Source organism: uncultured Mobiluncus sp., from assembly GCF_947087965.1.
GTDB lineage: Bacteria > Actinomycetota > Actinomycetes > Actinomycetales > Actinomycetaceae > Mobiluncus.
In genome coordinates, this window is sequence record NZ_CAMUES010000002.1 from 173,014 (window position 1) to 230,684 (window position 57,671).

General features: G+C 56.0%; 50 protein-coding genes, 1 pseudogene and 1 riboswitch (2 of these 52 only partly in view). Of the genes and pseudogenes, 14 read left to right on the forward strand and 37 right to left on the reverse strand.

What is annotated here, in order from left to right; all coding sequences use genetic code 11:
- Together Q0V70_RS02805 and Q0V70_RS02810 are read right to left on the reverse strand one after the other, a co-directional pair.
- A protein-coding gene (locus tag Q0V70_RS02805) for a bile acid:sodium symporter family protein (protein WP_297588145.1) crosses the window boundary here: on the reverse strand, positions 1 to 886 show its 5' portion. The gene continues 104 nt to the left of window position 1, outside the view; 886 of the gene's 990 nt are visible here — the first part of the coding sequence; the start codon lies at positions 884 to 886; the stop codon falls past the left edge of the window.
- A gap of 34 nt (positions 887 to 920) precedes the next feature.
- Complete coding sequence (locus Q0V70_RS02810; protein ID WP_297588147.1) at positions 921 to 1,205, reverse strand: YciI family protein; 285 nt, start codon at positions 1,203 to 1,205, stop codon at positions 921 to 923.
- Between the two features lie 81 nt (positions 1,206 to 1,286).
- On the opposite strand from Q0V70_RS02810, the gene uvrA reads away from it, so the two are divergent.
- On the forward strand, positions 1,287 to 4,136 hold the full coding sequence (gene uvrA, locus Q0V70_RS02815) for an excinuclease ABC subunit UvrA (protein WP_297588150.1): 2,850 nt from the start codon (positions 1,287 to 1,289) through the stop codon (positions 4,134 to 4,136).
- Complete coding sequence (gene msrB / locus Q0V70_RS02820; protein ID WP_297588152.1) at positions 4,133 to 4,525, forward strand: peptide-methionine (R)-S-oxide reductase MsrB; 393 nt, start codon at positions 4,133 to 4,135, stop codon at positions 4,523 to 4,525. The genes uvrA and msrB overlap by 4 nt, the downstream gene beginning before the upstream one ends.
- A 104-nt stretch (positions 4,526 to 4,629) precedes the next feature.
- On the opposite strand, the gene Q0V70_RS02825 is transcribed toward msrB, so the two are convergent.
- Both Q0V70_RS02825 and Q0V70_RS02830 read right to left on the reverse strand, forming a co-directional pair.
- Positions 4,630 to 5,490 carry a hypothetical protein gene (locus tag Q0V70_RS02825; protein WP_297588154.1) on the reverse strand — a complete coding sequence of 287 codons (861 nt, stop codon included), beginning with the start codon at positions 5,488 to 5,490 and terminating at the stop codon, positions 4,630 to 4,632.
- A gap of 66 nt (positions 5,491 to 5,556) precedes the next feature.
- A complete protein-coding gene (locus Q0V70_RS02830; protein WP_297588156.1) occupies positions 5,557 to 10,647 on the reverse strand; it encodes a DUF3320 domain-containing protein in 5,091 nt (1,696 codons plus the stop codon).
- A gap of 170 nt (positions 10,648 to 10,817) precedes the next feature.
- Between Q0V70_RS02830 and Q0V70_RS02835 the strand changes: the two genes are divergently transcribed.
- From Q0V70_RS02835 to Q0V70_RS02850, 4 genes are all read left to right on the forward strand, one after another.
- A complete protein-coding gene (locus Q0V70_RS02835) occupies positions 10,818 to 11,264 on the forward strand; it encodes an FHA domain-containing protein (RefSeq protein ID WP_282921577.1) in 447 nt (148 codons plus the stop codon).
- Positions 11,261 to 11,998, forward strand: a complete 738-nt coding sequence (locus Q0V70_RS02840; RefSeq protein ID WP_297588159.1) for a MerR family transcriptional regulator — start codon at positions 11,261 to 11,263, stop codon at positions 11,996 to 11,998. Before Q0V70_RS02835 ends, Q0V70_RS02840 begins: the two co-directional genes overlap by 4 nt.
- 190 nt (positions 11,999 to 12,188) lie before the next feature.
- Complete coding sequence (locus Q0V70_RS02845) at positions 12,189 to 12,710, forward strand: MerR family transcriptional regulator (protein WP_297588608.1); 522 nt, start codon at positions 12,189 to 12,191, stop codon at positions 12,708 to 12,710.
- Between the two features lie 277 nt (positions 12,711 to 12,987).
- On the forward strand, positions 12,988 to 13,338 hold the full coding sequence (locus Q0V70_RS02850; protein WP_297588162.1) for an RNA polymerase-binding protein RbpA: 351 nt from the start codon (positions 12,988 to 12,990) through the stop codon (positions 13,336 to 13,338).
- 62 nt (positions 13,339 to 13,400) lie between these two features.
- Here the strand turns inward: Q0V70_RS02850 and Q0V70_RS02855 are convergent, their stop codons facing one another.
- From Q0V70_RS02855 to Q0V70_RS02875, 5 genes are read right to left on the reverse strand one after another with little or no spacing between them, the layout of a single operon-like run.
- Entirely contained in the window at positions 13,401 to 14,147 is a 747-nt protein-coding gene (locus tag Q0V70_RS02855) for a polyprenol monophosphomannose synthase (protein WP_297588166.1), read from the reverse strand.
- Positions 14,134 to 15,729 (reverse strand): apolipoprotein N-acyltransferase, encoded by a 1,596-nt coding sequence (gene lnt, locus Q0V70_RS02860; RefSeq protein ID WP_297588169.1) that lies wholly within the window; start codon positions 15,727 to 15,729, stop codon positions 14,134 to 14,136. The genes Q0V70_RS02855 and lnt overlap by 14 nt, the downstream gene beginning before the upstream one ends.
- The gene (locus tag Q0V70_RS02865) at positions 15,717 to 18,167 is read right to left on the reverse strand and encodes an RNA helicase (protein ID WP_297588171.1); all 2,451 of its coding nucleotides are present in this window, start codon (positions 18,165 to 18,167) and stop codon (positions 15,717 to 15,719) included. The genes lnt and Q0V70_RS02865 overlap by 13 nt, the downstream gene beginning before the upstream one ends.
- A 12-nt stretch (positions 18,168 to 18,179) precedes the next feature.
- A complete protein-coding gene (locus Q0V70_RS02870) occupies positions 18,180 to 18,500 on the reverse strand; it encodes a histidine kinase (protein ID WP_297588174.1) in 321 nt (106 codons plus the stop codon).
- Positions 18,501 to 18,509: 9 nt separating this feature from the next.
- The gene (locus Q0V70_RS02875) at positions 18,510 to 20,657 is read right to left on the reverse strand and encodes a WYL domain-containing protein (protein ID WP_297588176.1); all 2,148 of its coding nucleotides are present in this window, start codon (positions 20,655 to 20,657) and stop codon (positions 18,510 to 18,512) included.
- A gap of 68 nt (positions 20,658 to 20,725) precedes the next feature.
- On the opposite strand from Q0V70_RS02875, the gene Q0V70_RS02880 reads away from it, so the two are divergent.
- Complete coding sequence (locus Q0V70_RS02880; protein WP_366126526.1) at positions 20,726 to 21,916, forward strand: DUF3866 family protein; 1,191 nt, start codon at positions 20,726 to 20,728, stop codon at positions 21,914 to 21,916.
- Between the two features lie 17 nt (positions 21,917 to 21,933).
- Here Q0V70_RS02880 and hisG read toward each other — a convergent pair whose 3' ends face one another.
- The 20 genes and pseudogenes from hisG to pyrR all read right to left on the reverse strand — a co-directional run bounded on the left by hisG (position 21,934) and on the right by pyrR (position 43,113).
- Entirely contained in the window at positions 21,934 to 22,782 is an 849-nt protein-coding gene (gene hisG, locus Q0V70_RS02885; RefSeq protein ID WP_297588180.1) for an ATP phosphoribosyltransferase, read from the reverse strand.
- A 73-nt stretch (positions 22,783 to 22,855) separates the two neighbouring features.
- Positions 22,856 to 23,119, reverse strand: a complete 264-nt coding sequence (locus Q0V70_RS02890; RefSeq protein ID WP_282921585.1) for a phosphoribosyl-ATP diphosphatase — start codon at positions 23,117 to 23,119, stop codon at positions 22,856 to 22,858.
- A gap of 100 nt (positions 23,120 to 23,219) precedes the next feature.
- Positions 23,220 to 24,335 carry an ABC transporter substrate-binding protein gene (locus tag Q0V70_RS02895; protein WP_297588186.1) on the reverse strand — a complete coding sequence of 372 codons (1,116 nt, stop codon included), beginning with the start codon at positions 24,333 to 24,335 and terminating at the stop codon, positions 23,220 to 23,222.
- Positions 24,336 to 24,361: 26 nt separating this feature from the next.
- Complete coding sequence (locus tag Q0V70_RS02900; protein WP_297588189.1) at positions 24,362 to 25,165, reverse strand: ABC transporter permease; 804 nt, start codon at positions 25,163 to 25,165, stop codon at positions 24,362 to 24,364.
- Between the two features lie 98 nt (positions 25,166 to 25,263).
- Positions 25,264 to 25,385, reverse strand: a riboswitch (FMN riboswitch).
- A gap of 57 nt (positions 25,386 to 25,442) precedes the next feature.
- Entirely contained in the window at positions 25,443 to 26,105 is a 663-nt protein-coding gene (gene rpe, locus Q0V70_RS02905; RefSeq protein WP_297588191.1) for a ribulose-phosphate 3-epimerase, read from the reverse strand.
- Positions 26,106 to 26,170: 65 nt separating this feature from the next.
- On the reverse strand, positions 26,171 to 27,697 hold the full coding sequence (locus Q0V70_RS02910; protein WP_282921589.1) for an RsmB/NOP family class I SAM-dependent RNA methyltransferase: 1,527 nt from the start codon (positions 27,695 to 27,697) through the stop codon (positions 26,171 to 26,173).
- The gene (gene fmt, locus Q0V70_RS02915; RefSeq protein WP_297588194.1) at positions 27,694 to 28,659 is read right to left on the reverse strand and encodes a methionyl-tRNA formyltransferase; all 966 of its coding nucleotides are present in this window, start codon (positions 28,657 to 28,659) and stop codon (positions 27,694 to 27,696) included. The genes Q0V70_RS02910 and fmt overlap by 4 nt, the downstream gene beginning before the upstream one ends.
- Before the next feature lie 52 nt (positions 28,660 to 28,711).
- Positions 28,712 to 30,763, reverse strand: coding sequence for a primosomal protein DnaI (locus Q0V70_RS02920; RefSeq protein WP_297588196.1), 2,052 nt, complete (start codon positions 30,761 to 30,763; stop codon positions 28,712 to 28,714).
- Between the two features lie 93 nt (positions 30,764 to 30,856).
- Positions 30,857 to 32,050 carry a methionine adenosyltransferase gene (gene metK, locus Q0V70_RS02925; protein ID WP_297588198.1) on the reverse strand — a complete coding sequence of 398 codons (1,194 nt, stop codon included), beginning with the start codon at positions 32,048 to 32,050 and terminating at the stop codon, positions 30,857 to 30,859.
- Positions 32,051 to 32,059: 9 nt separating this feature from the next.
- Entirely contained in the window at positions 32,060 to 32,719 is a 660-nt protein-coding gene (locus Q0V70_RS02930) for a phosphopantothenoylcysteine decarboxylase (RefSeq protein ID WP_297588200.1), read from the reverse strand.
- Positions 32,720 to 32,737: 18 nt separating this feature from the next.
- Positions 32,738 to 33,325: a flavoprotein gene (locus tag Q0V70_RS02935; protein ID WP_297588203.1), complete on the reverse strand. Its 588-nt coding sequence runs from the start codon at positions 33,323 to 33,325 to the stop codon at positions 32,738 to 32,740.
- 100 nt (positions 33,326 to 33,425) lie between these two features.
- A pseudogene (gene rpoZ, locus Q0V70_RS02940) lies at positions 33,426 to 33,680 on the reverse strand (DNA-directed RNA polymerase subunit omega); the annotation flags it as partial.
- Between the two features lie 48 nt (positions 33,681 to 33,728).
- Positions 33,729 to 34,301 carry a guanylate kinase gene (gmk, locus tag Q0V70_RS02945; RefSeq protein WP_297588208.1) on the reverse strand — a complete coding sequence of 191 codons (573 nt, stop codon included), beginning with the start codon at positions 34,299 to 34,301 and terminating at the stop codon, positions 33,729 to 33,731.
- Positions 34,301 to 34,612: an integration host factor, actinobacterial type gene (mihF, locus tag Q0V70_RS02950; RefSeq protein ID WP_295026758.1), complete on the reverse strand. Its 312-nt coding sequence runs from the start codon at positions 34,610 to 34,612 to the stop codon at positions 34,301 to 34,303. The genes gmk and mihF overlap by 1 nt, the downstream gene beginning before the upstream one ends.
- Before the next feature lie 85 nt (positions 34,613 to 34,697).
- Complete coding sequence (pyrF, locus tag Q0V70_RS02955) at positions 34,698 to 35,588, reverse strand: orotidine-5'-phosphate decarboxylase (RefSeq protein WP_297588210.1); 891 nt, start codon at positions 35,586 to 35,588, stop codon at positions 34,698 to 34,700.
- A gap of 69 nt (positions 35,589 to 35,657) precedes the next feature.
- On the reverse strand, positions 35,658 to 38,987 hold the full coding sequence (carB, locus tag Q0V70_RS02960) for a carbamoyl-phosphate synthase large subunit (RefSeq protein WP_297588212.1): 3,330 nt from the start codon (positions 38,985 to 38,987) through the stop codon (positions 35,658 to 35,660).
- A complete protein-coding gene (carA, locus tag Q0V70_RS02965) occupies positions 38,987 to 40,192 on the reverse strand; it encodes a glutamine-hydrolyzing carbamoyl-phosphate synthase small subunit (protein ID WP_297588610.1) in 1,206 nt (401 codons plus the stop codon). Before carA ends, carB begins: the two co-directional genes overlap by 1 nt.
- 70 nt (positions 40,193 to 40,262) lie before the next feature.
- The gene (locus tag Q0V70_RS02970; protein WP_297588214.1) at positions 40,263 to 41,573 is read right to left on the reverse strand and encodes a dihydroorotase; all 1,311 of its coding nucleotides are present in this window, start codon (positions 41,571 to 41,573) and stop codon (positions 40,263 to 40,265) included.
- Complete coding sequence (locus tag Q0V70_RS02975; protein ID WP_297588216.1) at positions 41,570 to 42,538, reverse strand: aspartate carbamoyltransferase catalytic subunit; 969 nt, start codon at positions 42,536 to 42,538, stop codon at positions 41,570 to 41,572. The genes Q0V70_RS02970 and Q0V70_RS02975 overlap by 4 nt, the downstream gene beginning before the upstream one ends.
- A 5-nt stretch (positions 42,539 to 42,543) precedes the next feature.
- Entirely contained in the window at positions 42,544 to 43,113 is a 570-nt protein-coding gene (pyrR, locus tag Q0V70_RS02980; protein WP_282922657.1) for a bifunctional pyr operon transcriptional regulator/uracil phosphoribosyltransferase PyrR, read from the reverse strand.
- Positions 43,114 to 43,286: 173 nt separating this feature from the next.
- Between pyrR and Q0V70_RS02985 the strand changes: the two genes are divergently transcribed.
- On the forward strand, positions 43,287 to 43,508 hold the full coding sequence (locus Q0V70_RS02985; RefSeq protein ID WP_297588220.1) for a hypothetical protein: 222 nt from the start codon (positions 43,287 to 43,289) through the stop codon (positions 43,506 to 43,508).
- A gap of 9 nt (positions 43,509 to 43,517) precedes the next feature.
- Here the strand turns inward: Q0V70_RS02985 and nusB are convergent, their stop codons facing one another.
- From nusB to Q0V70_RS03015, 6 genes are all read right to left on the reverse strand, one after another.
- Entirely contained in the window at positions 43,518 to 44,093 is a 576-nt protein-coding gene (gene nusB, locus Q0V70_RS02990) for a transcription antitermination factor NusB (protein WP_297588223.1), read from the reverse strand.
- 70 nt (positions 44,094 to 44,163) lie between these two features.
- Positions 44,164 to 44,727 (reverse strand): elongation factor P, encoded by a 564-nt coding sequence (gene efp, locus Q0V70_RS02995; RefSeq protein WP_295026769.1) that lies wholly within the window; start codon positions 44,725 to 44,727, stop codon positions 44,164 to 44,166.
- Positions 44,728 to 44,797: 70 nt separating this feature from the next.
- On the reverse strand, positions 44,798 to 45,244 hold the full coding sequence (locus Q0V70_RS03000; RefSeq protein ID WP_297588225.1) for a hypothetical protein: 447 nt from the start codon (positions 45,242 to 45,244) through the stop codon (positions 44,798 to 44,800).
- A complete protein-coding gene (gene aroB / locus Q0V70_RS03005) occupies positions 45,241 to 46,851 on the reverse strand; it encodes a 3-dehydroquinate synthase (protein ID WP_297588227.1) in 1,611 nt (536 codons plus the stop codon). Before aroB ends, Q0V70_RS03000 begins: the two co-directional genes overlap by 4 nt.
- Positions 46,848 to 48,125, reverse strand: a complete 1,278-nt coding sequence (gene aroC, locus Q0V70_RS03010; RefSeq protein ID WP_297588229.1) for a chorismate synthase — start codon at positions 48,123 to 48,125, stop codon at positions 46,848 to 46,850. The genes aroB and aroC overlap by 4 nt, the downstream gene beginning before the upstream one ends.
- A 39-nt stretch (positions 48,126 to 48,164) precedes the next feature.
- The gene (locus Q0V70_RS03015; RefSeq protein WP_297588231.1) at positions 48,165 to 48,848 is read right to left on the reverse strand and encodes a prepilin peptidase; all 684 of its coding nucleotides are present in this window, start codon (positions 48,846 to 48,848) and stop codon (positions 48,165 to 48,167) included.
- Positions 48,849 to 49,170: 322 nt separating this feature from the next.
- On the opposite strand from Q0V70_RS03015, the gene Q0V70_RS03020 reads away from it, so the two are divergent.
- The 6 genes from Q0V70_RS03020 to Q0V70_RS03045 all read left to right on the forward strand — a co-directional run bounded on the left by Q0V70_RS03020 (position 49,171) and on the right by Q0V70_RS03045 (position 55,658).
- The gene (locus Q0V70_RS03020; RefSeq protein ID WP_295026779.1) at positions 49,171 to 50,505 is read left to right on the forward strand and encodes an ABC transporter substrate-binding protein; all 1,335 of its coding nucleotides are present in this window, start codon (positions 49,171 to 49,173) and stop codon (positions 50,503 to 50,505) included.
- Positions 50,506 to 50,599: 94 nt separating this feature from the next.
- Complete coding sequence (locus Q0V70_RS03025) at positions 50,600 to 51,445, forward strand: carbohydrate ABC transporter permease (protein WP_282921610.1); 846 nt, start codon at positions 50,600 to 50,602, stop codon at positions 51,443 to 51,445.
- Entirely contained in the window at positions 51,442 to 52,350 is a 909-nt protein-coding gene (locus Q0V70_RS03030; RefSeq protein WP_297588233.1) for a carbohydrate ABC transporter permease, read from the forward strand. The genes Q0V70_RS03025 and Q0V70_RS03030 overlap by 4 nt, the downstream gene beginning before the upstream one ends.
- A 2-nt stretch (positions 52,351 to 52,352) precedes the next feature.
- On the forward strand, positions 52,353 to 53,864 hold the full coding sequence (malQ, locus tag Q0V70_RS03035; protein WP_297588235.1) for a 4-alpha-glucanotransferase: 1,512 nt from the start codon (positions 52,353 to 52,355) through the stop codon (positions 53,862 to 53,864).
- Between the two features lie 26 nt (positions 53,865 to 53,890).
- Entirely contained in the window at positions 53,891 to 54,976 is a 1,086-nt protein-coding gene (locus Q0V70_RS03040) for a LacI family DNA-binding transcriptional regulator (protein ID WP_295026781.1), read from the forward strand.
- Positions 54,977 to 54,992: 16 nt separating this feature from the next.
- Positions 54,993 to 55,658 carry a hypothetical protein gene (locus tag Q0V70_RS03045; protein WP_297588237.1) on the forward strand — a complete coding sequence of 222 codons (666 nt, stop codon included), beginning with the start codon at positions 54,993 to 54,995 and terminating at the stop codon, positions 55,656 to 55,658.
- Between the two features lie 29 nt (positions 55,659 to 55,687).
- Here the strand turns inward: Q0V70_RS03045 and Q0V70_RS03050 are convergent, their stop codons facing one another.
- Both Q0V70_RS03050 and mltG read right to left on the reverse strand, forming a co-directional pair.
- Positions 55,688 to 56,533: a shikimate dehydrogenase gene (locus Q0V70_RS03050; RefSeq protein WP_297588239.1), complete on the reverse strand. Its 846-nt coding sequence runs from the start codon at positions 56,531 to 56,533 to the stop codon at positions 55,688 to 55,690.
- A gap of 6 nt (positions 56,534 to 56,539) precedes the next feature.
- Positions 56,540 to 57,671, reverse strand: partial view of an endolytic transglycosylase MltG gene (mltG, locus tag Q0V70_RS03055; RefSeq protein ID WP_297588241.1) — the 3' portion only. The gene runs 317 nt beyond the window's last position; only the last 1,132 of its 1,449 coding nucleotides appear in the window; its start codon lies off the right edge, out of view — the gene reads right to left on this strand; the stop codon is at positions 56,540 to 56,542.

Here is a 57,671-nt window from a genome sequence, read left to right on the forward strand (position 1 = left end):
TGGCGCCAAACATGGAAGTCGGAAAAATAATCATGGCCATCGGTAGGCCGGTAGCCAGAGACTTTTTCGAGCCGCACATCATGGCGGCAATACGGTCGGCACGATTCAAAGCGCAGAGTTTTCCCCACCCAAACCACGTTAAAATCAGCATGATACCAACGATGACGAAGGCATCCACCCCAATCAGCACGAAGTCTACAGCCCCCACGGTGTCCCACAAACCATGCAGCTTCGCGCCGGAAACAGCCGAAACCACCACCAGGTAAATCGTGCCTTTATCGACTGTTTTCGTGATGATGGGGTGAGCGTTCAACCAGTTGCGGGTCCACCGTCCGCTGAGCTGACCCAGCACGAACGGCAGCAAAATCAATACGGCAATATCGCGTAGAGTCGTCAGCGAGACGGTCCCGGCCTTGCCTAGTAGCAACAGGACCAACAGGGGAGTTGCGAACGTCCCGACCAGGTTAGAGATAGTGGCGGCCGTGACCGCTCCGGCGACATTGCCCCCGGCGATGGACGTAAAACCGATGGAGGACTGTACCGTGGATGGCAGCAGGCAGGTGTAATACATGCCCAAGGCAAAACTGGCCCCCAAGAACCACCCGGAGACTTGATAGTTCAAAAACCCCAGCAGGGGATAGAGCACAAAAGTCGATGCCAGAATGACCAGCTGCAGGCGGTAGTTCTTAAGCCCGCCCATGACCTCGGCAGTTTTCAGGCGTGCCCCGTAGACAAAGAACAGTACAGCAATCGCATAGTGGCTAACCTCTCCCACAAATGTCACTACTGCGGCAGGCAACGGTATAAAAATCCCCGCAATCATAATCAACAGCAGGGTAAAAACAAACCAGTCTACGTAGGTAAAAAACCAACGGATAAAAGGCATGGAATCGTGCCAACCAACTATGCAGTATCAGCAGTTAGGAACCGATGGCCGGTCCCCACAGGTGGGTCTCGATTTCCTGCACGATGCCATGAACCTGGTTGGGATCGTGTTTCAGATACGTCAACGCTTCCTCCGGAGTCTCAACGTTCATCAGCAGCAGCGCGCCGGGTTTTTCGGTTTCGTTCATCCAGGCGCCGGCTGCCTGAAGTTTCCCGGATTTTTCCAAGTTCCCCAGGTAAGCCAGATGTTCGGGTCGAATTGTGGCTCGGTCGGCCTCACGGGCGGGGTCATAGTGGTAGATAACAACGACTTTACTCATAGCTCAATTCTAGGCACGTGCCACGCGCAACGAAAACCGGCCCGAATCGTCAGAAACTCCCGGGGGCATTAAACTGAACAGGTGCATGAAACTTTGAAAGTCCACGGAGCGCGTGAACATAACCTCAAGGCCGTTAACGTTGAAATTCCTAGGAATGCCTTGGTGGTGTTCACTGGTTTATCCGGCTCTGGCAAGTCGTCGTTAGCTTTTGACACGATTTTTGCCGAAGGGCAACGCCGTTACGTGGAATCCCTGTCCTCCTATGCCCGGCAGTTCTTGGGGCGGATGGACAAACCCGTGGTCGACTTCATCGAGGGGCTGTCTCCCGCGGTGTCGATTGACCAAAAGTCTACGTCTCACAACCCGCGCTCTACAGTAGGCACCATTACCGAGATTTACGACTATTTGCGCCTGCTGTTTGCGCGAGCCGGCACCCAATACTGTCCCGTGTGCGGCGAGGAAATTACAGCCCAGTCTGCGGAACAAATTGTGAACTGGCTGTTCACTTTGGGGGAGGGGACCCGATTAGAGGTCTTGGCTCCGGTGGTTCGCGGACGTAAAGGCGAGTACTCGGAACTGTTTGCGCAACTGGCTGCCAAGGGTTTTACCCGGATGCGGGTGGACGGCGAGAATCATCGCCTGGAAGAACCCCCGACTCTCGAAAAACAGCTGAAACACGATATTTCGGTGTCGGTTGACCGGGTGGTCATCAGGGAGGGTTCCCGTTCGCGGGTGGCGGATTCTATCGAGACTGCTCTGGCGCTGGCAGAAGGACTGGTGGTGGTTGATTTTGTTGACCGCGACCCGGAGGATCCCGAACGTAGCCGTCGTTTTTCGGAAAAACGAGCCTGTCCGAATAATCATCCGCTGGCTTTGGAAGAAATCGAGCCGCGCACGTTTTCCTTTAACGCACCGTACGGCGCCTGTCCCGATTGTTCCGGGATTGGCTCCCGTTTGGTCATTGACCCTGAACTTGTGGTGCCCAATCCCGAATTGACCTTGCGCGAAGGTGCCGTCAGTCCTTGGACCAGTTCCAAAGACACCATGGAGCGCATCTTAAAAGGGCTGGGTGACGAGGTAGGTTTTGACCTCGATACTCCGTGGCAGGATTTGTCCGAGCAGGTGCGTGAATATCTGATGTGGGGCAAGAACTATAAGGTACGGGTGAAGTATCGCAACCGGTGGGGGCGCGAACGGGTCTACACCACCGGTTTCGAGGGCGCCGCGAACTATATCCAGCGTCGCTACGATGAAACCGACTCTGATTTTTCCAAAGCGAAATATGAAGGCTATATGCGGGAAGTGCCCTGTCCGACGTGTCAGGGGCGGCGCTTGAAGCCTGAAGTTTTAGCGGTTCGTATCGGGGAGCTTAATATTTCTGAACTGACCGATTTGGCCATCGACGAAGTTCAATCCTATTTAAGAGATATTCCTTTATCTGGTATGAAAGCTAAAATTGCCGCACCGATTTTACAAGAGGTCCGGGCGCGACTGTCGTTCCTCATAGACGTGGGGTTGAACTACCTGACGCTATCGCGAGCGGCAAATACTCTCTCCGGGGGCGAGGCCCAGCGCATTCGCTTAGCTACCCAGATTGGATCTGGACTGGTAGGCGTGCTCTATGTGCTAGACGAGCCTTCCATCGGTTTGCACCAGCGCGATAATCAACGCCTCATCGATACCTTGAAAGGTTTGCGCGACTTAGGCAATACCCTCATCGTGGTGGAGCACGATGAGGACACTATCCGGTCGGCCGACTGGGTGGTGGACATCGGTCCCGGAGCGGGGGAGGCCGGGGGACAAATCGTCCATTCCGGGACGGTGGAGGATTTGCTGACAAACCAATCCTCACTGACCGCAGACTATTTGGCCGGACGGAAATCAATCGAAATCCCACGTCAACGCCGCAAACCTGACCCACAGCGGATTTTGACGGTAAGGGGGGCGCGAGAAAATAACCTGCAGAACATAGACGTGTCGTTCCCCCTGGGTTGCCTCATCGCGGTTACCGGGGTTTCCGGTTCCGGGAAATCCACCCTGGTTAACTCTATTTTGTACCAGACGCTAGCCCGAGATCTGAACCGAGCCCACGTGGTTCCGGGACGTCACAAGCAGATTGAGGGCACGGCTCATCTGGACAAAGTTATTCACGTGGATCAATCGCCCATCGGCCGCACCCCACGGTCGAATCCAGCGACTTATACCGGTGTTTGGGATGCGATTCGGAAATTGTTTGCCCAGACCGAAGAAGCGCGGATTCGTGGGTATGGACCCGGACGGTTTTCCTTTAACGTCAAAGGCGGACGCTGTGAAGCCTGCCGCGGCGACGGTACCTTGAAAATCGAGATGAACTTCTTGCCCGACGTCTATGTGCCCTGTGAAGTTTGCGGCGGGGCGCGTTATAACCGGGAAACCCTGGAAGTGTACTATCACGGAAAAAATGTTCGCGATGTTTTGGATATGCCGATTTCTCAAGCCGCGCAGTTCTTTTCCTCCATCCCCGGCGTGTCTCGCTACCTGGACACTTTGACCGCGGTTGGCTTGGGATATGTAAAGCTCGGCCAGAGCGCAACCACGCTGTCCGGTGGGGAAGCCCAGCGAGTCAAGCTGGCCAGCGAACTACATAAGCGCACAAATGGACGCGCTATCTATGTACTCGACGAACCGACCACCGGTCTGCACGTCGACGACATCCGCAAACTCATGGCCATCCTGCAGGGACTGGTCGAGAAAGGAAACACCGTGGTGGTCATCGAGCACAACCTCGATGTCATCAAGTGCGCCGACTGGGTTATTGACCTCGGCCCGGAAGGCGGTAAGGGTGGTGGTACCGTGGTCGCGGAGGGCACTCCCGAGGCCGTGGCGCAGGTATCCGGTTCGTTTACCGGGCAATATCTGGCAACAATCCTGAAACCGAAAGGTAAAAAATGACTGTAGATGTTAGCGATGCGGAATGGAAAGCTCGGCTGAGCCCACGTGCTTATGCAGTGTTACGGCAAGCCGCTACAGAGCGACCAGGCACCGGGGAACTACTCCATGAAACACGTGCCGGTCTCTACAGTTGCGGAGCGTGCGGGGAGCCGCTGTTCGATGCCAATACGAAGTTTGACTCCGGATGCGGTTGGCCGAGCTTTTTCGAGGCGAAGCCGGGAGCGGTACGCGAAGTCACCGATACCTCTCACGGCATGATTCGCACCGAAGTTCGCTGCGCCAACTGCGGCTCCCACTTGGGACACGTGTTCCCGGACGCGCCGCAAACTCCGACCGGCAACCGGTTTTGCATGAATTCGGTGGCCCTGAGTTTCCGACCCCAGGAGTGACCCGCTGTCCCGCTAGCTGACGGCGTATTGGCCTCCTCGAGCGATGACACAGGCCGTGGTAACTGGATGAGTTCCGAAACAGACTCAGGAATCTAAGGGAAACTTTAGAGGGTAGCCTTTTCTAGCAACTTGTCATCCGACCCCAGACCGGTCAAGTCCACGACCCGGCCGTTGGCAATGTACAGGGGGGTTCCAGCACTGTCACGTCCGAGGCTCTTAATCCGCTGTTCGGCCAGAATATTAATTGCCTGCAAGCCAGACTCCGGGGTTGCCGGAGGAACAGACTTGTAATCGATGCCGTGTGCGGCAGCTATTTTAGCCAGCTCGGCATCAGGTTCGCGGATTGTCTGCGCCCACTCGGTATTATTCTGGTTCTTTTCGTAATCAGCCGACTTGTAGCTATTCATCGCGAACCCGGTCAAATCTTTGCTGAGTTCCCACAGCTTGTCAGGGTGATGTTCCGCTGTCCAATACATGAGATTATTCGCGGAATAAGCTATGTTGGGGAATTTTAACTGCTGGGCATGGGTCAGGGTCGGCCGCAACACAACAATGGCTTTACCACCCTCTACCAAGTCATTGAGCTGTTGGCCATCATTGAGTTGGGCTTCGACGTCGTTACAGATATTGCACAAGTAGTCGTAGTACAGTTCCAGGACCTTGGTGCCTTTCTTTGCTTCGGCGGTGATTTCTTCGTTCGTCAAAACTTTTCCGCCTTTGAGCCAAATACCCCGTCCAGTTTCGTAGGTTTGGGGTTCGGCGAAGTCAATCATCGTTTTCGTACCGGCGATGGTATCCGCAGGCTGGGCCGCGAGCTCGTGTTTCGTGGTTGCAATCTTAATAAACACGATAACCAAGGCCAGCACAATGGCGACCAATACAATAGCCAGAACGGTGCCGGAGCGATTACCAGGCCTAGATACCGTCAGATTTGGCTTAGACGAACCATTTTTTCGTTTTGACATCTGTGAACTCCAATCACTTACCGCCATTAAACCCTGAGTGGCAGGCACGTTTCAACATTTGAAAAATTATTGCAGATACAAATGACCCGCCCGGCGCCGCAGACGACCCGCCTGTTCCAAAGATTTCAGCCCGGCTTGCATTCGCTGACGAATATCTGTGCGTGCCGGAGTTAGATCCAAGACGCGCGCGACTGCTTCAGAGGTTTCCTCCTCCAGAGGGTGCTGTGTGTCAATAACCCAGGTCAAAGCGTTATTAAACTCCTCATCACAGATGTCCACCAGAGCGCGTTGGCCATAAATCGATCCGGTCCGGAAAACGGTAAAGTTCTGGGCAGAGGTGCCGGCAGGCCAGATGAACGTACCGAATTTGGTGACGTCTTGGTGAACATCGGAATCGAGCAATTCTAAGATTTTTTGACGACGTTTCGGGTGTAACCGTTGCATTCCGAACGCGTCGGCGACGAGTTTAGCCAGCCGAGCCTCCCCGATGGGACCTTCCGTATAGAGTACTTGTGCCATCGCATCCGCCACGGCGGCGGCATTGGCAGGATCCTGCAGATCGTCGAGGACTTCCTTGGAACCCTGGGACTGCAGGGGTTTACCGCGAGGTACGAACGGTTGCGGAACCGCAGCAGTAACGGCGTCAGCAGGAATTTGGGCGGTGAAATTGGGGATTACGGGTTCGGTAACTATCGGTTCGGAAGGTTCTGGTATTGGATTCATCAGGGGGTTCGCCGGAACCGGGGCGGTAGACGGCTTATCGGCATCTTCGGGGGACTCCTCAGGCAAGAAGAGGGGGGCAAACGCACCCAGACCGGGCTTAGAAATCTTGCCTAGCTCCGTGTTGGCAGCAGGATTTTGAGCGAGCTCAATAAAAACGTCGGTTTCTTGGTCGCCGAGTTGGTCGCCGAGAGTGGGAGCATCAGGAGCCGGGGTGAGCTCCTCACGGTCCAGATGTGTAAAAGCGTCAGCGGGCATGTCAGCAATGACCGGTAGCGCAGAGTGGGTTTTGCGTTGCCCGGCCGGGGGAAGGTCTTCAATTCGGGCGGAGGGCGATTCAACCGGGGTCGGCGTGGGATGCTCCGGCTGGGGTTCACGCGGCACAACTGCGGTTTCCTCCGGAGATGCTGTCTGAGCGGGAGCTGCAGAGGTGTCCTCGGTCTGGAGACGAGCTGCGGCCTCGCGCAGGGGTTGAGGTAGGTTCCATTCAGTTTCATCAGGAACTTCCCAAGGCTCGTCGCCGCGGTTATTTTGAGCGGCCGCGATGCGTGAGGGAGAGGTATAGCGGTCGTCACTAGCCACCGAACCATCGGTAACGTCTCCCGGAAAGGCCAGGTCCAAGGCTATGGAAACGAGACGCCGGGTCACTTCATCCGTGTTGTCCATCAGCTGAGTTAAATACACATGTTCGATAGCGCCGAAACCGCAGTTTTCCAGTAGGTACTGGGGCACGCCGACTTCGCGATCCCACGCAGAACGCACCTCTCGTTGCTCGGGGCTGTCCAGAATCAGGCCCAGCCAAGGCGCACCCCTGTCTCCGCGAACCGCTAGGTCTAGGCGTAACGGAGCTGGCCCCAAATTGGTGCGAACTTCCAGCCCCGCATGGCTTAGCAGCCGAGCGAGGTAGTCTCGCACTGCGGAAACGGGAGCGGCATCCCGGGCTATGCCAGGGGCGTTCAAAATATCTTGCAAGAAATCTGGCAGTGAGGATTGGTCTAGATCACGGTTCACTACGAACAGCACCTGACGATTAGTCTCTAGCAAGATTCGGGTCCAGGTCAGGGACGGGTCACGTGTGAGAGCGGATTTCGATGTTTCCGGCTGGGGGGTGGAGCCGAGGAAACACACCAATAAATCACAGGGGGCACCACCTTCACCATCGCCATAACCTCCGCCGAGTTCCGATACGCTCATAGCCGCATGGGGAAATGCAGCGCCGGCTGCACCCAGGTGCGTGACGCGAAGATTCATCAAATTAATGTCGCCCTGCCGATTCGCTTCATTGAGATACCAGCGAATTCCTGCCGCTAGCTCAGAAGTCCAGGTCAGCGCCGTGACGGATTTACCGCGGTTCTTCAGGCACAGATTCATCAGCAAATTTCCGGCCTTTTCAAACCACACATAGTCGGCTCCAGACCCCCTCCAGCCGGGATTTTCGTTGGCGAGGTGTAGGGGCACGGGGTGAAGTGCCGGGGGAAACTCTATGATTGAAACCGGTTGCGACTGAGTCTGCGCTACCGGCCATGTTTCTAACTTGTCAGGTATCAGCAGTTGCGCTAGGCGACTGGGAGTGGGTGTCAAATCTCGACCGTAGCGGGTAGTGAGTTCGTACTCAGGAAAACCGGCAGCTTTCGCGAACTCGTAAGCGTTGCGCGCCCGACCTTTTGCGAAACTGGTGGTCGCTGGCAGAACGGCGACAAACATCGCTTGGGCGGCGCCAGCCAGGGCTTTCACCACAGACCCGCAAGGCAGTTCGGTGGCGTCCAAAATGATTACCGCATCAAAGCTGGTGTTTTGGTCAGCAAAATCGGGCAAATGAGTGATGACTTCTAACGGAGTTAAACCCACAATCGGGGTACGGGTGAGGACACCTTCTAAATCTTCGCGTAAAGCTTGGTGAATGGAAAAATCCTCGGAACGCAGTCGTGCCCCAAAACGGCGCAAGGTCTCTTTGTCGGCTCGCTGGGCAAACTCGCCTGCCGCGGAAATGACTTCATTGATAATTTCGCGACGAGCTTCCGTGCAATTCAATGACAGGCGTTCCACTTGGGCCGCGTGGGTCACCGGATCAAACCCCTGTTGCGCTAAAGCCCGCTGGCGTTCACGTACCGCAGCAACCGAAAGGGCGTGCTCGAGTACTCCTTGAATGGCCATTCCGCTGAGCGTCCCCTCAGACACCCAGGTGACGAGGTCATCTAAACCCAAGGCACTCAGCTTGGGGGTCAGCGTCCGGAAAGCCAAAATATCGTCAAGCGTCGAGTCCTCAGAGCTGAGCGACGAGGCCCAAACCTTACGAACCTGCAGGTAACGACCCAGGGGCGGCAGGCCTTGTGACCAGGTTTCCAAATCCGAGGTAGCCACCTGCAAGGACTGCAAAACATCAGCAAAAGACTGGGAAATGGCCCGAACTTGCTGACCTAAATGGCCGCCTTGACGAGCCAGCGGCATTAAAGATTCCAAATCTGATCGTCGGTTGGGCAAATAGTGGCTCAGCTCAATCGCGCTCAGCACCGTATCGGCGTGATTTGAGAATTTTTCGCGGGCGTCTGGAGCTAAAGTGTCAAAATCTTTCAATCCCAGCACGGGGTTGGCGCCAATCCGCAATGCCAGGGCTTCGGCGCGCATTCGCAGGGCGTTGAGGTCCTCTAGCAAGTCCGCCACCTTATTAGGGGTAACCGGTCCCGTCAAGTAGGGCTGCAGCTGCGCCAAAACGGCTTTGCGCCTACTGTTGCGGGTAAATCCTCCGGAAGCTTCCGCGTGGCGTGCATCCATCAATAAGTCCAGGTCTTTACCGGAATGATAGGCCGGACCGGCAATTTCCAGCAGTGGAGTAGCCTCTTCCCACAAATCCCGCAAGGACTGCTGCAAAGTCTCAATGGCGGAAGTAACGGTACGGCGTTCGGGCTCGGTAAGCACGACCGGAGCTCTGCCGTATCCAATCTCTAACAAATCCAGCCATCGGGCAAAAATCGGCCAGGCTGCTAGCTCGGAAGTGGCGGACATGATTTCCAGCACGGCGGGGTGAGCTTGGGTAATGGCTTCTTCCAAGGCTTTCAGAGCCAATTTCAGTTCAGTACGGTCTACATTGCGCGCGGTTTCACCTACGAGAGACCAGGGATTAGCGCCGAGACCATTAACCGAGTTGGCATCCAGATTTGCCAGTTCCTTACCAAGTTTTGCTGCAGCAGACCGGTCGTTGGACAGGTAGGGGAAATTCGGAGCCGCTGCCAACCGGCCCGCCAAGACTCGTTCCTCGGGCTCCAGCTCAGCGGCAGTCATGATTTGCGCGGTATAGGCCTGCCATGCCGAAACGTGGTTGGGGCCGACCTCGTGAATCTGGTTCAGGTACAAATCCAAATCTTGGGACAGGGTTTTCAGGGAAGCCCGGCAGGAATCAAGGTATCCCGCATCAGCGTTGACCGGCCGATCCCAAGCCGCCCGAAGCAGCGCCTGGCTGCGTTCATCGCGTTTTTCAACTTGGGGGTCAAGGGTGAGGAACACGTGTTCAAACCCGGCTTTCCGAACCCGATTGCGCAGATTTTTCAGACTGGTTCGGCTGCCCACTACCAGTACGGAGTGTTCCTGCACGAGGGACTGTGCCAGGGCGTTCACGACGGCATCGGTTTTTCCCGTCGCCGGAACGCCAGAAAGAATGAGACTGTGGCCTTGTCCAAAGAATTTCGGTACTAGCAACTGTTTGCGGTCGGCCTTCAGGGGGGCAAAAATATCTCCGGATAGGGTAGTAGCGTCGCTGTCTTCGGAAAGTTGCGTGGGGGAGCTGCTAGTGGCATAGCGCTGCACCAGGGCGGAGCTGCGGTAATCCTCCAGGTGAGCTTTCAGGTCGGCCGCCGCTGTAGACCAGTCACAATGGGCCAACCCCACGGCAGCTTGGCGTTCCAGATGCATTTTGTCCTGGAGGGGGCTGTGTTTTAAAGCTTCCTGTAACGCCTCCAGAATGGCATCAAGGTCCAGACCACGGGCGCTTCGTCCCGCGCCCACCCAGCGGGAAGGTATCTGAAACTTTTGCTGCAACAAACGTACTAACGTGCTGTTGAGATTCAGCTTTTCGTCTTTTGCCAGCTGTAAGAATCCTAGCGGACTGTCAAGGTCAGGACTCAGCCGGCCCTGAAACACGGGGAAGCGGAGATTGCCGCGGTTCGCGACCAGAAAACCGAGAGCGAGCTGCAGTTCCAGTCCGTCACTACGGTTCGCCACCAGCCAGCGCCAGTGTTCAGCGGTGGTGAGCTGGGTATCGGCGTCCCCAGAAGCGTCAGAAAGCTGGAAAGTGCCGCCAGCACGCAGCTGGCGATAGGTCGTGTTCAAAGAACCATCGGAGAAAGGGAAAGTTAGCGCGGCGACAGGAGACGCCAGGGGAGTGACTCCGACCTGCTTATCAGTCAGAGAAAGCGCCCATTCAAGGTAGGCTGCATCGGCCACTGTAATGCCCCTTTTGACCTGGTTTCTATCTGAATACTTACATGCAAATGTCATTTTAGGGTCTATGATACCCTTCGAGCTTGTGACAGTCCGGAAGGTAACAAATTGGTTAACTTTTTTTCGGCGCTTCTACTAAAGTAGAGATACCAAGATTTTTAAAGGAGGACGAAGTGTCGGAAACGAATCCAGGACCGGATCCTACTGAAACTGCAGTTTTTGGAGCTATCGGCAGTATTACTGAAACGGAACCAGAACTGGGTAAGCGAGTTTTGTCCTCCGCAGACGAGGAGGCCGTAGCGGCTCTGCCTGCAGGTTCGGCACTGCTCATCGTGCAGCGTGGCCCTTCCGCGGGGGCGCGTTTCCTGCTCGATACGGACCGCATTACCGCGGGGCGGCATCCCAAGTCAGATATTTTCCTCGATGATGTGACGGTTTCTCGCCGGCATTGCGAGTTTATCCGTCAAGAAAACGGTTACCTGGTTCGCGATGTCGGCTCACTCAACGGTACCTATATTGACCGGGAAAGAGTGGAGTCTCACCTGCTGACACCGGGGGAGGAAGTCCAGATTGGCAAGTTTCGATTGGCTTACTACCCGGCGGTGAATTTTAAGCAATGAATCAGGCAGCCCGAAAAGTCAATGACGTTGACGGGTCGTGGCCTCCAGAGGTAAGTCATGAGCCGACTATGTCCATTGGACGAGTGCACGAGATTATCGTGAAGGAATTTCCTTCAGTGTCTCAGGCTAAATTGCGCAATTTTGAGAAGCACGGGATTGTCTGCCCGGCTCGGATGTCCAATGGTTACCGCGGCTATTCCCAGGCCGATTTAGAGCGCATTCGCTACGCCCTGAAAGCTCAGCGTGACAGTTACCTGCCGCTGAATCAGATAGGCGAAAATTTGCGGCTCTTGGATTTGGGGGAGGAGCCCCTACCGGTGCAGCCGGTCATGCGGGTTGTGGCTTCGGAGGGCCAGGTGCGTCTGCCGAACCATTCCCGCATCTCGTTGCGAGATTTACTGGTTTATACCGGCGCTTCCGAGGAACTGTTGGAAAAAGCGGTCAATGCCAAGCTGATTACCCCGGATTTTTCTTCCCGGTTTTCTTCCGGTGCGGTCGCGGTGGTGCAGGCGTTGGAAGTCTTGGAGAAACAGGGTATCGAGCCGCGGAATTTACGCTCCGTTTACTCGGCTGTCAACGCAATTTTGGATTTGATTGACCGGGTGGTGGCTCCGGAACGGCAAAAGAACAACGCCGCCGCCAAGGATCGTGCCCAGGTGCGGGCGGTAGAACTTTCTGCGCAATTGCAGGCTTTAGCCGAGGCTTTGCTGACTGTCGGAGTCGACGAGCTGTAGGCCATCGCCACAGGAGAGGGAACTGTTTGTCTCTCGACCTACCTTGCACTTAAACTTTAAGTGCAAGGTTTGGGCGCGCCGCGCATCAGACCACGTTTCTATGGTGCATAATCTAAAATAGAAACACACTTGAACGGAGGTTGCCTTGGAAAAGCCAAGCAAGACTGGAGTACCGCAAATCAAGCAGGGGATGCTGTTTGGTGAGACTCTGCCAGTCATCGACGAGGAAACCGGTTTTCGCGGACCGACTGCCTGCAAGGCAGCCGGAATTACTTATCGCCAGCTCGACTACTGGGCGCGCACCGGTTTAGTTGAACCGTCCGTGCGCAACGCCCGCGGTTCGGGCTCGCAACGTCTCTATTCTTTCCGGGACTGCCTGTTGCTCAAGGTTGTAAAGCGCCTGCTGGATACCGGCGTTTCGCTGCAACAGATTCGCGTGGCTGTAGCGACCTTGTCCAAGATGGGGGTCGAGGACCTGGCGGGGATTACCCTCATGAGTGACGGTGCTTCGGTTTACGCCTGTACTTCACAAGACGAAGTCATCGACTTGGTGCAGGGCGGTCAGGGTGTGTTTGGTATTGCAGTAGGACGCGTCTGGCACGAAATTGAGGGTGAGCTGGCGCAGCTGCCTGTAGAGAACATCAATGACGACAACGTGGTAGTGCGCGATGAATTGGCAGAGCGTCGCGCACGCCGCCGCCAAGTCAGCTAACAGATTTTTTCGCGCTCACCAGCGCGGTGCCAAAACTTTGGCAAGACAGTGTCCCGGTCGGAGGTTAGGGAGATGCGTTCCGACCGGGACATTTTTTGCACACAAAGTGGGGGGATAGAGCGCTATGTCCCCGGCATACGCAAAATGACATAATATATATTATCGGATTGGAGCGGCACAGCGAGAGAACAATACCAACGCTACAACACCGCTTTTGAGCAAAAATCCCCTAAATCGGTTAGAATGAACCGCTAAGCATAACAAGGAGGCACTAATCGTGGCTGATCGCGCACTACGCGGGATGCGTATGGGTTCCAATTCTCTTGAGTCCGAAGAAGGCGTTGTTTTTGTAGAGCGCCAAAATGTGGACTACACCTGCCCGGAAGGACACGCTTTCGATATTCCCTTCGCGATTGACGCTGAGGTGCCAGATGCCTGGGATTGCCCGATTTGTTCGAAAATCGCAGTACGAAACGGCGCGGAAGACTTCCAAGAAGAAAACACCGCCAAACCGCAGCGCAACCACTGGGAGCATCTCATTGAACGGCGCACCGAGGAAGAACTCCAGATTCTGTTAGACGAGCGCTTGGAGGCTTTGCGCTCTGGCCGGCGGCACTACGGACGGTAACGTTAAAAGCGCTGTCTGTTTCATTATGACGCGGTTTCTTTTCCTAGAAAAATGACATAACACTATGCCAGGTTGCGCAGTTCCCGTATCCGCCATTTAACAACTTCCAGGAACGCTTCCTTGATGATTGACCCGCTCATTTTCGAAGTTCCCGCCCGGCGTTCCACAAAGGTGATGGGCACTTCCACAATCTTGCCCCCCGCCCGGCGCGTCCGCCAGGTCATCTCGATCTGGAAACCATACCCTTTTGATTCAATGACGTAACGCTGCAGCAAACGATTTAGGAAATCGACCCGATAGACCCGAAAACCCGCCGTCGTGTCGGCTACGTCCAGCCTCAGTACCGCATTGACATAAAAGCTGCCCGCCCGACTCAGCAGTTGGCGCGACCTTGACCATCCCGCGGTCGCTCCCCCGCGCCGCCAGCGCGAGCCGATGACTAGGTCCGGGCGACCGCTGCCGTGAGCCAGAGCCAACAAACGCGGTAAGTCCTCAGGCCGGTGCGAGCCGTCGGCATCGAATTCCCCGACCCAGGTAAATCCGTGACTATCCGCCCAGGCAAACGCCGCTAAATACGCTGGTCCCAGACCTTCCTTGCCCGCCCGGTGCAACACGTGAAGCTGCGGGCGGTCCGCGGCTAAGGCATCTGCCAGCTGACCCGTACCGTCAGGCGAGTTATCATCCACGATGAGGATGTGGATCCCCGGTGCTTGGGCCAAAACTTCCCCGATAATCCATTCCAAGTTTTCCCGTTCGTTATAAGTCGGGATAGCGATAACGGTTTTCGCATTGAGATTAGTGTTTTCCACGTTTCCAACTTTCTGTCATAGCTAATAAAACTTGCAAAGCCGCAGCCAGAACCACCAATACCAGCGATCCCAGCCCGAGCAGCCCCCCGATGACGGTGGCGGGGGTAGTTCCGCTGCGCAGGGGAATATCTGTAACGAAACTGCCGGCTGTAAAGTTCGGAATGACCCGGCCTACAATCTGGCCGTGGGCATCAATTCGAGCGGTGGAATCCATGGTGGATACTTGAATAGTGTCCAAAGCGTGTTCGGCGGCGCGAAAGCGGGCAATGGCGAGTTGCTGGTCAGCTTCATCGGAAGAACCAAAGAAAGAATTCGATGTCGGCACGTAGATGAAGTTCGCGCCAGTCACCGCTTGGCGCACCAGGTCATCATCGGCAATCTCGTAACAAATCGGGCTGGCCAAGCGCGTGTCTCGACCGGACAATGAGACCTCGAGCTGGGCCACGCTTTCGCCCGCAACCAAATCCGTGGGAACCAAGGTGGCGAAAGCAGGAATGACAGTGGCAAAGAATTTACGCCAGGGCAGATACTCGCCGAAAGGAACCAGGTGTTTCTTGGCGTAAGTGTCTCGGACCTCCCCGTCTGACCACACCAATATGGTGTTCTGCAGGGAACTGGTGTCAACTTCGTTCCCGGCAAGGCTGGCGACCCCCGGTCCGCGCGCCCCGGCTCCCAACGTTCCGGTGATGAGCGGGGCCTGGAAGGCTGCGGTGACTTCGTTCACCAGCGCGGCGGCACTAGGGCTGGTGCGCGGATCCACGTCTGCCGCGTTTTCTGCCCACAACACCACGTCAACGTGTTGAGCCGTCCGGTGACGCAAACGTAGAGACTCATCCACGTGATTTTGCAGAACTTCATAGCGTTTTCCGAATGCTGTTTGCGGGTCACGGCCCGGCGTATTGCCTTGGACTGCGGCAGCCGTGACATGCCCGGTAATCTCAGGCAATGCGGGGTGTACCAGGGTGGGAAAAACGACAGCAGCCACCAGGGCGGCCAGCGACACAATACGTAGGATCAAGCCGCGGTGTCGGCCCAGAAATTCCAGCGCGGCGGCGGCAATGAACACGCAGACCCCGCTGACCAGCGCACTACCGCCCCACGGCGCCCATGCCAACAACGGCGTGTCCACCACCGCAAAGGCAAGTTTGGCCCAGGGAAACCCCCCGAAAGGAATCAAGGCACGCAGCTGTTCCACCCCGACCCAAGCCAGAGGCGCCCAAATCAGCCGCGCCACCCCAAACAAACGGGGAAAGCGCGGGATGGCCTGTTCCCCGCGCACCCACACTTGTGCAAAGAAACAGATAAACAGCGTCTCTAGAATGGTCAAGGCAATCCACGGCAAGACCGAACCGGCGGAAACCCCGGTCCAGGTCAACTGCGGACCGAAAAAACCGAACCCCCATACTGCGGACACCAACAGAACCCGGCGCCCAGACTTGCCGTGCCGATACTGCCAGCGCAAAGTGCCCAGCAGAATCATGACGGAAGGAATCAGCAACAGCCAGAGATTCCAGTGCGGAAAAGCGAGGGCTCCGGCCACTCCCCCTAAGAAAGACAGGGGCAGAGCTATCAGAAGTCCCACGTCACCACTCCCCGTTTGACCTGGTTGATGACGCTGCGGAATTTCGTGTGCAGAGCCGGATTGAGATTCAGTTTGCGCAGCTGGTCAGCGAGGTCAATGACCTGGCGAATGACCCGCACAAAGTCCCCGGCGCTCATGCCGGTCAGTTCCAGACACTGCCCAAGGCTGATTTCCTGGGCCCACGCCACGACCCCGGGCAGCAAATCCGTTTCCAACGGCGGATAGGCCTCGAGGTAGTGTTCTTGCTGCAGGGTGGCGATTTCAAAGTTAATCCGTGCCATGGATTCCAAGGCCGCGGCCAGGCTGGGGGAAGCCTCGGCTGGAATCAAGCGAGACAAACCTCCGGTGCGATTTTGCGCCAGGCACACGGAGAGCGCCCCCGCCAAATCCGCCACATTCAAATCATCGAAAACGCCGCGGCGCAAGCATTCCACAACCAATAAATCCCGCTCGTTATACACCGATTGCAGCATGGTTCCGGCGTCACGCAGACGGAAATCATCATCAACATAGTCCAGTTCGCGCAATACTTGACAGGTTTGGTCCAGCTGGCGAGCCAGGGACTTGGTGCGGTTTTCAATCCTCTGGCGAGTCATCTGGGCAGATTCCCGATTTTTCGCGGCCTGACGGGCTTTCACCAGGTGTTTGTCTCGGTCGGGACAGCTGTAGACCGGGTGGGATTTCATCTGGGCGCGGGCCTGTTCAATAGCCCGGCGGTCGGCTTGCTGGTTCTCGGGGGTGTTTTCCCCACTGTGGCGCCGCTGTTTGGCCTGCTTTTCCGCTTTGGAAAGGGCGTTCATTAAGTCCAATAGCGCCAGCACGTCCCCGCGCTCACAGCTCGCCGCGCCTGCTTGATCCGCGGCCAATTCTTCAAACCGGCGCAGCTGTGAAAACAGTTTGCGCGAACTCCCCAACGCTACGTATTGAGCAAAAGATTTTTCGACAGTTTCCTTCGCACCCTCCAAGGTAGTGCGGGCCAGCAGGTTTACTGCCATGTTAAAGGTCGGGACGAAAGCTGAGTGCAGCGGGTATGTTTGCTGACTGGCTAGATTGGCCAGCAACTGCGGCGGATTCTTCACTTCCATCAGGGTCAGGGCGTACCCCACCGAGTCAATCCCGCGTCGCCCGGCACGGCCCGTGAGCTGGGTGTACTCCCCCGGCGTCAGGTTTGCGCGCTCCTGGCCGTTCCACTTGTTTAGTGATTCCAAGACGACGGTACGAGCGGGCATATTAATGCCCAGAGCCAGCGTTTCGGTCGCGAAAACCAGGCGAATCAGGCCTTTTGCGAACAGAGATTCTGTCAGCTGCTTTTGAATCGGTAGCAACCCGGCGTGGTGCGGAGCGATACCGGCGGCCAGGGTTTCCTCCCAATTCGAAACGTCAATCGCGCTCAAGTCGCCCTGGCTGAAACCTGCCAGGTTCGTCTCGATTTCGAGGCGAATCTGGTCGGCTTCCGGTTTGGTGGTGAAGCGCAAACCGGCGTCAAATACTTGCGCAGCCGCATCGTTGCAGCCCTGCCGGGAAAAGATAAACACAATCGCCGGAAGCAGGTCTTGCTGTTCCAGGCTGCGCGCTACCGCGGGTCTGTCCGCGCGTATCCGGCGGGGCATGCGGCCGCGGCGTGGCATGACCTGCTGGGCGGCTTGTGCTAAAAGAGCCCGGTTCAGATGTCCGCCCACCTCGCCTTTGGCGAACAGGGGCAGGATTTCTCCCGAGGCACTGACCATAAAATGTTTCAACGGCACCGGCCGGACTGAGGTCGAAACGACCGTGGTAGGACCGCGCAGGGTCTGAAGCCATTGTGCGAACACGTTAGCGTTGGAAATCGTGGCAGAAAGGGAAATGAGTCGCACGGATGCATCGAGGTGAATAATGATTTCTTCCCACACCGGCCCGCGGAAATGATCGGATAGATAGTGGACCTCATCCATAACGACATATCCCAAGTCAGCCAGCGGAGCGGCGGCATAAATCATGTTTCGCAGGACTTCCGTGGTCATCACAATGATGGCGGCGTCGCCGTTTATCGCTGTGTCGCCGGTCAACAGTCCGACGTTTTCCGCACCAAATAACTCCACCAGTTCCAGGTACTTTTGGTTAGATAACGCTTTAATCGGTGTCGTGTAAAACAGGCGTTTGCCCTGGCGCAAAGCCAAGAAAATCCCATACAGGCCAACGATGGTTTTTCCGGCCGAGGTTGGGGCGCTGACCAGGACATCTTGCCTCTTATCAAGTACCTGGCAAGCCTCGATTTGAAAGTCGTCCAAGGGGAAATCGAACAGGGCTTGGAACTCGTAGAGTTCCGGGGACTGTTGGTTTGCTTTGAAAGCCTGATACCGCTGTGCAGGAGAGGGGTTAGCAGCGTCGGCGGCTTCCGTTTGCGCCAATCGCGCGGCGGCTTTCTGGCTTTCGCGGTAACGGTGACGTTTGGGACTCATAGTTTCAGATGTTTACTGCCGCGGTGCCACCAAGTCGTAGCTCGCCCAGCGGTCATGCGCGGCGTTCAGGCGGCGTTGCTTGTTGGCTTTGCGAGCCTGTTTCACCTCGGCGCGAGACACTCGTGCCGCGCTCAAAGTTGCGGGGGCGCCCGTGGGTGCGGGCTTTCGGGCCGGTTCGCGAACCGACTCCGGGGGATCGGCGGCGGGCAGTTCTATGTCACGAACTGTCCGATAGAGATGTAATCCGCGATAAATAATCCACGCGGTTGTGGCCACAAAAATAATCACGGCGCAAATTACTGCGATGAGCCACACGATGCCCTGAACACTCATAGCTCAATCTTACCCGTCCGCAGCTGACTGTGCGGAGTCGACCTGTGCGTAGAGCGCCAGAGCCGCGGCGCCAACTTCACGGGCCGCCAACACCACCGGCTCTATCGCCGGTCCACCAATCATGGCTTCTATATCGGGGGCGAGAATCTGTATTACCCGCTGCAGCCAGGCGGCATCTTTGACTTTCAAACGCACCCGGTACGTAGTCGCGGATTGCTCTACTGTCCGGGCGTGAAGAATCGTGTCCACGTAGGATTTCGCCTGATTTTTTAGCTCCAGGTCCACTGTCTGGTACTTGTAGCTCGGTTTTTGCGGAAGTTTTTCGGGAATTGTCTGCGCGGTGACACGCAGGTCACCGAGGCGATCCAGACGGTACTTGTGCCATTTGTTCTTTTCAAGGTTCACCCCCACCAGATACACATGGTAGCGGTCTGTATAGACCGACCGGGGTGCCACGCGGTGTTCCGCAGTGTCCCAACTGGCGTTCGTGTAAGTGAAAAGGACCGTGTGACCCAGTTCGATGGCCCGGTTTAACGTCTCGATAGAGTTTTGGATGGAGGGCGACACCGTGTTCGCCACCAACTGCGGAGCGGTCAGTTCGTGCGCCTGGACCAACCAAGAGGCGACCTTCAGACGGGCGGTCGCAATCGCCTCTTGTGACGATGGGGCCAGATAACCGGCGACTTCCAACCCCAACAGGAGGGACAACGCCTCGTCACCGTTAAAGGACGGGGGCATCACCCAACTGCGAGAACCGTTGACTTCAATAGTCCCGTCCTTGCGTATCGAAGGCAGGAAACTGTCATAGTCAGATTTTTCGTTGCTGGCGACCGCGTCCAAGTCCAAGAAATCCCAAATAATATTTTTGATGTCCTGAGGTTGTAAGCCAAAGTGTTTAGCCAGTTCATCTACCGTACAGGTGTTGCCTTGCGTGCTCGCATTAAAGATAAACGTCATCACCGCCAGGGATTCGGTCGTCACGCGCGTCTGGTTATCGATAGAAACACCGGTATTGCGCGGAGTGAAATCGTCAAACTTGAGCCGCCCCGTTTCGTACTCTCCCTCCGTCAACCTTAGTTCAGTGAGACTCTGAGCCGCCCGCACGGTCGCTGTCACAAGTTTCGGGGGGTCGAGCACCACCAGGTGGGTCATTGCTTCGGCGGCCAGACGGCTCCAGGTATAGAAATCAGGTCGTTTCGCCCGATACAGATTCCATCCGGAAGGAACCCAGTCTAGCCCAGTCAAACCCAGTTCCGGTCCTGTGCGGGCAAAATCGGAATGCTCACAAATGAGTTCCGCGTTCATTACTGCTTCCGAGGCTTTTGCGGGATCTGCCACAAAGATAACCCGTTCCAGTGGACTCTCCAGAGAAACGTTGCGCGGAGATTCCACGTGTTCCGTAGCATCGAAGGTCTGCCCTGTCACAACCGGATTACTGAGACGGGATAGCTTGAACGTTCGAAAACCTTGGCGGTTTTCGTCAAAACCGCGGACATAAAAAAATCCGCGTGACAGCATCATCATCGTGGGACGCACCTGTCGATGCGTAGATTCGCCGTAGCGGGCCTGGTAATCGAATTCGATGTAATGGCGTGCGGCGATGGCGCGAAAAATGTCTTGGGTCAGACGCGAAATGAGCACCTGCGACTGGACTTCCAACGGATTGTCAGGGTCAATGTCGCTGACGGAACGGACGTGAGAATCAATTTGGGTAAAGTCCCCTTCTAATAATCCCAGCGCCAGGTGGACCCAAACTGATTCGGCTGCATCAAAAGCTAGCGTGGGGCGGCGCGAATCGGGGCGCAGCAGGTATCGGTGTTCCGTTCCCGCATTATTGCGTTTATCATCCACGATGATATCGCCCAGGATTTCGTTGAGGATTTTGATGTCGTTGCGGATTTTGACACTGTAATTTTCATGCGATTGAGCCAAGTCGTCACCGCCGGGGCGAGCTGGGAAGTACGGTCCGATGGCGGCGGTATAGGCAGCGTAGATTTCGTCATAAGTGAGCGGGCGGGCTTCTCGATAAAAAATCGTTAAAAGCCCCTGGTAGCGCCTGGATGCAGAGGCGAGAGCCATGTCAGACGGCAGGTCATCGCGCCATTCATAATCGTCATCTTCATCGAAAATGTCGGGTTCGCTCGGTGCCTGGTGCATAGAAAAATTATAGCGGCGGACTTCCGGGATTGGTCTGGACTCCAGTTTGAAGCGGTTATGCTTAACCCGTGATGATTCGCAAAGCACGTGTTCTGGAAGTGCAGCGCCAGACCCCACATCAGGTTTTGCGCTGCGAAATCGTGGCGGCTCCCCCCCGCCAGGATTCCGGACCCGCCGTGAGTTTCCAGCCCGGCGATACTTGCCGAGCCCTTTGCTACCCGGAGTTGCTCGGAGCCGCGCAGCCCGGCGACATCATCCAGATTGAAGTTTCTCCCCTGGCGAAAGCCTTGGGTACCGGCGGCGAAGCTATGGTTCTGGCTAACGAAACCCGCCTGCCAGCAGACGAATTACCTAATCCCGGACACTTGGTAAAGGCTCGCTACACCCCACATCAAAAGGTCGTGCTGGGTGCCGATGAACCGGACAGTCCCTATCATTCCCTGTTGCGTTCGGCGGATAACCTGGATGAACTTCCCGTCTTGGTGACGGATTTACATTCGGCTCTGCCCGCCATCGTAGTGGGATTCCTGCACCACAGCCCGCATGCCCGTCTGGTCTATATTCAAACTGATGGCGGCGCTCTGCCCCTAGCGTATTCCCGTACCGTGGCCCAATTGCGTGAGTCCGGTAGTTTAGCCGCCACCATCACCTGTGGGCAGTGCTTTGGTGGTGATTACGAGGCCGTCAGTTTTCCTTCCGCCCTGTTCGTGGCGTCCGAGGTGGTCAAGGCCGATGCGGTCATTGTGTCCCAAGGTCCGGGCAACCTGGGTACCGGCACTCGTTGGGGCTATTCGGGGGTGGACGGGGCGCAATTTTTGCATACAGCTTCGGCGTTGAATGGTCATCCCATTGCGGTGCTGCGGATGTCTAGCGGCGACGCGCGTCCCCGGCACTACGGTATTTCGCACCACTCTCTGACCATGCTGACCTGGATGGGGCTGCCCCCGCTGGACGTGGTCCTTCCGGTTTTCGACCTCGACAATCCCGTAGAAAAGGCCCTAGCCGACCCGAAAGGAACGTTCTCTCCCCTGGTGACCTCTCAACTGAGCCTGTTGAGAGAACACCATCGGGTCATCGAACAACCCACCACGGGACTTTACGCAGCCCTGGAAGCCTTCCCGGTGAAACTTTCCACGATGGGGCGAACCCTCAGTGAAGACCCCGCCGCTTTCCTCGCGGCGGCGGCGGCGGGAGCCTACGGAGCGACCGTGCCCACCCGCGAATCCAAGAAACCACAAAACGATTCCAGCGCCGCGTAGCTGACGCTGCACGGCAGTTACAGACGGCACGCTTTCAGGTCCGTCACCAGGATGCCGCGCGCCCCGGCCGCATAGAGACGATCCATAATCAGGTTCACGTCCGTGGCTTTCACCATGACCCGCACGGCTTTCCAAGTGTCCTCAGCCAGGTCAGAAATTGTCGGGGATTCAATGCCGGGCGTAATCGCCAACAGGTCTGCCAGCTGGGCGGAAGGAGCGTTGTAATCCATCAGTACATAGGTTCGCGCCACCATCACGCCCCGCAGACGAGCCGCCAAAGTTTGCAGTTGAGCATGGTTTTCTTGGCCCTCGGCAGTGATTAGCAGGGCTTCCGACTCCAGCAAAGGCTCCCCGAAAGTTTGCAAACCGGCAGCCCGTAGCGTGGAACCGGTTTCGACCACGTCAGCAATTAAATCGGCGATGCCCAACTGTACGGAAGATTCCACCGCGCCGTCCAGGTGTACCACGCGGACTCCGGAAATCTGGTGTTCATCGAGAAACTTTTTCAGCAGCAGGTCATAGGAAGTCGCCACTCGTTTGCCCTGAATGTCCGCCAAATCGTGGAACCGGCCCGCCGGTCCGGCAAACCGAAACGTAGAGCGGGCAAAATCCAAGCCGAGATATTCCACCGCGTCCACCCCGGAATCAATCAACAAATCCCGCCCGGTGATGCCGCAGGACACTACCCCGGAACCAACATACACCGCGATATCACGCGGACGCAGGAAAAAGAACTCGACATCGTTATCCTTGTCGATAATCGTCAACTCGCGTCCGCGCCGGGTCACTTTGTATCCGGCTTCTTTTAACATCGTGACTGCAGGTTCACACAGCGAACCTTTATTCGGCACCGCGATTCGTAACATGGCTGACACTTCCTCTTCTCAAGCTGTGTGTAATGTCTACGGGTGGTTTCAAACGGTTTAGCCAAGCCGCTCTCTACATATGCTGATAAATATCTTGGGGCGTAAAGCCTTTCGCTACCATCATGACCTGCAAGTGATAGATGAGCTGGGACATCTCAATCTGAGCGGCTTCGTCCGATTCGTATTCGCACGCCATCCACACTTCCGCGGCTTCCTCAACAATCTTTTTGCCGATGCCGTGGACTCCCCTGTCGAGCTCCTCAACAGTACGGGACCCCTCCGGGCGTTCGTTCTTTCGGCTCTCGATAATCGCATAAAGGTCTTCAAAGTTATTCACGCTTATAGATTATGCAATGGCAGGAGTTTTCCCAAATATCTATATGACTGGATTAAGATAAGGGTTTGTCCCACCCGAATCCCGCTTATTGCCCCGGATTTTACTGTGCCGCTGAGGCTTGGGCGTGCAGCGATTTCCACGGCCGCGCGATTTGTTCCAAACCCGCCTGGTCCAAAGATGTAAGGTCGACCTTTTTGTCCAATGCCCCGATCTCATCTAACAGGGCTATCATGTCCTTGAATTTTTGCGGGTCGGGAGCGGCAGCGCGACCAGGGTCAGCCGGGTCGTAGTCAGACAACTGCTCCAACTCCAGCGTTGCCAGGTTGACTTTCTGGGCGGCCTGCAAGGAAGCGGCGGTGTTCAGCGTTTGATCATACTTTTTCGTATATTCCACTGCTTTTTCCGGATTCTGTTGGATACTGTTGATGGCCTGAGCCATGGCGTTGATGACGCCCTCATTCACGGAATCTTCGTTTTTGCACCATTCGCCCGTCGTCACCACGGCGGCACCTACTAACGGCAGATTTGGAGGCAGGGGAATCTCGGTCACCTCCAGCCCCGCCAACTGAAACTGAACCAGGTCATTATTGGAAAATCCCACCACCGCATCGACTTTCCCGGTGGCCATCTGAGTCTGCTGGGTATATCCGATTTCCGAAATTTTCACGTCATCAAGGCTCAAACCCGCCTGCTGCAAACCTGCCTGGAAACCAAACCAGCTCGAACCGAAGCGGCCCGGTACGCCTACAGTTTTTCCTTTCAAATCCGCCCAGGAAGTAATCCCTGACTGCTTGGTCGCGATAACTTCCACCGGATATTTTTGGTACAGGATACCCGTGACACACAAATCCATACCCGCGGATATCGCCTGTACCGCTTCGTCAGCGAACGCCACCACGTAGTCTTCTTTGTGGGACAAAAGAGCGTTGAACAGTCCCTCATCGGCACCGTGGTGACGCAGGTTAACGGGCTGCTGGCTAACTCCCCCACCACCGTCCCAACGGAACAACCTGTCTTGTGCCGCCACATAGAACGGCGCAAACTGAACATTGGGGATATACGTCAAACCGATTGTGACCGCCCGGTCCGCCCCGGCGGGACTGTCGGCAGACCCGGCGGAACTTCCCTTTTCGGCAGTGGAACCGGCAGCACAACCGGCCAAGACCGCGGCACTGACGGCCAATCCGGCTAGGGACCTGATAAAACGATGTGACATCTGGTGAACCTTTCTTTGAGACGCAGCTAAACTGCGTTTACCGTTTTGGAATGACGCTCCAGGCGATAGACCCCCATGTAAATCAACGCGGCCACCGTGCAAATCATGATTAGACTCACGAACATGCCGGGTGTATCCACGTTGTGTGACTGCAGGGTTATCAGGGTGCCCATGCCGCGTCCACCGATGACCATCTCGCCCACCACCGCTCCGGTGATAGACAGGGTCACGCCGTTGCGAATGCCGCCCAGTAGGGATGGCAACACCAACGGAAACTCCATGTATTTCAGCAAGTCCCAGGTCCCGGCTCCATCGAGTTTGGCAGCTTCCAAAATACTGACGTTTAAGTGATGCAAACCCACGGTGGTAGAAACCAGAATGGGGAAAAACACCATCAGCGCGCACAACACCGCAATGGCGAGACGCGGCGTCGGCAGCCAAATCAACAGCAGCGGCGCCAGCGCGACCGCCGGGACCGCTTGGGAAGCTCCCAAAAACGGCTGAACCGCCGCATTGAGCAGACGCAGGTGATGAATCGCAAATGAGAGCGGCACACTCACAAGCAACCCCAAGACGGTTCCTCCCATCGCTGCCAGCAACGTGTTGCCCAGGTAAAGCCAGAACGTTTTGCCACTCAACAACTCCACACCGGACTGCACTACGTCACTGGGACGCGGCAAGATAAAGGTCGGGATGTTTCCAGAACTCGTCGCGAGGAACCAGACTGCCACAATGAGCAGCGCCAAAGCGAGCGGGGCAATGACATTGAGCGGCCGGGAATCCGGGACGGCGTTGACCGTTGACGGTGCCCGGTTTTGACTCATCGACATCTTCACCCCTTTCGGTTTGTCACCTCATTGGACAGCCCAGGGCAAAGAAAGATGAACGTTCACCAACACCTCAGTAAACATACGCAGGCGCGGTGGACGTGCGGCTCTTCCCATCCGGACTTTAACCGTCGGTATCGGAATTTCACCGATTCAACTCGTGCGGACACGAGGTCGCGGACTATACCGCCGGTGCTGAATTACACAGCCCCCAGAGCTACTTCCAGTATAGACCCTCGATAGCCCACTGAGGTCAAATCCCACAGGCGGGCTAATGAGTCTAATGGGCGTGCGCGGTAGCGCCGATGGTGCGCAGCGTGGCAATAGCCTGTTCGGGCTTACGTTTGAACACGTAGGACCCGGCCACCACCACGTTTGCTCCGGCTTTCATCACGAGGGGCAAGGTTTCTTCGTTGATGCCTCCGTCAACCTCGATATCGAGATTCATGCGGGCATCTTCGGCATATTTGCGCAGCTTGCGAATCTTTGGCAACACCTCGGGGATAAACTGTTGCCCGCCGAAGCCCGGCTCCACACTCATGACCGTGACCTGTTCAAAACGACCCAAAATGTCTTTGATGGCGCTGGCCGGAGTGGCTGGATTCAACGCAATCCCGGCCTTGGCACCTAAACTGTGCAGCACGTCAGCGGTCCGTACTGGCGCTTTCGAGGCTTCCAGATGGAAACAGACAATGGCGCAGCCGGCCTTGGCGTATTCCAAAGCCCACCGGTCTGGATTTTCAATCATCAGGTGGGCGTCAACCGGTAGTCTGGTAGCGTTCAACACCGCCGTGGCGGTTGGCAGTCCCCACGTCAGATTGGGCACAAAGTGGTTATCCATAATGTCGAGGTGTACCCCGTCGGCGCTCTTGATGTCCTGCAGCGCCTGGGCGAAATGCATCTGGTCGCAATTCAGCACGGAGGGGTAAATCTTAAGGCTCATATCGGTTCCCTTCTTTCCTCTATTGTCTAATTCCGCGGTGAGCTTCGGACGGTTTTAGCTGGGATTTATTCCTGAGAATCAGGCAACTTTTCAATCAGAGCCAGAAACATGGCGTCGGTACCGTCACGGTCAGGCCACAGCTGCAGATAAGGCCCCGACCCAAGGTCATGTTCCGGGTTGACGATAATTTCACGGGCCACGGCGGGGGCATCCAACACCCGCAAATCCGCGCGATTCTTTACCACGCTTTCCACCACCTGACGAGTTTCAGCCAAATGCGGGCTGCAAGTCGCGTATCCCACCACTCCCCCAGGCTTAACCGTTTGCAACGCGGATTGCAGCAGAACTTGTTGCAGTGCGGTCAGGTCCTTCAGGTCGGTGGCGGATTTATTCCATCTGGCTTCGGGACGGCGCCGCAGCGAGCCCAAGCCCGAACATGGCACGTCCACTAGGACCCGATCGGCTTTGCCCGGATGAAGCTCACCAAAATCGCGGCCGTCGCCCTGTAGAACCTGCACAGTCTGGTCCGGAAATGCTTTCGTGGAGTCACGTACCAGTTCAGCCCGGTGCGGCGAAACCTCGTTAGCGATGACGGAAACGTTACGCGAACTAGCCAACCCCGCCAGCAGAGCCGTTTTCCCGCCGGGTCCGGCACACAAATCGACCCAGGTGCGCTCCACCCCGGTCACCCGTGCTGCGGCCAAAACTTTGGCGACAAGCTGCGAGCCTTCGTCCTCGACCCCGGCGAAGCCCCGCTCGACCGCACGCAGTCGCCGCGGGTCGCCCCCGGAAAGCACCACCGCGCAGTCAGAGAGTTCTCCCAAACGAGTATTGGCATCAAGATAGGTTTCAGCTGCGGTCGCCAGCTCATCAGCGGTAATGAAACCCGGTCGGGCGCACAGCGTCACATAAGCGGGACGGTTTTGCGCGTGTAGGAGTCCTGGCAAATCGGCGGCATCCCGGCCGTTGGCAACCAGGGCATCGCGCAGCGCCCACACTATCCATTCCGGATAGGAAAATGCTCGGCTCAGGGCTTTTTCCCCGGTCAGTCCCGAGGTGATGGCATCGAGCCAATAGGGCAGGTCATGCTCAGTAACCTTGCGCAACACTGCGTTTACCATCCCGGCAGGGCCGGCGGAGAGACGGTCGCGCGCCAGGTCAACCATCGTGTCTACCGCGGCGTAGTCTTCCACCCGCATCTGGAGAATTTGATGAATCCCCATCCGCAGCACCGTGAGCAGCTCCGGATCTAAATCCGCAACATCCCGGTCGCTGAGCAGCCCGATAATGGCATCGTAGCGCCCTTGTAACCGCAATGTTCCGTACACGAGCTCGGTGGCAAAAGCCGCGTCTCGCCGATGCAAATGCGCCCGTTCAATCAGGCCGGGCAACACCAGATTGGCGTAAGCATGGTCTTGGTCGACGCGGCGCAGGGCTTGAAAAGCAACGTCACGAGCGGGGTCGCGCCGGGCTTTGCTCCGGTAGGTGTAACCGGTGCGAGAGTTACGGAAATTTCGAGCTGCACCCCCGGTTTTCGCAGTGTTGCGGCGAGAGCCAGATTTGCCCGCGGAAGCGCCCCCTGGATGGTTCACTCCTGACCTCCCATCGAGCTCGAAGTCGTAAACTTCGCACTACTTTCCAGGTGAGCTCCGCGTGCCCAAGCCTCAGCCGGCATTGGTTTTTTCCCTGCGGGAGCTACGTTGCCTAAGCACACGGGTGCGGAACCGGTGCCGACCCAGACCTCGTGACGAGTGGTAAAAATCTGACCGGGTTCCAGAGGTGGGATTGGCATAGTCACAGGCGGATTCGACTCCAGGACACCGAGTTTCATGCGGGATTCCTGCCATATCGTCCAGGCGCCGGGAGACGGTGTAAATCCTCTGATGTGGTTGGCGATAGTGTCGCCTGGCGCGGACCAGTCGATTTCGCCTTCCGACGGGTGTAGAGGTGGCGCATAGGTGATGCCGGTGTCAGCTTGCGGTTCCGGGTCAACTCCCCGTTCAATCATGGACAGGGCTTGTTCCAGAGGTCTGACGCTGAGTTCGGCGAGTTCGAGCAATACGTCTCCCGCTGTCGCCGACTCCGGCACCGCATAAGAGCAGGTCGCGTAAATGGGACCGGTGTCCAACGCGGGTTCGAGTTGAAAGACTGTGACGCCGGTGTGAGTGTCCCCCGCCTGGAGAGCACGCTGTACCGGGGCGGCTCCCCTCCACCGCGGCAGCAGGGAAAAATGAATATTAATCCACCCGAATTTGGGAATCTCTAAAATCTCAGCCGGCAAAATCGCTCCGTAAGCCACGATGACACCCAAATCAGGCTGGAGGTCACGTAAAAAAGTGGCGGCTTCTGTATTGTTCTTAAGGGTCTTTGGCTGATAGAGCATCAGGTCATGCTGGGTCGCGTAACCGGAAACCGGTGACTGGGCCAGTTTTCGACCCCGGCCGGAGGGCGCATCGGGTCGCGACAGCACCGCCACCAGGTCGTGTGCAGATCGCTCAAGGTATGTCAATACAGGAAGGGCCGCCTGGGGAGAACCAGCAAAAACAATACGCATACAAACTATCCTATCTAAGTTCAACTGGGGTTTTTCGAGGTGACAGCGCGGTCTATCCGATTTGACCGGCGGGATCTGGAGGATCTACTACGATGCGCAGGGCGTCGCTACCGGATTTTCGCTCCCGGGCATTTTGCAGTTCCACCGCGCGCAGCGCCCGGCCGAAATCCTGACTATCACGCAGTGCCACCGACACGAATGCAGTGCTGAGCGCGGGGTTTTCCCGTGCTGGAACCGGGCCAAATACCGTGATTTCGGGAAATCTCTGGCGCAGGAAAGCCAACACCTCACCCAGGGATTGCCCCTGCAACAGAGCCGTGCGCCACGCGGGGGCAAAGTGTCCCGCTTCGCGTTCTCGCAGGTCTAAGGCGGCGAAACCCCAGGGATCCCACCGTACCAAAGCCTGTTCCAGGCGCGGGTCAATCCGGTTCGTTACCAATATGCGCCCCTGAGGTTTCACCAAAGCTCCGGCTGCCAAGAATTGCCGCATGACTTCCTGGGCAGTCCACAGGGCGGTCCGATTGGCCCACATGTGAGCCCGTAAGATAACCGCGGCTTCGTACCCGCCCACGGCGAAAGGTTCGCCCCCCGGATGGGCTATGACCAGTCGCGATGCTGTGTCTATGAGGCCGACCCGGCCTTTTCCAGGACGGGAAACCAGCACTGGCACGCCGGAAAATGACCGCCCGATGTCATCAATTACCGTGCGCGACTGGAGGTGGCGCCCGCGCATTTTCATACTGGCACAGTTCGGACAGGCATAGTTGGTGGGGACATTGCCGCAGCGAGTGCAAACCAGCCGGGAACCCTGGAAAGTCAACGGTCCGCCACACACTTCGCACACCGCGTTAGCGCCGCAGTTTGCACAGCTCACCACCGAAAACGCACCGTCGGGAGGAACCAGCACCAAAACTGGACCGGATTTCAACCCCTGGCGCACCAGACGCAAAGCAGCGTTTGGGAGGAGCATCGCCCCCGTCATGCCTTCCGCCAGCTGTGCCTCTTCGCTGAGAAATTCAAAGCGGCCCGTACACTGGCGCAAAACGTCGCGGTGGGGGGCCAAGCCACTGGCGAAGTGACGGGTCACCAGCTGCAAATCCCCCGCGTTGACAGAATAGTGCGCCAACACCACAGCGGCACCGCACAGCTGGGAACGCATCAGCAGGACTTGCCGAGCAGAAAAGTTCGGGAACATGTCCGAACTAAGCGACCACGCCAAGTCGTCCCAGAGGTAAAACAAACCGGGGCGGGCCAGCGGCAAAAATACGGCGCCGCGGGTGCCGACCACTATCGCGGCGGTGCCGAAGCGAGAACGCAAGAACGTTTCATAGGAGGCGGCAGTGGGAATTTCCGAGGTATACAACACAACTTTGTCCGAGTCGGCAAAGTAGTCACGCAGATACAGGTAGGCTTCATCGGCTTGCTCTACCGTGGGCATCACCAGCAGGGATTGTTCCCCGTTAGCCCAGGTTGCCGCCGCTAATTCGGCAATGGGTTGAAAACGCGAGGCGGGTTGAAAATGTGGATTGTTACCCAGCGGCAGCGCACTAACCACGGCACGAGGGTGGTGTCCCCGACACAGTTCAGAGTAGAACTCAGCGCCCCCGGCATAACGCGCCCAGGTCGTTTGTTCCGGTGGCTCCACCGTGACCGCGGTCGTATCCCACTGAGGAGGGTCGGTAGAAAAGGCCTGTTCCACTTTGACGCGCCGCTCCGGTAGGGCGTAACGCAGCAGTGAGGAGGGTCCTGTCCCGTAATAGAGAGAGACATTTTCCAGCAGTTCCAAGGTGGAAGTGTCCAACAGAGGCAGGTCGCCCAAGGTGCGTTCGATTTCCCGCAACGGTTTTTGCCAGTCGGTGCTGTCTTTACGCTCCACGATGACACCGGTGTAGCGTTTTGTCCCTACTTTCACTTTCACCAACACCCCCGGAGCGGCCGCGGCATCGAGCTTTGGGGGAATCAGGAAGTCGAGAGGCCGGGACAAAGCGGGGGTAAACGTGTTGAGCAGAACCGCTGCCACGGGCTTTTCCACACCATCGACCAGCACCGCCCGCGGTCCGGGAGGTGCGAAATCGTCCAGTGGCAATATCGGTTCAGCAAACACGACTTAATTACAACTCATACCCCGGATACGAAAATCCGGCAGTTGCCATTTTGTCCCGGAAGTCGGGGCCATAACCAGCCCCCACAGCCGGTTTTACTGGAAATAATCCTTGAGAGCTTGCGCCCGATTGGTTTCTTCCCAACTGAAACCGTCACGTCCAAAATGGCCATAGTTACTGGTGTAGCGGAAAATCGGACGGGTCAGGTCCAAATCCCGAATGATGGCGGCGGGACGCAAATCGAAAGTCTCACGAATCGCCGTGGCCAGTTCCTCATCCGCCACGACACCGGTCCCGAAGGTATCCACTGACAGGGACACCGGGTTGGCTCGGCCAATCGCGTAAGCGATTTGGATTTCGCAGCGCTTTGCCAAACCGGCCGCCACAATATTCTTGGTAATCCAACGTAAAGCGTAAGAGGCGGAACGATCAACCTTTGAGGCGTCCTTACCGGAAAAAGCCCCTCCCCCGTGACGCGCCATGCCCCCGTAGGTATCGACAATAATCTTGCGACCGGTCAAACCGGAGTCCGCGGCGGGTCCGCCGATAATGAACTGACCCGAAGGATTCACTAAAATTTCCGCTTCCTTCGTGTCCAAGTCGATATTCAACTGATCGAGTACCGGACGAATAACCTCCGCTTCGACCATGGCGTGCAGTTCCGCCTGGGTGCGATCAGGGGCATGCTGGGTTGAAACCACGATAGTCGACAGGGCGCGCGGCACCCCGTCCTCGTATTCAACCGAAACCTGGGTTTTGCCATCAGGACGCAATCCGGAAACAATCCCCTCTTTGCGCACCTGAGCCAGGCGTTGGGACAGTTTATGCGCCAACCAAATCGGCATCGGCATCAAATCCGGGGTTTCATCGCAAGCATAGCCGAACATAATCCCTTGGTCCCCGGCGCCTTGCTGTTCTAGGGGATCATAGGCTTCGGGACGCTGACGCACTTCCAGGGAATGGCTGACGCCCGCTTCAATGTCCGGGGATTGCTGCCCCAAGGACACCATCACGCCGCAACTGCGCCCATCAAAGCCAATCTCAGAGGACGTGTAGCCAATCTGGGCAATCTCGTGGCGCACAATATGGGGAATCTCTACGTAAGCCTCGGTCGTCACTTCACCCATAACATGAACCAGCCCGGTCGTGACGAACGTCTCTACCGCAACGTGCGCCGCCGGATCTTGTTCCAAGATAGCGTCCAGAATTGAGTCGGCAATCCGGTCGCAAACCTTATCGGGATGTCCTTCAGTGACAGATTCAGATGTGAAAGTGACTTTTTTACTCATAAAAGAATTCTAGTGGCTTTGTGAGATTTCTCCAGCTAGTTGGAGCAAGACCTCGGCTACCTCGAGTTTCGTGCCGCTGGCTTGACCTCGTTCGTTACCTTGGGAATCGAAAAAGAACAAGGTGTTCCTCGAGGCTGCGAAGCCGTGGCCGTCCCCGACTCGATTCACACACAGCAGATCGGCGCCTTTGTCCAGGGCTTTCTTGCGGCCTTGTTCCCGCACCTGCGCCTCGCTGCCGGTCAACGCCCCAAAGCCGACAATGGTCTGGCCCTCGCGGCGGTGCTTTATGAGATTCATCAGGACGTCGGGGGTGCGTTCCAACTGCAAGGTGGGTATAGTGTCGGCGTGGCGGGTTATCTTGCCCGAAACACGGATGGGGCGGAAGTCCGCTACGGCAGCGCACATGACTATCAGGTCTGCCCCCGCGGCGGCGGCGTTCATTTGGTACAGCATATCCTCCGCGGTAGGGGCCTGCACAACCTTCACCCCGCGAGGAATCAGAGCTGCTTCCACGTTGGCGACCACTAATGTGACCTCGGCTCCAGTCTTTAGAGCTGCCCGAGCCACCTCGCAGCCCTGGCGTCCGGTAGAACGATTCCCTAAATAACGCACCTCGTCCCAAGGCTCGCGGGTCCCCCCTGCGGAAACCACTACGGAACGAAAACTCATGGGTCGGCCTTGTGAAAACTAATCGATAGAACCGGGGGCACTCAGAGCGAGCTGCGCCAAAACCGCATCACAAATGACGTCTGGTTGGCTGAGACGTCCGATGCCATGGGAGTTGTCGGCCAGTTTGCCGGTTTCGGGACCGATAAAGCGCCAGCCCCGTTCACGCAGCACCGCCACGTTGTCCTGGGTCGCCGCGTTTTCCCACATTGTAGGGTGCATCGATGGGGCTATGAGACGCGGGCAGTCAACCGTGATTGCAACTAGGGTGAGGAACTCGTCAGCCAGACCCATGCGGAAACGCGCCATCAAATCGGCGGAAGCTCCCACCGTTAAGAACAGGTCAGCTTTGCTGGCTAGGGTGACGTGGGTAATGAAGTCAGGGGTCTGGAACACGTCCGTATGAATCGGGTGATTACTCAGGGATTCCCAGGTCGCCTTCCCTACAAAATTGAGCGAATCAACCGTGGGACAAACCCACACGTTGACCCCGGCAGCGATGAGACTGCGCAGCACCTCAATGGCTTTAAACGCGGCCACGGAGGCGCCCACCCCCAAGATGACGGTTTTCTCTGGACCGCGGGGGGCGGCAAGTTCAGGCGTTGTCATCTTTCGCCAGGCCTTCGGAGAAAGAGGCCGCCAAGGCTTCCAGCGGATTTACCGATTCCGAGGTGTCCTCCTCGGGAGCCTCGTCTTCTGGCTCATCGCCTTTCAACTGCATATCTAACATGCCCTGCGCGATTTCATGCATGGCGATAGACAGGGGCTTTTCCCGCGGACCGTGATCAACCAGCGGGCCGATAGTGTCCAACAGACCCGCTTCCAGCTGCTGGTTATAGGTGTTAATCTGGCGTGCGCGAGCCGCCGCGAAAGCCACCAGGGCGTACTTAGAATCAACGTTTTCCAGCAGATCGTCAATAGGCGGGTCGGTGATACCTTCGGGGTGAGCGACGGTTCCGGTCATAAAAAATCCCCCTCAATAGTGATTTTTGGTTTCTTCAGCCCAGCTATACTAGCGCAAACCCATAATTTTAGCCAGTTGCTCGGTAGCGTTAGGCACTTCGTCATTGACCACGATTTCGTCAAATTCCTCAGCGGCAGCCAACTCGGTGCGCGCCGTGTCCAAGCGCAGGCGCTGCTCTTCCGGAGATTCCGTACCGCGGCCTTGCAAGCGGTGCACCAGTTCCTCCCATGACGGGGGCTTGAGGAAAACGGTGTGTGCATCCGGACGTAAAGCTTTCACTTGCCGGGCTCCCGCCAAGTCGATTTCCAACAGAACTGGTTTGCCCTGACGTAAAGCCTCATCGACCGGGGTGGCTGGGGTACCGTAGTAATTTTTGCCGTGAACCTGTGCCCACTCCAACAGTCCCCCGGATTCGATGAGCTGTTCGAACTGGGGTTTCGTCATGAAAATATAGGACTGCCCATCAACTTCCCCCGGTCGAGGATCTCGAGTGGTGGCAGAAATGGACAGATAAAATTCTCCCGGAAAATTCGCACAGAGAGAACCCACCACCGTTCCCTTTCCAACAGCAGTGGGTCCGCTAAGTATGAACAGCCCGGCAGCAGCGCCGGCGGTCACCATCAGCCGAAACGCTTGATGAGTTCAGCGGTCTGGTGGGGACCAAGACCGCGGATACGGCGAGCCGGAGAAATCCCGATTTCTTCCATCGCCAAAGCGGCGGTCTTAGCGCCGACGCGAGGAAGCGACTCCAGCAAAGACTGAACTTTCATCTTTGCTAGGGCTTCGTCCTTTTCGGCAGCCTTCAAAACTTGCGACAGCGTCTTTTTGCGGTTCTTTAAATCAGCTTTGACTTCAGCGCGATGTTTACGCGCCGCCGCAGCCTTTTTCAAGGCTTCCGCGCGCTGTTCAGCGGTAAGTGGAGGAAGTGCCATTTGCTATACTCCTGTTTTTCTGTCTTCTTAATGGACGTGAATTGGTCAACGACCAACCCTAGTGAGCATTCTATACAGGATTGCTTCACGAAATGAGGGATTTAAGGGAATCTAAATTTTCTTCAAAGGCGGCTTGTAGCGCACCCGCCTCAGGACCGCGGCGCAAAATCCCGCGAGAACTCGAAACAATAATCCGGTCTGCGGCTTTCCCAAAGACTTTGGCGATACTTTCTGGGTTTCCGCCCTGAGCGCCAAAACCGGGTACCAGCAGCGGCGCATTCGCGGCATCCAGCAGAGACTCCAAGCCGCTCATCCGCTCCCCGACGGTGGCTCCCACGACCAAACCCACGTGACCCCAGTATCCCGCTTGTGCCGCCTGACGATTTTCCTCACCCGCACGTTGCATAATATCGGCAGCCAGGGACTTCTCAGGTGTTCCACCCTCATTCATAATCATCGCTGATTGGATTGAGGCGGACTCCGGGTTTGAGGTTAACGCCAGTACGAACGTCCCCTTGCCGTTCTGTTTTGCCAGGTCAAGTGCAGGGCGCAGGGACTCGAATCCCAGGAACGGGCTCAGCGTCATCGCGTCAGCCTCCAACGGCCCTTCTGACAGGTACGCCCTCGCGTAGGCGCTCATGGTGGAACCGATGTCGCCTCGCTTCACATCCGCAATGCTGATTGCGCCAACGTCATGAATTGCCCGCAAAGTCGCGGTGAGCGCGGAAATGCCGGAAGCACCATATTCCTCGAACAGCGCCGATTGCGGCTTAAAGAATCCACACGAATCTCCCAAAGCATCCAGCACGCGCATGGAAAAATCCCATACGCCAGCCCCGCTGCGCGGCAAGCCCCAGGCCTCCAGTAGTTCCGGGTGAGGATCTATCCCCACGCAGAGAGGACCCCGGTCCGCAATCGTTTCGAGGCAGCGTTTTCCGAACGGTTCGACAGGATTAGATTCTGGCGCAGCGCTCATAGCTTCCCTTTCTCAAGTGGCATCAGGAACTGGCTCGGACCAGAAATCCGAGCTCACTGAAAAGCCATTTTATGCCTTACCGGGCATCCGAGTACCGGACTTTTCCATCTCAATTTGTCGTTCCTGCAAAGACCGCACTGTGAAGGTCTGCCCCTGGCTGAGGAAATCCATCACCTGGACAGCTACCTGGAGAGTGCGCATAGTCGTGATGATGACCTTGTTGGCGGTAGCGGCCGCGGTACGAATCCGGTATCCCGCTTCGCGAGTCCCCTTGCCGCGTTCCGGAGTGTTGACGACCATGCCGACTTCCGCAGATTTCACGAAAGAGCTGAAGGCCGTGTCGGCTGACCCGTCGGTGAGTTGCCGATCCTTTTCCACCCGGGTGACCGGAATCCCATTGCGTTCCAAGACCGAAGCCGTCCCCTCGGTAGCCACCAGCTTGTAACCTAGCTGGTGGAGGCGCGAACACGGCAGAATAATGTGGCGTTTATCCCGGTCAGACACTGTCACCACGATAGTCTTGCCCGGTTTGGGCAGCGCTCCCACCGTAGCCAGCTCCGACTTGGCATAGGCCATCGGCAGATTCACACCCAAGCCCATCGCCTCGCCGGTCGAACGCATTTCCGGTCCCAGAATCGTATCGACCATCGTGCCGCTAAAGGTGCGGAAACGTTTGAAGGGAAGGACCACTTCTTTGACGGCGATGTCGGGAAACTTACTCCACTGGGCAAAGTCCACAACGGGCAGTATCCCGCGCTGTCGCAACTGGGCAATGGTGGTGCCGGTCATGACTTTGGCGGCTGCCTTCGCGAGGGGAACCCCGGTCGCTTTCGCCACGAACGGAACGGTACGGGACGCTCTGGGGTTTGCTTCAATAATGTTGAGCACCCCGGCCGCCAGCGCGAACTGAATGTTAATGAGCCCGACAGTGCCCACGCCTTGGGCAATGGATTCGGTCGCGGCACGTATCTGGTTAATTATCGTGCCCGAGAGCGTGGCTGGGGGCAGCACGCAAGCCGAGTCGCCGGAGTGAATGCCCGCCTCTTCGATGTGCTCCATCACGCCAGCCAGGTACAGCTCGTGACCGTCATAGAGCGCGTCCACGTCGATTTCGATGGCATCGTCCATGAAACGGTCAATGAGCAGCGGTCCGGCACCGACTCCGGCCGAGTCCGGCCCCAATCGACTTAGGTAATCCTCAAAATGGTCGGCGTTAAAGATAATTTCCATGCCGCGTCCCCCCAGCACATAGGAAGGGCGCGCCAGCAGGGGGAACCCAATCTCGGCGGCGATGTCTCGCGCTCCGGCGTTCGTGGTGGCGGTGCCATGAGCGGGGGCAGCCACCCCGGCAGCGGTATAGACCCGTTCAAACTCTTGCCGATCCTCGGCTAGGTCAATCGCGCGTGCTTGGGTGCCCAGAATCGGCACTCCGGCATCGGTGAGGCGCCGCGCCAGGGACAGCGGGGTTTGGCCCCCCAGCTGGACAATCATCCCAGTTACCGGACCGCAAGCCAGTTCCGCCCGGTACACCTCATAGACGTCTTCAAAGGTCAAGGGTTCAAAGTAGAGCCGCGAGGCGATGTCATAGTCGGTCGACACGGTCTCGGGGTTACAGTTGACCATAATCGTGTCGTAGTCGTCTTTCAGCGTCAGGGCAGCGTGCACGCAAGAGTAGTCGAATTCGATACCCTGCCCGATTCGATTCGGTCCGGAACCCAAGATGATGACTGCCGGTTTCTCACGCGGCTGTACCTCGGTGCTGAGGTCGTAGGATGAATAATGATAAGGGGTGTTCGCGGCAAATTCCCCGGCGCAGGTGTCAACTTTCTTGTACACCGGGTGCAGTCCAAAAGCGTCGCGAACTTCCCGCACGGTGTCTTCTGAGATGCCCCTAATCTGGGCAATTTGCAGGTCTGAGAATCCGTGGCGTTTCGCTTCGCGCAGTAGCTGAGGCTGCAAAGCGGGAGCTTCCCGCAGACGCTCGGCCACCTCGCGGAGGATAAACAGTTGGTCGATGAACCACGGGTCTATTTTGGTCGCAGCATAGATGTCCGCAGCCGACGCTCCCCCACGGATTGCCTGCATCACCTGGGTCAAGCGTCGCTCCGTGGGGGTAGTGATTTGTTCCAGCAGCTGCGCGGTTTGCTCCGGGCTGGGAGCGGGCTGGACAAAGTCAAAACTGGACCCGCGCTTGTCCAAGGAGCGCAGCACCTTTTGCAGGGCCTCGGTAAAGTTTCTGCCGATAGCCATCGCTTCGCCCACCGATTTCATGGTGGTGGTCAGTGTCGGGTCGGCCGCGGGGAACTTTTCAAAAGCAAACCGCGGGGCTTTCACCACCACATAATCCAAGGTGGGCTCGAAGGACGCCGGGGTGGACAGCGTAATATCGTTGGGAATCTCGTCCAGGGTGTAACCCACCGCCAGCCGCGCGGCGATTTTTGCAATCGGAAACCCCGTCGCTTTCGATGCCAGAGCTGAAGAACGCGACACCCGCGGATTCATTTCAATGACGATAATCCGACCGGTCTGGGGGTGGACGGCGAACTGGATATTGCACCCGCCCGTGTCCACACCGACCTCGCGAATGACGGCAATCCCGATATCGCGCAGCCGCTGCATTTCCCGATCGGTCAAAGTCATGGCGGGCGCCACCGTGATGGAATCCCCCGTATGCACCCCAACCGGGTCCAGGTTCTCGATAGAACACACAACCACGACGTTATCGGCGCGGTCTCGCATCAGTTCGAGTTCATATTCTTTCCACCCGATGATGGCTTCTTCCAACAGAACTTCGTTCGTCAGCGAATCGGCCAGACCCGCCGCGGCAATCCGTTCCAAATCCTGTTGATTATAGGCAATCCCGGAGCCCAAGCCCCCCATAGTAAAGGACGGGCGCACCACGACCGGAAAACCGAGCTGCGCGACCGCGGCGTTGATCTCCTCTAGGGAATGAGCAATAAAAGACCGGGCCACTTCCGCACCGCAGCGTTCCACGACTTTCTTAAATTCTTCCCGGTCCTCGCCCGCGTTGATGGCCGCGGCATTAGCGCCGATGAGTTCGACCTGGTATTTGTCTAGAATCCCGGCTTCACTCAAGTTAATCGCTGCGTTCAAGGCCGTTTGCCCGCCCAGAGTGGGCAGCAACGCATCGGGGCGTTCCTTAGCGATAATCGATTCCAAAAATTCGGTGGTAATCGGTTCGATATAGGTGCAATCGGCAACCTCCGGGTCGGTCATAATCGTGGCGGGGTTGGAGTTGACCAAGATAACTTTCAAGCCCTCATTACGCAGCACTCGACAGGCTTGCGTGCCCGAATAGTCAAATTCGGCCGCTTGACCGATGACAATCGGCCCGGAGCCGATGACCATAACAGAATGTAAATCTTGACGCAGCGGCATCAGGCATCCGCCTTCCCGGTGGGTTTTTCACAGCGGTGTTGCAACATCATCTGTAAAAAGTCGTTGAATAGGTGTGAGGCATCGTGCGGACCGGCGGCAGCTTCGGGGTGATATTGCACGGAAAAGGCTGGGATGTCCAGGCACCTCAGTCCTTCTACGACATTGTCGTTCAGTCCGATGTGGGTAACTTCCGCTCGGCCGTATTTCCCGTTGCAAAAGGGCGTTACCGAGGCTTCTCCCAGCGGCATGTCTACCGCAAAACCGTGGTTGTGGGCGGTGATTTCGACTTTGCCGGTGCATCGGTCCAGTACGGGTTGGTTCACTCCCCGGTGGCCGTAAACGAGCTTGTAAGTTCCGTAGCCTAGGGCGCGGCCCAGCAGCTGATTGCCGAAACAGATTCCGAAATACGGCAGTCCCGCGTCCAGTACCTCGCGTAGCAGCTCAATTTCATGGGTGGCCGCGCTGGGGTCGCCGGGTCCGTTTGAGAAAAATACCCCGTCGGGGTTGATGGACTGTAGGTCTTTCAGGGTCGAGTCCGCGGGAAACACGTGAACTTCCACGCCTAGGGAAGCCAAAATTTCCGGAGTGCGAGACTTGACCCCCAAGTCCAATGCCGCCAACACCGCCCGTGGGCTCCCACCGGCGAATTCACCGGTGGGAGCAATCACGTAGGGGGTTTTGGTAGAGACTTCGGCGCTGAGCGCCGCCCCCGTCATCTGCGGGGAGTCTTGAATGATGGATCGTAAAGCCGCTACCGCGTGGGGTTCCAAGTTTTCGGCGCCGACCGGCAGGGCGTCGCCCGAAAAAATGCCTCCCCGCAGGGCACCGGCTTGACGAATATGCAAAGTCAAGGCTCGCGTATCCACATCACTGATTCCCACGATGCCGTGATGCACCAGCTCATCTTCCAGGTCACTTTCGGCCCGCCAGTTCGAGGCTCGGCGAGCCGGATCGCGCACCACATAACCCGCCACCCAAATCTGGTTAGATTCCGGGTCGGTCGCGTTCATGCCGGTGTTGCCGATATGCGGTGCGGTCATGACCAAGATTTGACGATGATAGGAAGGATCCGTGAGGGATTCTTGATAGCCGGTCATTCCAGTGGAAAACACGACTTCACCCAAGGTTCGCCCGCTGGCTCCGAACGCCTTGCCCGTCACGGCAAAACCGTCCTCGAGAACCAGCACCGCGTCCGCCCGATCCATCGGGAGCGCGGGGTGGGCATTACCTTGCGGATTAGTGCTTTGACAGAGCATTTCCGTCATGGTTCGGTTCTCAGCGCTGATCGAGCGGGATAGCCGTGGCGTCCATAATCGTGAACTCGCCCTTCCACATGGTGTACCGCGCCTGACCGGGCAGTTCCATGCCCAGGTAGGGGGTATTGGTGGACAGGGAATGTTGCGAGTCCAGGTCAATGGTGCGGCGCGTGGAGGGATCCCACAAGGTCAGGTTCGCCGGTTTGCCGGTGACGATGCCCTGACCTTGTTCCTTGACCCGCCCGATGTGCGCCGGCGCGGTGGACATGACTCGTGCCACGTCCTCCCACGTGAACTTGCCAGTATCGACCATGACTTTCTGAACTACCGGCAGGGCGGTTTCCAAACCAATCATGCCGAAAGCCCCGGCTTGCCACTCGCAGTCCTTTTCCTCTAAAGGATGGGGCGCGTGGTCGGTGCCGATACAGTCGATGGTGCCGTCCATCAGGCCGGCCACCAAGGCTTCGGTGTCCGCAGCAGTACGCAGCGGCGGGTTGACCTTGTAGCGCGGGTCGTAGGTCTGAGCCATTTCCTCGGTCAGCAGGATGTGGTGCGGGGTGGCTTCGGCAGTCACGGCAATGCCGCGGCTCTTGGCCCACCGCACAATATCGACCGAGCCCGCGGTGGATACGTGACAGATGTGGACTCGTGAACCCACGTGAGAAGCCAACTGAATATCTCGCAAGATAATGGCTTCTTCCGCGACCGCCGGCCATCCGGGCATACCCATTACAGCTGACAGCGGAGACTCATTCATCTGTGCATTTTCAGTCAGACGCGGGTCTTGAGCGTGCTGAGCGACCACACCGTCAAAGGTCTTTACGTATTCCAGAGCGCGGCGCATCAACACCGGGTCGGAAACGCATTTTCCATCATCAGAAAACACCGTAACGTGCGCGTCTGAACGGTTCATGGACCCCAAGTCCGCCAGATGTTCCCCTTGCAGACCGGCGGAAACGGCACCGACCGGGCACACCTGTACCCAACCCGCCAAGTTCCCCAAGTGCACGACTTGCTCGACGATACCGGCGTTGTCCTGGACAGGAGTGGTGTTAGCCATAGCGTGAACGCAGGTGTAACCGCCGTAAGCCGCCGAAAGCGTGCCGGAAGCGACTGTTTCCGCGTCCTCGCCGCCAGGTTCGCGTAGGTGAGTGTGCATATCGACCAGGCCGGGCAAAGCCACCAAGCCGTTGCCATCAATGGTGGTAGCGCCAGCAGAAACAGCATCCGCCGCATTGGCGCCTACACCCGCAAAAATGCCGTCCTTGACAGCAATGTCAGCCCCCTCACCGTTCGGCAGGGTCACGTTCTTAATCAAATATTCCTTCACAGCAGGCCTCCTTCCGGCGCGAGCAAAAGATAAAGGGCAGCCATACGGACACTCACGCCGTTTCCAACTTGTTCAACAATGACAGACTTTGCGGAATCTGCGGCTTGGGCGCAGATTTCCACCCCGCGGTTCATCGGACCGGGGTGCATGATAACCGTACGTTCGGGCAGGTTAGCGAAACGGGTGTTGTTCAAACCGTAAGCCCGGTGATACTCGACCACGGACGGGAAGTAGCCCCCGCCGGCAGAACTCATACGCTCGCGCTGCACCCGCAACATCATGACCGCGTCGGGATTGGTGGCCAGAGCCGCATCCAAGTCGTAGGACACATCGCACTTCCAATCTTCCACCCCGACAGGCATCAGGGTTGGCGGACCGACCAGGGTCACGTGAGCACCCAAAGTTGACATCAGGTCCACGTTGGAACGGGCTACGCGAGAGTGCAAGATATCGCCCACAATGACGACATTAGCGCCGTTGAGGTCTTTACCAGCGAGGTCGCCGCCGCTCAAGCCCAGATAGTGCCGGCGCAGGGTCATCGCATCGAGCAGAGCCTGAGTGGGGTGTTGATGTTCGCCGTCCCCAGCGTTGAGCACGGGCACGTCAGACCAGCCGGCATTGGCCAAACGGTAGGCCGCTCCGGAGGAGGAATGGCGGATAACGATGCCGTCAACCCGCATGGCCTGCAGGGTCAAAGCCGTATCTTTCAGGGATTCGCCTTTCGCTACCGAGGAACCTTTCGCGGAAAAGTTGATGACGTCCGCGCTGAGGCGCTTGGCCGCGGTTTCGAAAGAAATCCGGGTTCGGGTGGAGTTCTCAAAAAAGAGGTTGACCACGGTTTTGCCGCGCAAGGTCGGCAGTTTTTTCACCTTTTGAGCCTGGGTCATCGCCATGGCTTCGGCAGTATCCAAAATTTTCAGGACATCTTCGTGGCTCAAATCAGCCGCAGAGAGTAAATGTCGCATGATTTTTATTCCTTCCCGTCTGCAATAATCACGGCGTCTTCGCCGTCACTGTCTTGAAGTTTTACGAGTATTTGTTCCGTCCGTGACGTGGGCAGATTCTTGCCGATGTAGTCTGCACGAATCGGAAGTTCCCGGTGACCGCGGTCTACCAGCACGGCTAGCTGCACTTGGGCAGGTCGGCCGTGATCGTTCAACGCATCGAGCGCAGCCCGAATCGTGCGTCCGGAATAGAGCACGTCGTCGACGAGGATGACCGTTTTGCCGTCAATGCCGGTTTGGGGCATCACGGTTGGTTTGGGTACTCGTATCGGTTGACGGGAAAGATCATCGCGGTACAGGGTGATGTCCAGGGTGCCAATCGGAACATCTGTATCGGGATTATTTTCCTTTAAAAAAGTCCCCAACCGATTGGCTAACTCAACGCCACGGGTGGGGATTCCTAACAGAACGACATCTTCAAGACCTTGGTTTTTCTCCATTATCTCGAAGGCCAGTCGTTTCAGCGAACGGGCAATGTCAGCACTGCCCAACACTGTTTTTTCCATATTTTTCCTTTCTGCCTCACAGGGCGAAATTAAAGGTTTTATTGCGGCTCAATATTACACGTTTTTTCCCGCTCTACCGAATCCCGCGTCCGCGCCTTCGAAAATTGGGTCGAAAATGTTGAATTCCTCCAGGTGCTGAGGCAATTTCTGAACACGGGCGTTTTCGAGCTAAACTCCGGGGAAAAATCGCCGATAATAGGGTCATGGATGAAAAACGCGAGCTATTAATGCAGCTTCTCTTTGGCAACGAGGACACGCCGGAGCTGAACCAGGATGAGGTCACGCAACCCGATAACTCTCCCGAGGCCGCGGCTCGTTTCCAAAAGTGGGCAAAAGCGCAAAAGAAAGCCCAGACCATCAACGAAACTCTGGACAACTCAGAAAAATCCGCGGATATCCTGCGCGAAATGATGAACCGCGACTAACCGCGGACGCTATTCCAGGGTGTCTAAGTCAATCTGTTCCAAGACACCGCCTGCCGCTGCTGTTTTTGCGGCGGTGTCGAAACTTTGCGGCATCGAAGATTCCAGCTTGGCACTCGCTTCACCGCTCAAGGCTTGCTCACCCTCGGTTTTACACAACGCGTCTTTCATATCGTTGATAGCACCCAGCAAACCGTTGATAAACTTCGGCGACTCGTCAGTAGAACGTTCCTCCGCGATTTGCATAGCGGCGGTGATGGCAACGGCTCCTTCCACATCGGGATTGAACAGAATCTCCCAGGTCGCAACCCGCATAATAGCCAGGTCGACCTCAGGCATCCGATGCAAAGGCCACGCTTTTGAATATGTCGCCAAAGCCGCATCAATCCGCTCTAAATGCTGAGCCACACCTTCCAAAATTTCGATGGCATAGTCCGGAAGCGGGGTCTGGGCGGTCGTCTCGTCCTGACGAATCTGGGCCAGGGAAAAAATGCCTTCGGGAGTATCCCAACCCCGAACATGTGCCTCATAAAGCACATCTACGGCTCTAACCCGCTCCCGCGTGCGCCGCGGCAATTTATGTCCCACTATCTCGTCCCCTCACAAAATGCGTAACGCGAGCCGGAAGCCTGCGCCCCGACTCGCGTCCACTGCAGTATTAATCGGTAACCCGCGAAATGTATTCGCCGGAGCGGGTATCAACCTTCACTTTGTCGCCGATATTCAGGAACAGCGGCACTTGAATGTCATAGCCAGTCTCCAGGGTTGCCGGCTTAGTACCCGCATTGGAGCGATCGCCCTGCAAGCCCGGTTCCGTGTGCGAAATCTCTAAGACGACGGAGGCCGGCAGTTCGATGAACAAAACGTTGCCTTCATTGAAAGCCAAAATGCATTTCTGGTTTTCCAGCAGGAAGTGTGCGGCGTCCCCAACAATTTCGGGAGTGACACTAACCATTTCAAAAGTCTTTTCGTCCATAAACACATAATCGGTGCCGTCGTTGTATGAGTAGGTCATGTCGCGGCGATCCACAGTAGCGGTTTCAATCTTTAGTCCCGCGTTAAAGGTGCGGTCGACGATTTTGCCAGAAAGGATGTTTTTTATCTTGGTGCGCACAAAAGCCGGCCCCTTGCCGGGCTTCACATGTTGAAATTCGACAACCTGCCACAACTGGTTGTCAATCTTCATTACCAAGCCGTTTTTCAAATCATTAGTCGTTGCCACGTTTCATCCTTCACAGTTTTAACAGTTAGCAAATCAGCTCAAACAGTTTACCGAAAAAGCGGGCCGTTGGCTAACTGCAGCCGTTTTCAGCGATAACTTTCAACAGTCGCTGCGCCAGTTCGGTCAAGGTTCCCTCGGTTGACACCGTGTAGTCACTGTGTGCTATTAGTTCCTCACGGCGTTTTTGGGCCAAACGGCGATAGGTGGCACGCCAAGGCAGGCCGTTCGGGTCGCTGAGTTTTTCCGGGTTCATGGCCTGCCATGATTCCTCCCACGGCAAATCTAGGAAAAATACCGGGTTTCCAGCCTGTCGAAAGTTCCCTACCAGGGCTGATGAACCACTCTCGAGCACACCAGAGGGCAGCACAAAAATGGCGGGTGCGCTTTGCGACGACCAAGCATCAAGTCCTGAATCAGAAGCCACGGGCAGGCCGATGTCAGATGAAATAGACTGGGCTAACTCTTGCAAACGGGCTCCCGGCAGGGATACTAAAGCCAGCGAACAACGTGAGCTCACAGGGCAATTCCCGTCATTTCGGCGGCTTTTGTCAGAGCCTCAGAATCAGCCACGGCAGTGACCACGGGTTTGCCCCAATCCTCCAGCAGGACAAACCGCAATTGCCCGCCGCGCACTTTTTTATCGCTAAACATGATAGGTAACAGTTCCGCAAAAGTGTGGGCGGTATAGGTGGTGGGTAGGCCGACCGCATCCAGCTGATTGCGCAGCCGCACCACCAAGTCTTGGGGACCGATCCCCAGCACCGCGGCGAGGTTTGCGGCATAGACCATCCCAATAGAAACCGCTAAGCCGTGGGGAAAACGGTAGTCCTCCACCCTTTCTATGGCGTGGGCCAGAGTATGTCCGTAGTTCAGGTACTCCCGCTGACCCGATTCATACAAATCGGTGGAAACAACGTCGGCTTTCACCTTCACGGCGCGGCGAATGATGTCGCGAAGCTGAGGGGAATCCGGGTCCAACAGCGCCGACGCATGGTCCTGGGCAATGTCTAAAATCTGTTGGTCGCGGATAAACCCGCACTTCAGAGCCTCTGCCAGCCCCTCTCGCAGGTGGCCTGGCGACAGGGTCCGCAAAGTCGTGAAATCCACTGCCACCCCGAGAGGAGGATAAAACGCCCCCACCAAGTTTTTCCCGGTACTCCAATCAATGCCGGTCTTGCCTCCGACAGCGGCATCAACCATCGCCAACAGGGTCGTCGGTACCGTAATGAGGTCCACGCCGCGCAGCCAGGTCGCCGCTGCAAAACCGCCCAAATCGGTGGTAGCTCCCCCACCGAGAGCGACAATCGCATCACGGCGTTCCAGACCCGCGCTGGCCGCCGCCTCCCACACCTCGGAAAGCACCGAGAGCTGTTTCGCGGCTTCTCCGTCAGGCAAGACTTTCACCGTGGTTTGTTTGCCCAGCGATTCCAAGTGCTGCGCCAAATTGTTCGCCGCCGACGCCACCGGGGGCGCACTGATCACCAAGACTTTGTTTGTGTGCGCCTTCATCAAGGCCGCAACCTGGGCGTTCAAGTCTTGCCCGAAGCTGACGGCATAGGGTTCGCCGGGGGTGGATACCCAGATGCAGTCAGCCAGGCGTTCTTCATGAGCGATGATTGCCCCAGCCATTTCGCTGCGTTTGCTCTGTGCGTCAATAATGACCGTGGCCGTACTCTCATAGATGTCTTTTCGCTCCCGATACAGCTCATGCATCCTTTCCCGCAGGTCACCTGCCAGCAAGGGACGGACTTGGGCATCCTTTTTCTGGCCAGAGCGCTCGGAACGTTGGATTTGCCGGTTCACCAGGAAGTCCGGGTCCGCTTTCAGGTAGTAAACGGTGTGTTCGCTCAGCAACTCGCGGGTCGGAGCGTATGTCGGGGCGCCACCCCCCAGAGAAACAATCCGGGCTGAGCCTTGTAACGCATTCCGAACGACCGCATATTCGAGAGCGCGAAAGCCTTCTTCTCCGAGTTCTTTAAAAATCCAGGGAACGGATTGGCTGAAACGCCGCTCGATTTCCAGGTCAGTGTCAAGCCAGGTGGTGTGCAAAATTTGGGCCAAAATCCCGGCAGTTTTCGATTTTCCGGAAGTGGGCAATCCCATCAGAACGATTTTGCGTGTCATGAAAAAGTCGTCCTTTGTGTAACCTCATCCAGGTAGGCCCACAAGTTTCGCGAGCATTCCGCCACCGAGTCCCCGCCCGTTTTTTCCAGTAAAGCGTCTGCCAGCACCAGCGCGACCTCGGCCTGGGCGATGACGGCTGCCGGCACCACCGCGGTCGTGTCCGAACGCTGGTGCAGCCCAGTCGCCACGCTTCCATCAGCCAGATCCAGGGTCGGCAGGGCGTGAGGCACGGTAGAGATAGGTTTCACGGCTGCGGAAACCACGATGGGATTGCCGTTGGACATCCCGCCTTCGATGCCGCCCGCCAGGTTAGTCGGTCGCGCTATCGTTCCCAAGCCCGTGTTTGCGTCGGCTGGCTGATCAGCGCGGTAGAGCGGGTCGTGGGCTTCGCTGCCCGGCAGGGAGGCTTGCAGGAAAGCCGCGCCGATTTCCACCCCTTTTACGGCTTGAATAGAGACTAGGGCGGCGGCCAGACGCGCGTCCAACCTGCGGTCACGGCTCACGTGAGAGCCTAAACCGATAGGCACCCCGTAGGCGATGACCTGCACCACTCCCCCCAACGTGTCGCCCGTATGCTGCGCGTGGTCGATAGCCTGCACCATCTGTTCAGCCGTATGCGCATCGAGGCAGCGCACCGGGTCGCTATCGAGATAATCCGCATCTTCTGGCCGCGGCACTGGCGCGTCCAGTGGAATGGAAACTGAACCAACGGACGTAACGTGAGACACTAAACGAATCCCCGCGACCTGATCCAACAACGCTTGTGCGAAAGCCCCCAAAGCCACTCTGGCGGCCGTTTCCCGAGCGGAAGAACGCTCCAACACGTTACGAGCATCAGTGAAACCGTACTTCATCATGCCGGCAAAGTCGGCATGTCCCGGCCGCGGCTTCGTAAGCTGCAGATTCCGCGCTAATTCGCGCTCGTCACCTCGCCCCGCGTCGCGCAGTAACGCCTGACGAGACACCGGGTCGGGACTCATGACCGTTTGCCACTTGGGCCATTCTGTGTTCTTGATTTCAACCGCGACCGGGGAGCCCAGGGTTTTCCCGTGACGTAGCCCCGAAAGGATGGTCACCGCGTCTTGCTCAAAGTTTTGGCGCGTTCCCCTGCCGTAACCCTTCCGTCGCTGCGCGAGGGCTTTGGTCAAGGTATTGGTGGTGATTTTTATCCCTGCGGGCAGTCCGCTGAGTACTGCTATCAGGGCGGCGCCGTGTGATTCCCCGGCAGTGACACATTCCAACATGAGTTCATCTTGCCACATTTCGCCACGCATCCCGAACCGGATACCTCAGTCTGGACGGTGGGAAAGCAGCTAGATACCGACTAATATCGAAGGCAGATACACCACCCACGTAATGTAGGCGCCCGTAATGAGCCACGGGCCGAAAGCAATGTCTTTGTCTAAATCAAGTTTCTTGCGGATGACCTGGATTAGGGCAAATACGCCACCCAAAAATGAGGCCAGTAGCAGCATCGTTAGGGGCGCGAACCAGTTATAAAGACCTATCCACGCACTGAGCAGCGCTGCGAGTTTGACATCACCCATCCCTAAACCGAAATACGTGGCGAGAGCTAGAACCAGGCCCATGGCTAGCCCTAAAACCCAAACCCGCGCCAGCGCTTCGGGTCTACGCAGCATCAGGGCGACGATACTCAGTACGGGCAACAGCATCGCAGCTCCTAGTCCCAGCAACCGATTGGGCAACAGTCGAAAGCGGGCATCAGTTAATAACAGCGCACAAAATGGGGCGGTCCCCAGGTAAACCGGCAAGGTGACAAGGAAATGGGTGAAGCACGAACCGTGTGAAAAATAGTTGAGGATGAACCACTGGGTTACATTGAGGAAAATTGTAACCAAGGTGAGGCACAACGAAAAGGGTAGGTAGAACAGGTCCGGCAATTCGATGTTACGCTGGCGCAGAATTTTGGTCGTGAGTGTGCCCACCGCGTAACCCCAAATTCCGCTGAAAATCCACGCCAGGACATGCCAGAGCATCCCTCCCCCTCCTTGCGCAAAAGCTTAATCATTGCCTACATTTTTGCTGATCAACAGCTGTAAATTGCTTCTATTTTAGCTGGGTAAAGCGTGAAGATGGTGCTGTTTTCTCAAAAATTGTACATAGAGCGCTGGCGGGCGCCCGTAGCGCCCACACTATCGAAGCATCAAGGACTCGTGCGACCAAACAGGCGAATCTTAAAAAATTCTTTTCTCAAATACTTGTTTTCTATCACAGTGAAGTGTAGTCTTTATCTATACGGAAACGTTTCCGTAACGACTCCCCAGCACCGGTGCTGCGGAGCGGACGCTAGGAGAAAAAATGGCAAGTAAATTCACAAAAATCGCCGCCTTATTGTCGGCAACCGCTTTGACCCTGACCCTGAGCGCTTGCGGTGGATCTGATAACACCGCCGCCGATGACGGTAAGGGTAAAGTTTATTACCTCAGCTTTAAACCTGAGCAAGACGAAACTTGGCAAAAAATTGCCAAGGCCTACACCGATGAGACTGGCGTTCCGGTAAAGGTCGTCACAGCAGCATCCGGCACCTATGAACAAACTCTTAAGGCAGAGGTGACCAAGAAAGAAGCCCCGACCCTGTTCCAGATCAACGGTCCGATTGGTATGCAATCGTGGAAAGACTACACTGCAGACCTCTCTTCCACAGATTTCTACAACAATCTTTTGGATAAGTCGATGGCAGTCGGCGAAGACGGCAAGATTTACGGCGTTCCCTATGTGGTAGAAGGCTACGGCATCATCTACAACCAATCAATCTTGAACAAGTATTTTGGTCTGCCCGGTGCCAAGGTCACCTCGATGGAGGAAGTAAAGAATTTCGACACCCTGAAGACCCTGGTAGAAGACATGCAAGCTAAAAAGGCGGACTTGGGAATTGATGGGGTATTTGCCTCCACTTCGCTGAAACCCGGTGAAGATTGGCGTTGGCAGACTCACTTGGCGGATTTACCTGTTTACTTTGAATACCAGGACAATGACACCGAGGACATGGATGAGTTGGAATTCAAGTACAACAAGGAGTACAAGAACATCTTTGACCTTTATCTGAACAACTCCACAATTGCGCCGACTTTAGCGAGCTCCAAAGCCGTAACTGACTCAATGGCAGAATTCGCTCTGGGTAAAGCCGCAATGGTGCAAAATGGTAACTGGGCATATGGTCAGATTTCCGAAGTCGCCGGGAACACGGTTAAGGCTGAAGACGTTAAGATGCTCCCCATCTATACCGGCAAATCCGGAGAGGAAACTCAGGGCTTGAACATCGGTACTGAGAACTTCTTCTCAATTAACTCCCAAGCCTCACCTGCTGATCAAAAGGCCTCCATAGACTTCGTGAATTGGTTGATTTCTTCCGATGCTGGCAAGAAATACATGGTTGACGAGCTTGGCTTCATTCCCCCGTTCAGCACCTTTAGCGAAACCGAACAGCCTGCTGATCCGTTGGCAAAGGAAGTTGTTTCTTACATGTCCAACAGTGAACTTAAGACCATCCCGTGGGTATTTACTACGTTCCCGAGCCAAACCTTTAAGGATGACTTTGGCCAAGCGCTGTCCCAATATGCTGCCGGTCAGATGAAGTGGGATGAGGTAGTCGAAATGTTCAAGACTGGCTGGGCTGCTGAGAAGCAATCCTAAATAGTCATATTCCGGTGAGGGGCGAACGCTTCTAACCTGGGCATGTTCGCCCCTCACCGATGCTACAAATACACAATCTTAAAAAGAGAAAACCATGGAACAAAGTCTTAAACGATGGGGTTTAGTATTTACCGGTCCCACTCTGCTCGCATTTACAATCGCTTTTTTGGCGCCATTCTTTATTGGCATTTACCTTTCCTTCAGCAAGTTCACCACGGTAACTAACGCTACTTTCAACGGAGTTGAAAATTACATCAAAGCCTTTAGTGAACGTCAGGGATTTGTCCACGCTCTGGGGTTCACAGTATTAGTCACGGCTATAGCAATCATTACTGTCAACGTGTTTGCCTTATCTATCGCCTATCTGTTGACTCGCAAGCTCAAAGGAACCAACTTTTTCCGCACTGTATTTTTTATGCCGAACCTCATCGGTGGTATCGTTTTGGGATATACTTGGCAAACCATCATCAATGCAGTACTGCGGAACTTTGATACTACTCTTGTCTCCGATGCACGACTTGGCCTGTTTGGTTTAATACTCCTGTTAAACTGGCAGCAGGTTGGCTATATGATGGTCATTTATATTGCCGGCTTGCAATCAGTTCCTCCAGATTTAGTCGAAGCTGCGCAAATTGATGGTGCCAGTCGTTGGCAGGTAATCCGGCACGTAACGTTACCGATGATTATGCCTTCCATCACAATTTGTACGTTCTTAACTCTGAGTAACTCATTCAAATTGTTTGACCAAAACTTGGCGTTAACCAACGGCGCCCCATTGAAACAAACAGAAATGGCTGCTCTAAACATCGTCAACACCTTCTTCGGCAAGGTCGGCTTCGAGGGCGTTGGTCAAGCCAAAGCTGTCATTTTCTTCCTCATTGTTTCTTTAATCGCATTCTTACAACTACGCATCACCCGCTCAAAGGAGGTTGAATCATGAGCATTCCTGTTCTGACTTCTGCGCCCGGCAACCACACTAACCAGGCCACGATGAACACCGCTCACTCAGGCGGCGTAACTGTCGGTAAAATCATCACCTATCTTTTCCTGACGCTTCTCACAGTCATTTTTATCGGTCCGTTATTGTTCATACTCATGAACTCCTTTAAGGGACGTTTCTTTATTTCCGACGCACCCTTTGCATTTCCCGTTGGACAATACTTCGCGGGAGTTACTAACTATGTGCAAGGGCTAGCAGCCACCGGCTTCTTTTCAGCATTCGGCTGGTCAGCTTTTATCACGGTTTTTTCCGTAATCATCATCGTATTCTTTGCAGCCATGACCGCTTATTACATCACGCGGGTGAAAACGTGGTGGACCAATCTGATTTATTTGGTACTGGTTTTTTCTATGGTGGTTCCATTTCAGATGGTCATGTTCCCAACCGTGAAAATCGCTGATTCATTAGGTTTAGCTAATCCCCTGGGCATGATTTTGTTGTACCTGGGATTCGGTGCAGGTCTTTCAGTATTCATTTTTTCTGGATTCATCAAAGGTATTCCCGTAGATGTTGAAGAGGCTGCCATGATTGATGGATGCGGACCTCTGCGAAATTACTTTTTAGTGGTTCTGCCAATGTTGAAACCCGTAACGATAACAGTATCGATTCTGATGACCATGTGGGTATGGAATGACTACCTGTTACCATACCTGGTCATCGGTCTGTCCACTCCCTACAAGACTATTCCCGTAGTAGTACAACAGCTAGTTGGTTCCCACGGTTCCAACGACATGGGAGCAATGATGGCTATGCTCGTCTTGGCAATCATTCCCATCGTGGTTTTCTATCTATTCTCACAGAAGTACATCATCGAAGGTGTTGTGGCAGGGGCGGTGAAGGGCTAACCATGCGAAAGAGGCAAGCTGGTATCTTGCTACCGGTGTTCTCCCTACCCGGTCCCTACGGGATGGGCTCATTGGGCAGTTTTGCCTATCAATTTATAGATGCTTTAGCTCAAGCGAATCAAAGTATCTGGCAAATTTTGCCCCTCTGCCCCCCGGGATATGGCGGCTCGCCTTATTCAAGTCAATCAGCCCAAGCCGGAAATCCCCTCTTCATTGATTTAGACAATTTGATGAAAAGGGGGTGGATTGAAGCCTCCCAATTGCAAGGATTGGATTGGGAGGCTCAATCCCCCTACATTGATTATGAGGCAGTCAGCCAATCAAAACACCAGGCACTGCGCTATGCTTACGCTACGTTTTGTGCACATGTTTCACGCGATTCATTTGAACAATTTCGCGCCAGCAATCCCTGGGTTCGAGATTATGCCCTGTTCCTGGCACTCAGTCATGAATTCAAGCACAAGCCGTGGCAGGAATGGCCCAAAGAGTTAAGTCATCGTGAACCACAAGCTTTGGCTCGAGTCACCGCAGATCTGCGTGAAGAAATCGAATTCCACGAATTTTGCCAGTGGGTCTTTGAAACCCAGTGGAATGAACTACACGACTACGCAACCGGTAAAGGAATCAAAATTCTGGGTGATATACCCATATACGTCTCTCTCGATTCCGCAGATACCTGGGCTAATCCGCAACTGTTCCAACTGGGTTCCGACTTTTATCCCGAAAAAGTGGCGGGAGTACCTCCGGATGGTTTCTCTGCTACCGGTCAAATTTGGGGAAACCCACTTTACGACTGGCCAGCGCACCAACGCTCCGATTTTTCCTGGTGGAAGGAACGCGTCGGTCGCCAGCTACAACGCGTAGATATCCTGCGAATCGACCATTTCCGCGGTCTCGAGTCATACTTTGCCATTCCTGCTGACGCGACCAGTGCGGTGGCGGGAACTTGGGAACCTGGACCGGGCATTGACTTTTTCACAGCCTTAGAAAAGCAATTGGGCACGCTACCATTGGTGCTTGAGGATCTCGGCTATTTGACTCCTGCAGTCGAAGACCTGCGCAACGCGACGGGTCAACCAGGCATCCAACTCATTCAGTTTGCCTTCGACAGCCGCGAACCTGCAGATTATTGGCCTCATGAAATTCCGAAAAATTCGGTTGTTTATACAGGAACTCACGATAACGACACGCTGCAAGGCTGGTTTGCCAGTCTCGCCCCAGAAGATCAAGAACTAGCCAGGATCTATTGCGGAGCTTCACACACCGCAATTGAGGACATGCCCCAGTGCTTCATAGCCCGGGCAATGACCTCCGTGGCGGATACCTGCATTATCCCCGCTGCGGACTACTTGGGGCTGGACAGCTCGGCACGTATAAACACTCCGGGGCAAATGCAGGGCAACTGGGGGTGGCGATTGTCGCAATCTGACTGGAATGCCTATCCATGGGATGAAATTGCACAGCTTACTGCCATCTCTGGACGTGCTCCGGGTACGCATCATACCCAGCACTGACCATCATCTCTAATAGAATGGGAGCCATGTTACCTGCGGAATACCCGGATAAACACCAAGTTGCAAATATCAAAGACGTTGCCCGGGCAGCCGGGGTCGGTATAGCCACTGTCTCCCGAGCTCTCAATGGTCAAGAGGGGGTCTCTGCACAGACACGTAAACGTATTGAAGAAACCGCTGCCACTTTGGGATACCAGCCCAATCGTCACGCGCGGTTTTTAAAACTCAACTCAAACCGCTCGATAGCAGTTGTCATCAAGGGTTTAGAGAATCCCCTGTTTGCACGAATTTTAGATCAGTTAGAGAGGGCTATCCGCAGCCACGACTATCAAGTCAACATCGTCTCGGTTCCACACTGGTCGGATGAGCTGAGAGACGCCATTCAAACAGTCGATGAAGATTCCGCTCTCGGCGTCATTTTCTTGGGTGCGCATTTCCAACATCGCGTGGATGATTTAGAGAAACTTTCGGTTCCTTTCGTGGTTTCTACGGTCAGCATGAAAGACAGCGCGCATCGTGAACGTTACGCTTCGGTTGCCATTGACGACTATGGAGAAGCCGGTCGCGTAGTCGATTATCTCTATCAACTAGGACACCGTCAGATAGGCATCATTGGTTCAGATTCTCTGGATAATTCCGTAGGTTCTCTCCGTCTGGCTGGATACTTCGACGCCTTACGCAAACACGGAATAGAACCACATCCCCAATGGGTGCGGTCTTTTGACAACTCCGAAGATTCCCCCTATTCGTTTGAAAATGGTTATCGAATGACCCGTGACCTGCTGCAAGAATGCCCTGATGTCACTGCCATTTTTGCCATTGCCGATGTGCTGGCAATCGGAGCAATGCAAGCAGCCAGAGATATGAATCTATGTATTCCTCGAGATATTTCGATTGTCGGTTTTGATGGAATTCCCTTGGGTTCCTACGTCTATCCAGCTCTCACGACTGTTAATCAACCGGCTGATGAAATTGCCGAAATCACCTGCGATTTATTATTCTCTCAGCTCAATGGAGAGCAGCCCCGACATATCATCGTACCCGGTCACCTGTTACCGAAAGGTACTACCGCTGCCCCTGCGCAGCTTTCTGATATTAGAGAGAACAGATAGTGAGGCATAGTCTTTCATGGCAAACCCGTTCGCGCCAGATTCTCGCCTGAACCAGGTTCTAGCTTTCATCATCACGGTATTTTTGTCTAACTTGGCAGCCATGCTGGGTCTAGGCTTAATCCTCACCGGTGGCTGGGCATGGTTGATGCTGTTTGCCATCAACTTATCCCTCATTGAAAACAACACCGCAAGTTTTCGCTCAGTATGGACAGCAATCAGGCAAAATTGGTTGATAGCTACGTTGCTATGGTTCGTTGACTTACTGTTTTTTGCCTTGGTGATTTGGGAATTTTATGCCCTAGGTAGCCTCAAGTCTGGGGTATTCAAGCTCCTGTGGGGGGCGTTGCTTTGCCTCGCGGTATTCCTTGTATTGAGCGTAAATGTGTGGATTTGGCCGATGTTGGTGAAAAGGAAAATTGCCTCAGCTGAGATTCTTGATTACCTACGTACCTGCTTGTTGCTCTCTTTTCACTATTTGGGTCGTACCGTCGTCTGTATCGCTGTAATCACCGTGCCAGCCCTCATAATGATGATTTTTCCCAGTTTTTTTTGGCAAGTAGCGACTTGGCTAATCTGTTTTGGCGTATCTTTTGGTGTTTATCTCATAGTTTTGCTGATTCACCAGCCTCTAGGCGATTTTTGTACAGAACCCGGCGCCCCAACACGGCCGTTTACGTCCTAAATGTCTGGCTTCGCCCCCACTGTCCAGTTTCAGTGCCGATTGGGCAAATTCCTCAGCAAAGCGGGACGCAAAATTTCGGCACTGACTTCCTGTCCCGTAAACAGCTTTACCTGGGCGACACCTTGGTGCAGCAGCATTTCCCATCCGGGAATGACCTGCGCTCCGCACCCCTGTACACAACTGACAATCGGGGTTGGCCACGGCGCATATGCCGCGTCAAGGAAAATTGCGTGGGAACTAATCTGCAGCTGTAACAGGGGCAGAGCATCTTGGGTCGGGGCGGGAACAGTGCCCATCACCAGCTGTGCCGCGCGCAGTGCCCGGTTAACGGCCTCGACCTGGTGCCACGCCACTACTCGGACGCTCAAGCCCATCCGTTGTGCCGCCTGGAAAGCCGCGCCCGTTTGGGCAGTAGTTCGGGAGATGACCGTCAGCTCTGTAAGTCCCAACTCGGTGAAAGCTGCCAAGGCCGAAGCCGCTGTAGAACCCGAACCGAAGATAACCCCGCTGCCCCCGGACGGCAGATTCGTCGCGCCACCTTGGCGGAAAGCCTCGACGATACCCCGGACATCAGTATTAAATCCGGTCCAATCTCCTCCCGCGGCGGGGACCAGCGTATTCACCGCCCCGGTGACCTTGGCCAAGCCGTCTGCAAAAGTGGCAGTCTGTAGCGCCTCGGGTTTCAAAGGCATGGTTACCGCCAAGCCGCGCAACTGAGAATCTGCCGCGGCCAGAAGAAACGCTTTGAGCGTTCCCGACCGAACGCGCTGGCAGCGAAAATCCCAGTTCAGACCCAGCTCACGATACGCAGCCAGATGAATTACGGGAGACAAGGAATGCGCAATCGGATCCCCCACAACCAGACAGTACGGCACGGCCCGCTATCCTTTACAAATATCGGGGTGATCCTTGCAGAACTGCTTCAACAGCTCCACGTTGGCTTTTTGTTCCGCCATGGTCGCGCTGAAACGAGTCTCACCAGTGTTCAAATCCACCGTGGTGAAGTAAAGCCAGTCCCCCGGCGGCGGGTTATGGGTGCCGTCAAAAGCGTCCTGGCCCACGACACCGATAGGCCCGGGAGGCAGCCCCTTGTGGCGGTAAGTATTGTACGGATTAGAAGCGTCAGCAACCTCGGCGGCGGTCGGAATTTTGCGTGACTTCGAGGCTTCGCCCAAGCCGTAGATAACCGTGGAGTCCATATTCAAAAATCCGACGGTTTCCTTGCTGGCGTCCATCCGGTTTTCCAGCACTCGAGCAATCTTCGCATAGTCCTGTTTTTGCAGGTCGCTACCCTCACGCTGGACAATAGATGCCTTGGTCAGGAACGTCTCCCACTGGGCCTGCGGAATCCCCGCGTCCCGCAGTCGCTTGACATTGGCGGCTACCATCTGGCGCACTGTCTCGGTCGCGTCCTGACCAGGTCCCACCAGGTAAGTTCCGGGAGCTAGCCACCCTTCGATGTTTCCACCGGCAACTTTGGGCAGTCCCGGTGCGTTGGCAAAAGCTGCTTCCACATCAGCGTCACTGAAACCGGCAGTCGTCACGAGTTGCTCTTTGACCTGCCACTTTGTCAGACCCGGACCAATCGTAATCTGATCGTCAACCCGGTTCGCTTTATCAATCAAGATGGACAAAGCATTGACGGCAGACATATGTTTGGCCATCGCATAAGTTCCGGGCTGAATCGCCGAGCAGGCCGCTTCCTGGTCCCGGCACGCGTTAAAGAACGCCTGCGAGGATGCTACGACCTGGGCCTTAGCCAGAATATTGCCGATGTCTGAGCCCAGAGCGCCCTCGGGAACTGTTACCATCACCTGACCGGTGCCGCTGCCTTCGTAGTCGGCGCCCTTGGCGCTGAGCCAACGATTGAAAATGATTGCGCCAAAAACAATGGCCACCACCAGCAACGCGACCACAATCGCCAGGACGACAAACGTGCGATTCCGCATGGTCTTACGGCGCCGAATACGAGACCGTTTATCACGCCGATGGTGTTCGCTCGGGGTGACTTCC

What these genes read in the sequence shown, in the direction of transcription:
- Q0V70_RS03040 (WP_295026781.1), top strand. Translation starts at nt 53,891, where the DNA reads ATGTTACCTGCGGAATACCCGGATAAACACCAAGTTGCAAATATCAAA.
- Q0V70_RS03045 (WP_297588237.1), top strand. Translation starts at nt 54,993, where the DNA reads ATGGCAAACCCGTTCGCGCCAGATTCTCGCCTGAACCAGGTTCTAGCT.
- aroB (WP_297588227.1), bottom strand. Translation starts at nt 46,851, where the DNA reads ATGACACGCAAAATCGTTCTGATGGGATTGCCCACTTCCGGAAAATCG.
- Q0V70_RS02930 (WP_297588200.1), bottom strand. Translation starts at nt 32,719, where the DNA reads ATGAGTTTTCGTTCCGTAGTGGTTTCCGCAGGGGGGACCCGCGAGCCT.
- mihF (WP_295026758.1), bottom strand. Translation starts at nt 34,612, where the DNA reads ATGGCACTTCCTCCACTTACCGCTGAACAGCGCGCGGAAGCCTTGAAA.
- rpe (WP_297588191.1), bottom strand. Translation starts at nt 26,105, where the DNA reads ATGAGCCTTAAGATTTACCCCTCCGTGCTGAATTGCGACCAGATGCAT.
- Q0V70_RS03020 (WP_295026779.1), top strand. Translation starts at nt 49,171, where the DNA reads ATGGCAAGTAAATTCACAAAAATCGCCGCCTTATTGTCGGCAACCGCT.
- hisG (WP_297588180.1), bottom strand. Translation starts at nt 22,782, where the DNA reads ATGTTACGAATCGCGGTGCCGAATAAAGGTTCGCTGTGTGAACCTGCA.
- carB (WP_297588212.1), bottom strand. Translation starts at nt 38,987, where the DNA reads ATGCCGCTGCGTCAAGATTTACATTCTGTTATGGTCATCGGCTCCGGG.
- Q0V70_RS03030 (WP_297588233.1), top strand. Translation starts at nt 51,442, where the DNA reads ATGAGCATTCCTGTTCTGACTTCTGCGCCCGGCAACCACACTAACCAG.
- fmt (WP_297588194.1), bottom strand. Translation starts at nt 28,659, where the DNA reads ATGCGTATTGTTTTTGCTGGTTCTCCCCAGGCGGCCCTTCCTGTATTG.
- Q0V70_RS02895 (WP_297588186.1), bottom strand. Translation starts at nt 24,335, where the DNA reads ATGTCACATCGTTTTATCAGGTCCCTAGCCGGATTGGCCGTCAGTGCC.
- gmk (WP_297588208.1), bottom strand. Translation starts at nt 34,301, where the DNA reads ATGGTGACCGCCGGCGCTGCTGCCGGGCTGTTCATACTTAGCGGACCC.
- metK (WP_297588198.1), bottom strand. Translation starts at nt 32,050, where the DNA reads ATGAGTAAAAAAGTCACTTTCACATCTGAATCTGTCACTGAAGGACAT.
- Q0V70_RS02975 (WP_297588216.1), bottom strand. Translation starts at nt 42,538, where the DNA reads ATGCGACATTTACTCTCTGCGGCTGATTTGAGCCACGAAGATGTCCTG.
- Q0V70_RS02870 (WP_297588174.1), bottom strand. Translation starts at nt 18,500, where the DNA reads ATGAGTGTTCAGGGCATCGTGTGGCTCATCGCAGTAATTTGCGCCGTG.
- Q0V70_RS02840 (WP_297588159.1), top strand. Translation starts at nt 11,261, where the DNA reads ATGAATCAGGCAGCCCGAAAAGTCAATGACGTTGACGGGTCGTGGCCT.
- msrB (WP_297588152.1), top strand. Translation starts at nt 4,133, where the DNA reads ATGACTGTAGATGTTAGCGATGCGGAATGGAAAGCTCGGCTGAGCCCA.
- Q0V70_RS02810 (WP_297588147.1), bottom strand. Translation starts at nt 1,205, where the DNA reads ATGAGTAAAGTCGTTGTTATCTACCACTATGACCCCGCCCGTGAGGCC.
- Q0V70_RS02935 (WP_297588203.1), bottom strand. Translation starts at nt 33,325, where the DNA reads ATGACAACGCCTGAACTTGCCGCCCCCCGCGGTCCAGAGAAAACCGTC.
- Q0V70_RS02985 (WP_297588220.1), top strand. Translation starts at nt 43,287, where the DNA reads ATGGATGAAAAACGCGAGCTATTAATGCAGCTTCTCTTTGGCAACGAG.
- Q0V70_RS02845 (WP_297588608.1), top strand. Translation starts at nt 12,189, where the DNA reads ATGCTGTTTGGTGAGACTCTGCCAGTCATCGACGAGGAAACCGGTTTT.
- Q0V70_RS02875 (WP_297588176.1), bottom strand. Translation starts at nt 20,657, where the DNA reads ATGCACCAGGCACCGAGCGAACCCGACATTTTCGATGAAGATGACGAT.
- Q0V70_RS02825 (WP_297588154.1), bottom strand. Translation starts at nt 5,490, where the DNA reads ATGTCAAAACGAAAAAATGGTTCGTCTAAGCCAAATCTGACGGTATCT.
- Q0V70_RS03025 (WP_282921610.1), top strand. Translation starts at nt 50,600, where the DNA reads ATGGAACAAAGTCTTAAACGATGGGGTTTAGTATTTACCGGTCCCACT.
- Q0V70_RS03015 (WP_297588231.1), bottom strand. Translation starts at nt 48,848, where the DNA reads ATGCTCTGGCATGTCCTGGCGTGGATTTTCAGCGGAATTTGGGGTTAC.
- pyrF (WP_297588210.1), bottom strand. Translation starts at nt 35,588, where the DNA reads ATGAGCGCTGCGCCAGAATCTAATCCTGTCGAACCGTTCGGAAAACGC.
- Q0V70_RS02865 (WP_297588171.1), bottom strand. Translation starts at nt 18,167, where the DNA reads ATGAGTCCCAAACGTCACCGTTACCGCGAAAGCCAGAAAGCCGCCGCG.
- aroC (WP_297588229.1), bottom strand. Translation starts at nt 48,125, where the DNA reads ATGCGTGGCGAAATGTGGCAAGATGAACTCATGTTGGAATGTGTCACT.
- Q0V70_RS02900 (WP_297588189.1), bottom strand. Translation starts at nt 25,165, where the DNA reads ATGTCGATGAGTCAAAACCGGGCACCGTCAACGGTCAACGCCGTCCCG.
- carA (WP_297588610.1), bottom strand. Translation starts at nt 40,192, where the DNA reads ATGGATCGGGCGGACGCGGTGCTGGTTCTCGAGGACGGTTTTGCCGTG.
- malQ (WP_297588235.1), top strand. Translation starts at nt 52,353, where the DNA reads ATGCGAAAGAGGCAAGCTGGTATCTTGCTACCGGTGTTCTCCCTACCC.